We start from the raw sequence: 57,671 nt of genomic DNA, 5'->3' as shown, positions 1-57,671 counted from the left end.
ATCCAAAAGCTACTTGTGAATGTTCTTTTGACCCTGCCAAAACCAGCAAAGAAGAAATCATCAACACCATCAACGGTACAAAAAACTATCGTGTAAAAAGTGAACTTCCAGAAAATGGAAGCAGTGGCAAAAACCAATTTGATTTAATCATTATCGGTGGTGGTTCGGCTGCATTTTCGGCAACCATTAAAGCCGAAAGTTTAGGATTATCGACCTTAATGGTAAACGGTGGTTTAGACTTTGGCGGTACTTGTGTAAATGTGGGTTGTGTGCCATCTAAAAACCTAATTCGTGCAGGTGAAACGGTTTATCACGCTACGCATTCCAACTTTGAAGGCATCAAACCAAAAGGTGTTGACATTGATTTCGCACAAATCATTAAAGCCAAGAAAAAATTAGTAGCGACACTTCAGGAGAAAAAGTATATGGATGTGGTAAGCGATTTTGAAAACCTGACTATGCTAAAAGGTTGGGCAAAGTTCAAGAACAACAAAACCATTGAAGTAGACGGCAAAGAATACAAAGCCATCAAATTTTTAATAGCCACTGGAGCTACTACCAACATTCCGACTATTGAAGGATTGGACAAAATTGACTATTTGACCAATGTTTCCCTATTCGACTTGGAAGAAAAACCCGAAAGCCTGACCATTATGGGAGCAGGTTATATCGGATTGGAAATCGCAATGGCTTACAATCGTTTAGGCGTAAAAGTCCGCATCATTGAATTTACCGACCGAGTATTACGTACACAAACCCCAGACATCAGCGAAGCATTGGAAACCCAAATACGAAAGGAAGGCATAGAAATTTTACCCAATTTCAGAGCCGTAAAATTTAAAAAGCAAGGAAATGAAACTATCATCCATTGCAATTGTCCTGATGGTTCATTTACTCAAATAGTAGAAAAAGGAAGGGTGGTAATTGCCACAGGAACAAAAGCCAATACAAATCAATTAGGATTGGACAACATTGGTTTGGAACTCACCCAAAGCGGACACATTGCAGTAAATGAAAAGATGGAAACCAATCTATCCAACATTTACGCAGCAGGTGACGTAACCAACACCCCTGCATTTGTTTACACAGCCGCTTTTGAAGGTAAAATTGCCGTTGAAAATGCTTTCTCAGGAACAGAAAACAAAGCCGATTATTCCTCTTTACCTTGGGTGGTTTTTACTGACCCACAAATTGCAGGCGCAGGTTTAGATGAAGCACAGGCAGAAGCAAAAGGCATTCCGTTTGAAGTTTCAAAATTGGAACTCAAAGACGTGCCGAGAGCCATAGCAGCAAACGACACAAGGGGTTTTATCAAACTCATTCGTAACACCGAAACCGATAAACTCATTGGTGCAAGAGTAGTCGCACCCGAAGGCGGAGAACTTATCCAACAATTAAGTATGGCAATCAAATACGGAATAACGGTGAAAGACTTAGCAGACAGTTTCTACCCTTATTTGACTTTGGGAGAAGGAATAAAATTAGCAGCCATAACTTTCGGAAAAGACGTATCGAAATTAAGTTGTTGTGCAAGCTAAATCAAATTCCTTCAATTCTATGTTTTCGATTCCCATTCATGCATTGCCTTGCTATTCAAATAGTACTGGTTCATAGAATTGGCATTTAATAGCCATAAATAGTCAATAATCACTCAAACATAAAGCAAAGTTACAGGCGTGCGGATGCGAGAGCTGCAAGGGCTCGCTTCGCCTGTTAGGAAAAAAAATCTCCACCCTTCGGGTAGTATTTTTTTCCCACAGCCCTTGCTGCAATCGCACCGTTCTGTAGTGTGAGGGCATTATGTTTAAGTTATTATTCAGAGTCCGTTTCGGCAGCCGGTGGTTGTTGGCGGGCGTTCGCACCTCAGGCCTTCCGTTCCATGCAGGCATTCAGCGTTGTGGTATCACAGATTATACGCTTCGTGTTTTTTGGTTCGAGTTGTGCATTTCAGAGCTTCCTTTTTAGGGGGCTCTTTTTTTTACTCGTTAAGGGAAAATTTTAAAAAGAGAAAAGCAAAGATAGGCGGGCTCGCACATGCCCATCGCACTTTCGGACAGTCAAGGTCAAACCCTACGGGTTTTGAAAAAAATCTCCACCCTATGGGTAGTATTTTTTCCAAAAACCTTGACAGCCGAGCCGCACCCGCCTGAAAGACAGCTTTCTCTTTTCTTTTTTTCCCTTTTTTCTTTTCTCTTTTGAAAAAATATATGCGAAGCGCAGCGAGCTAAACTTTAATGGCTCACTGTATGAAATCGTTTCGTATCAAAACACACCGACTGGAAAGCAGCTACCAACAGCCGCACTTCTTTATCCTGAATAAAGGATTGAACAGCGGGAAACCGCTCAACCATGCTTGCTCAAATTGCTTTGTTTGCCTCACCGACAATCAAGAGGATAGGGAATTTCTCTTTTGGCTATGCTTTGGATTGTGGAGGTCAAAATCATTTCACTATCTCCTGAAAGGCTCCGTGATTCCATTTGTGACTATTGATGAAATCCGAAAGCTGATCCGGGAAAGCTCTACCAAAGCAAGCTGCAATGCCCAGGCATTTCAAAAGGCAATTCAAGCCTTTCAACTACTCGATACCAACGAGCAAAAAATCAAGATCACACTAAAGATGATTGATACTGCCAGACAAGCCATATTTTATGACTTAATGAAAGAAGCTGGTGCAGGATAGATTCCTGCCCTGCCAAAAAAACAGGGCAACAAAAGCAAAATAAAGCACACTACCGCAACAGCACCCAAGAGAGAACTACCGCCTAATTCTTGAAGTAATTTAGTTGGCGAAGGGCAAATCCATGGTAAGTCCGTGTCAAGTCCAAGCAAATGTTTAACCCCTAAAAAATCGTAAAGAGATGGGAAAAATTAATCAAGGTATTCTCGGTGGCGTATCAGGCCAGGTAGGGAATGTAATCGGTGGAACTTGGAAGGGCATCGATTACCTGCGCATCAAACCTTCCAGTGTAGCGAACCCAAGAACTGAAGGTCAGGTTGACCAGCGTTCGAAATTCTCAACTGTCCTAAGGTTCTTGCAACCAATGACAGACTTCCTGAGAGTCGGTTTCAAGTTGTATGCAAACCGAATGACCCAATTCAATGCGGCCATGTCTTACAACCTGAATAATGCAGTTACCGGAGCTTATCCAAACTTCATGATTGACTATGCAAGTGCATTGGTCACTCGTGGTAACTTGACAGGTGCGGCCAACGGTGCAGCCACTTCTCCAAGTGCTGGAAACGTAGAAGCAACCTGGACAGACAATTCAGGAAGCGGAAGTGCTCAAGCAACAGACAAGGCGCTGATTGCTCTTTTGAACACTACCCGAGGGGAAGCAGTGTTCACCACTGCGGGACCAGCAAGGTCTGCCGGATCAGCGACCATTCCAGTGCCTTCTGAGTACTCAGGAGAAGACGTTGAAGTCTTCTTAGGTTTTGTATCAGAAGACGGAACTAAAGTCGCCAACAGCGTTTATTTAGGCTCTGTAACAGTTGCGTAAAGCGATTGGTGTTTTCCTTGAAAACCGCTTCCTTTGTGGAGCGGTTTTTTTATGCCCGTACCCCTCGATTTTTCCTTTATTATCGCTTAGTTTGACATTCCTAAGCGTTTTTTGTTGCTAATACGTTTCTATCATTTTAGCAACACATTGAAATACAGTAAGTTAAAAGCGTTTCAAATATTTTGCATCGGGAAATAACCTTTGAGGTTTTTGAGACCTCAAAGGTTATTTATCTTATATAATGTGATTTTTAACCTCTCCCTTGAAATAGCCTCAATCGATAGAACGCAGATCCAACTGATTAATCAGTAGTTCTCCAGAGAATCGGTATATTAACAGATTATTTGAGAGTGAATGTATTCGAATAGCTTCTGAGATTTTCACTATTAAAAAAATTAAAGTGCTAAGATGCCTTGTCTGAGTAATAGCACTTTTTTATATGGTTTTTCAGAAATTGATTACCTGCTGATTGAAGCTAAATTCCTGTTTCTAAATCTCATGTATTGGGAGACCGTTTGAGGTTTAGCGTCATTGGTTTCAAAATACAAATGATAATGGTTACTATAGCCGGGATTGAATCCTGCTTGACATCTGGGACAGGTATTGTTGGCGTCCATATACTCTTTGATACTGAGTTCGTGGCCACAGACCCCGCAAAGAATCGCTTTTTCATCAAATTCTGCCTTCGCCCAAACCTGATGTTTATGGTCGGCCTCTTCTTCATGGCATGAAAAACAAGGATAATACTTGTCACAGCATTTGAATTTGATCGCGATCACATCGAGTTGGGAATGCCAATGCACACATCGGGTCTGATGATCTATAGATTTACCAAAGACATTGATGCCTTCGATTTGAATAATGTTGAAGATTTCAGGCTCTTTTTCCTGGGCCATGGTATTCATTGTAAAAAGGAGAATCAGCCCAAAAGTGATCAAGAGTAATTGTTTCATTTAATTTTCATTCGGGTTAACAGGCCAAATTCTTGAGAAGTCAAGAATAACGCATCTCAAATGTAAGTAATTATTTGCGGTTATTGTTTGGAAAACCTTTGCAATTGGTGAACATCGAAGAGGTAACATGATAAATTGTTGGCATCCCAATTTGGTATCCATTGACCAAGAATGGGTAGAAAAATTATAGCAAAGGAATCTACATCTTGAACTAAGACGCTCAAAAGTGTTGCATAATTCTAGAAACATATTCCTTTACAGATTCACTAGCCCTTGAAAGAGTATTAGAATTAGGAACGTTTTATAGGGCATCAAAAATACCCCTTATACGATATTATTAAATAATTCTAAACGATTTGCATATTGTACAAAGCTTCTTCTACCGTCTTCCCTTTCTTGGTTATAAGAGGGGTTTGGAGTATAAGTCTTGAGATAGTTGAGTAGTTTGGTCATTTTTGAAAATTTTTTTAGATATGAAAAATCCAATTAAGGTTGGTTATTCTTTTTTTTAAAATTTTAATCCACCCTCACCTGCCCATTCATCAACATCGGCAATAGCCAGTCTCGCAAAGAACTGAGTTGTTGGTTTTCATTTAAGTTAATAGAAATCATATTATTTCCCGGGACTGTTAATTCTCCAAATTTCTTGATCAAGCCCTTATCTGGGATTGCAATATGCAACCCGTCGATATCTTTTGGATATACATGAGGTTGAGCTGATCCTCTGGCTTGACTATATAGATATTCTTGCCTCACTTTTAGAAATCCTAAAATGAAGAGGGTTTCAGCTTCTGACCCTCCTCTAACAGTTATGCAATCACATGCAAAAATAGGCTCCCTCCAAAAATTAATAAATCCTGCACTTGCTCCAGAAGCACTAATTGTAATTGTATTTTTAGGAAAGTTTGGTGAAGAGTGATGATATGAAAAACCCAAACCAGCAGAGACTACCTTTATATTTCCAGATGTATCAGCGGTTTTTTCTGTTATCAAAGTGCCTTTTTTAATATTTGCATATTTACCCAATTCCTTTACCCCCCACCCCTCCGGCACCTCCCTTTTCAATTCCTTATTCCACACCATCTTTCCACCGGAAGACTTATAAGGCTTGACATCTTTTGGATTGGAAGTTTCGTCTGCGGGTTTACCTTGACCAAAATCGTAGGGAAAATCAAACTGCACAAACCAATAATCATAAATCAACTTCGCCATCCCCTCCAATTCTGCATTGATTTTGTTGTTGAGTTCGATTTTATCGTCTATGGCGGATAAGATGGAGGCGATTTTTTGTTGGTTTGATTCATCATGAGCCACACATTCAAGATCAAATAAATTGTCTTTTGTGATATTCGGAAAAACAGATCCTAAAGTACCTCCAAGAAGTTTTTTCAAATTAACTTCAATCAAAGCTTTAACATATGGGTTTAGCTTCGGATTTTTTTTATGTCTAATCGCAGCCAATCCTCTACCAATTGCATACTTCTGATCAGCGATATTCATTCTTCCGGTTGTACTTCCTCTAACGCAAAATAAGATATCCTTTTCTTCAGCAATTCTTTTTCCCAAGGATGTAAATTGAACTGGTACAGGATACCGATCAGTAAATTCGGCAGGACCATTTAAAAGAGGCAATCCAATCTTATCAGATGAAACAAATTCTGCTTCTGGAGATTGCCCCATTACTATTTCTGCAATATTTTGAAGTTTTAATATTTTCATTTTGAACTATCCAATTGTTCTCTAATTATCAGAAGATTAAAGTCTATACTATTAATAAATTACTTAGTTAGCACTTCCTTTTTTCCCCAACTCCTTCACCATCCGATCAAAATCACTTTCATACCTTTGATCTTGAATCACCCGAAATTGATCAAATTCGGTTTCGGCTTTTAATTTGGCTTCAATAGCGGAAACTCTCCCGGAGTCCTGCAAGACTTCATACTGATTAAACGACAGAAAAGCATCCAATCGATTTACCCAATCAGCCATCCTCATGCTTAACTGCCTTCTTGCCATATTCTCAGCAAAATCCAGATACATGGTTACCACTCGGTTGAGCTCTGACAACTCCTTTTCATTCAGATAATTCTTAGCAATACTCACATCACTCTTCATGATCTTACCTCCTCTTTTTTCATTTTTCCAAGAAGTCAAACCCATCGTAGGATGTTCTGCAGAAGCCCTCAGTTTGATCAGTTCAGCTGCAGTATGCCCATGAATAGCCCAGTGCAGTTTATTTTGAACAGTTGCATAAAAGTCTTGGGTAATACTAGACTTGGGATCATAATCTATTGAAGTGGCATAGATATCGGTTATTTTTTGATAAAATAAGCGTTCACTTGCCCGTATCTCCCGGATTCTCTCCAGAAGCTCTTGAAAATAATCTCTCCCAAATACCTGATTGCCCAGCTTTAAACGCTCATCATCTAAAGCAAAACCTTTGATTAAATATTCCCTTAAAATGCTTGTTGCCCACTTCCTAAACTGGGTAGCTTGAATGGAATTAACCCTATATCCTAAAGCAATGATAAAGTCCAAATTATAAAACTCAAGACTCCTGCTAACTTTTCGCTCTCCCTCTTCTTGAACTGTTCGGATTTTCCGAACAGTTGACTCTCGGTCTAGCTCTTTGGTCTCAAAAATATTTTTTGTGTGCTCACTGATCGTAGATTTTGAAACACCAAAAAGCTCTCCGAGTGTCTTTTGAGTTGCCCATACTGTTTCTGATTGCTCATCTACAATTACCTGAACATTTACCTTTCCATCTGTGGATTGATAAAAAATAAAATTGGTTGGATTTTCATTTCTTAGCTCCATATCAATTCATTTTCAACCGCTTCAAATTCCCCAAAATTTCCCCATCCAATTTCTCTCCCTCTGCAAACAAGCCTTTCAGACGCTCCTCAAAACCTACCAATTTTTCTTGAAACTCCTCTTCCGTGATGTCCACATATTCTATCTTGACTTCAAAATACTGCCCAGCAGAAAAAGAATAATTTTTCTCCTTCAACTGTTCTTTGCTAACCACCACAGAGAGGTCTTCCACAGCTGCTTTGGTATTGAAGGTCTCTATAATTCTAGCTTCTTCCTCAGGCGTGAGTACGGTACGTTGGTTTTTACCGTCTTTCACGGTCTGTCCCAGTTTGCTGGCATCCATCAGCACGATATGCTCGCTGTCTGCATCCTTGTCCAGAAAAAGTACTGACACATTGGTTCCCGTGCTGGCGAAGATATTGCTGGGCATGCTGACTACACCGCGGAGCCAACCCTTATCCACCAATCGCTCCCGGATCTTTTTCTCAATCCCGCTTTGGGCAGTGATAAATCCTGTGGGAACCACTATCGCCGCTCTCCCTTTTTCACTTAGGCTATACATGATATGCTGGATAAAGAGCAGGTAAATGGCCATGGATTCTTTTTTGGCCTTGGGCACATTGGGAATCCCTGCAAAGTAACGCTCCTTAAAGGCATCCTTTTCCAAATCATCCCTGAAATCGGAAAAGTCCAGTTTAAAGGGAGGATTGGATACAATAAAGTCAAATTTGGTGTCCAGATAATAGGGCTGGGCAATGGTATTGGTCTTGATGATATTGGGAATGCTGTGGGTCAGGTTATTCAGAATTAGGTTCAACCGAAGCATATTGCTGGACTTCTGGGAAATGTCCTCGGAATAAATGGAACAGTTGTCCTCTCCTATCTGATGGGCCAAGGACATCAGGAGTGTTCCCGAACCAGCACTGGGATCGTAGCAGCGGACTTTTTTGACAGGCTCCGGCACCATGATCTTGGCCATGATGCGGGCCACGGCATGAGGGGTATAGTATTCGGCATATTTTCCACCCGAATCAGAGTTGTAATCCTTGATAAGGTACTCGAAGATGGTGGCAAAGAAATCATACTTCTGTCCAAACATCTCCTCAAAGGAAAACTCAAAGAGTTTGTTGATCAAAGCTCTGCAGAAAGCATCCCGTTGGGATGAATCGGAGATAAACTGACTGAGTTCATCAAACAAGGAATCTTTGGCACCGGAAAAGGACTTGACTGAAAAGACTTCTGCATTTTCTACCGATATCTGTCTCAGCGTATCGTCAAAGGTTTTGGCAAAGTCTCCTTCATTCTGTCTGTTGTGCAGGGAGGAAATCAATTGATGGGGCTGCAATCGGGGAACATTGGGATGCAATCCAGCCAATAAGAACTGATAAGCTTCCTCATCCAATTGTTCCAATGCTTCGGTAAAGTTTTCAGCGGCTGCCAAAGCAGGGTCTTCCTTCCGGACTTCAAAGCGGAATTTATCATTCAAAAACTTATACAAGACCACCTGCGTGATGATTTTAAACTCATTGCCATCATTGCCTAGGCCATAATTGGCGCAGACACTTTTGAGATTGTCGATGAGTTGCTTAGTCTTGTTGATAAAACTGATATCCTGTGTCATGGGTACTCTTAACGTGCTTGGTACTGTTGTAAATATTCTCTTAAAATCAGGTGATTGATCTTTTGGGTAGTTTCAAAATCCAAGGGGATATTTTCCTTTTTCCTGAATTCTTGCACCACCTGTTGCATCAGGTATTTGGTGAAGAAAGCTTCGTTTTTGAGGATATCTTCCTGTCCTTCGAGCTTATCATCCACCGCTTGCTTCACCTGCATCAATGCCCGGTGAAGCTGCATTTCCTTGGCAGACAATTCGGATTTTTCACTCAGGCGCTTATGGATGCGGGTGTATTTTTCATCCTGTTCATATTTGGCTTTGAGCAGGGCATTCTTGCGGTTGAGTTCCTTGGCCTGATCATAAATCTTCCGAAGCAATCGCATATTTTCCTGCATATCCGATTGCTTGGTTTCAGAGAGGTTTTTCTTTCTAAAAATCCGCTCTAATTCCTCCCGCAAGTTAACAAACTCCGGGTCTCCCTGATCAAAATTTTGTTGTAAAGCTTCTCGGGTTTTTCGAAGGGCATCCTTGTATTCATCTGCTAGTTTGAGTTCCTCCTCTCCCACTTTGATAAACTGAAAAACGATATCCTCCAAGGCGGTGTTGAGCAGATTTTGGGTTGCTTCTTCCTGACCTATGTTTTCCACAAAGTTCAAGTTGTCATAGCGATTTTGGGCTTCGATCAGCAACCGGTTGAGCACCTCAAAATCTACCAATTCACCCAAACCTTCGTATCCATTGACAGCAATGATGTTTTTCAGTTCTTTGGCAGTTCTTAAGGCTTTGATCAGCTGCATCAATTCCTTCTTCTCGGTAACCTGTGCAATCTGCTGAGAAAAAAGCTCTTTGTTGCTCGTATCGTAATGAAAAAGGGTCGCTTGAATCTGGTTCAATTCCTCCCTTATTTCCTGTTCAGACTTGAAGAGGTGGGAATACATGTCCATTTCATCCCCCAACTGCTCCTGTAATTCCTGGAAATACAATTGATTGGTGCGGTCAAAGGCTTTGGAGATATCCGCAAAATCTACCACATAGCCGTATTGGTAGTGCTTGTATGGCCTATTGACCCTGGTTAAGGTCTGCAACAAGTTATGGTCCTGAATCACACGGGCCAGATAAAGTTTCTTCAATCGCTTCGCATCAAAGCCTGTCAATAGCATATTGTACACAAAAAGCAGATCGATTTTCCCCGCTTTGAAAGCTTTGATCAGTCCCTTGCGGGTGAGTTTATCATTTTCATCATGCAGAATCAGGGCCGCTGTGAGTTGGGTTTTTCTACGTTTTCCATAGGAAGCCCTTGGTAAATCGGCCGCAATGGACAATTTATCTGCTTCTGTTTCCTGAATCCCATAACGGTCCTGAAATAGTTCGAAGAGCATTTTTGCTTGTTTGGAGGAGTCGCACACCACCATTCCACCCAAACTTTCATCTTGCCAATGTTCACGGAAGGCAATCAGGTCCTGACAGATATAATCAAGCAGGCCATTTGCAAAACGGTGATCTGCGTACACGTCAGAGGCTTTAATTTCCCCTTTCAGCACTTTGATCTGCTCCATCACCTCCTGCATTTCCATTTTGAACTTGCCTTCAATTTCCTCACGAATGAGCCTTAGTGTGTAACCATCAGCAATGGAGCGGTTGTAGTAATACTTGTGAATATAATTCCCAAACAAGAGTTTGGAATCGTATTCTTTGGCTACTTCTTTTAACAATGGAGTTCCGGTCAATGCGATGATGACCGCATTTTTATCCGAATTGATTAGATTGGCCAGGTAATTTCCTTTGGGATTGTAGCTTCTGTGGGCTTCATCGAGGAAATACACCCGCTGCGTTTGAATGTCATAATTGGGAATCATCAAGGCAGTAGCGTCTTGAGAGAACTTTTGGATATTGACAACCGTGATTTCTGCTTCTCCAGAGTCATTATGAATGGATGCCACTACCTGCATATCTTTTATGAAGTCTTCCCGGGAATTGACCTGCTTGACGTTGAGTCCACGATTGGAAAATTCCGTAGAAGCCTGAATCAGCAAATCAAGTCGATCAACAATAAAATAGAACTTGGGAATGACCTTTCTTTTTTGGAAAAAATCGGTCAGGTACTTGACGTTATAATAAGCCAAGGCCGTTTTGCCTGAACCCTGTGTATGCCAGATAATCCCTTTCTGCTTGCCTTCTTCCAGTTTGGCAGCAATAGCCATCGTTGCAAAAATCTGGGGGTAGCGCATGATGTGCTTTTGTCGGCTGATGCTTCCATCATCCTTCAGTTCATCCACGTAGGCAAAAGCATATCTTAGGATAAAAGCCAGGCGATCACGACTGAACAAAGAAGTCAGGATCCGATGTGTTGGGGTATGGACAGCTTTGTTGGTCTGGAATTCAGGGCTGTGCTTGATGACCTGAAGATTATTGTCTTTAAGAATAGCACTTTCCTCCTGGTCTGAAATGGGCAAAAGTTTTTGGGTAACTGGATAATCCTCGTCTTCCCGGAAGTAGTTAAAGTGAAGGTTAGCATAGGCCGAGGTCGCATAAAAAGCACCGAAAATGGGTTCAACGATACCATCTTCATATTCCATATTGTTGGAAAAAACCATCAATTGAGTAATGTTGGCAAAGCGTCGAAAGTACTTGTTTTTGAAACGGGCATTGATACGGTTGCGCTCGTTAATGATGCCTTCTTTGTTATGGGGCTTTTTGACTTCGATAAAAGCCAAAGGCATGCCATTGATCAGGACAGTGATGTCAGGGCGGAATTCCTCTTCCCCATTTTTGCAGGAAAGTTCGGTGGTTACATGAAAATTATTGTTACCAAAATCATTGAAATCAATCAATTTGATGCCTGAGGTGGAAGTCAGCCTTTGATGGAATTTTTTCCCTAAATCCTCGTAATCCAGTTCTAAGGTAATCTCATCCAATAAGCGTAAAATCTCTTCTTGAGTTGCCGTGGGATTAATTTTTTGGAGACTTGCGATAAAAATATCCTCGAAGATATTGGACTCTTCCCTACGAAACTGTTGGGAAAGAGGGATATAGACATAACCCAAGCGCATCAAGTGCAAAATTGCCGGGATCTTCACTCTTGAGTTTTCATTAAAAGCCATCTTATCTAAAAAAGGTACATCAAAATTTAGGTGATCAAGATAGTATTGGATGTGGGTATTTGCAAGGTAGAGGGCTTGGAAAGGTGTGAATAGAACGCAGATAACATGGATTTAACAAAAAATCTCAGATATTAAAGGTGGTTATACTTAAAATAATCTGCGATCATCAGCCTTATCCGCGTCATCTGCGTTCTATTTGGCTGATGATTTTCCCTCTAAAATAGCTTTCGATTGGGAAAGACCGCCCATCACCCCGTCATTGATGATGCTCCAGCGTCTAAAACCTTTGTTTTCCCCAAAATCAAATACCAAGGGTTCTTTCATTTCTGTATGATTCACACCGACCAAGATAAGCCAAAATAACAGATACTGCCACATACTTTGAAAAGTACATTTACAGGGGATTTGTTTGAAATATCTTTAAAACCCAAATTTGGTCTTATTGGAATCCTTTCACCCACAAAGGAGCACCTTCTTCCCATTTGTTATGGGTGAGTTTGACTTTTTTACCATCTCTAATCCGAAGTGCTACAATCTCCCCATACATCTGCGGAGAAAATATAAAACTTTGGCTAAGGGGCTGTTCATCATTGATGCCATACTCTTCTGTTGTGTAAATCACCCATTCTCCATCTGGAGAAAAGTGGGGATGCCCAGTTTGGCTTTGTGTAAAAGTGATTTGCTTAGGAGCTGTCCAAGTCTGTCCTTCCCGCGTTATCAGGTACAAGTCCATTGTTTTAATACCCATTCCTACATCTTTGCCATTTTGATCTCCCACATAAACAATCTTATTACCATCTGGAGAAATGGCAGGGAAATTTTCCCGACCTTGGCTATTCGTTAGATTGGTGAGCAATCCATTTTCCTCCACAAAAATGTCAAAGTTCCCATCCCGGTCACTGCGGAAAACCATGCGATCTTTTGTTAAAGAAAAGTCTCCAAACCCACTGTTGTTATTCATTTGGGTGAGTTTTTTTTGATTTTTGCCTGCAAAATCATACTCCCAAACGGTGGCTTTGCTACCCTTGTCCCCTCGAAATGGCCCTGTTGTAAAAACCAGGCCAGAACCATCGGGCAGATATTTCAAGTCTATGACAGTTCCAAAAGCAGGATGCACTCCTGGCTGTGGTCGGATCGTATGAATGCTTTCTTTTTCGAGTGTTTGATAATTGATCCGATAAAGCTCAGACCTAACCTCAAAGAAATATCCAGCAAAGAATCCCAGGTAAATACAGAGTATGGATAAGAGTAAAAAAGTACGAAATAGATACCTTGTTAATATTCGATTGGACGGACCGTAATTTTCGGGGTTTTTCCAACTGAAATAAAAAAACAAAGCCAACCCACCTAAAATTAAACACAAACCAAGAGCGGCAAGAGGGAGGTAGTCAAATGCCATGAAATCAATCAAGAAGAAGTACATGAAAACGACCAATACAGCCATCAAACCTACCAAGCCTCCCAAGGCTGCAAGCAAATATTTCCAGAACGAAATCTTTTTTCGATTTTGAATACCCAGATAAATTCCACGAAGAAGCATCCAAATACAGCCCAAAATCAATATTAGCACTGGCAAAACCCAAAAAGTGGCCCCATCGATGAAAGTTTTGGAAGGATCTGCCTGATCAAAGTAATCAAAAACCAAATAAGGCCCTTTGGGATCAGGAGGAGCAGCAAATGCCCTGCGTATGGCGGTGAGTTCAAGGCTTAATGAGTCTTGATTTTTGATCATGGGAAAACCAGCCCCAATCAAACTTCCTGGAAACCCACCTTGATTACTTTCGATTTCTTTAGCCGTTTTGGCACCATGAGCTACCCAAAGTCCAGATTGGCTTCTGTGTGGATTAAATAAATCTATTTCTCCCCTGTAAAGGGTATCAACCATCTGTGAGCTCAGATCAAAGGTAAGCTGATAGATCCTGTCTGCTTCTTGGTTTACTGTCATATAGGCAAACTTGGAATCAGAAATCAAAACAGGCGAGAGCCCTACATGGCTGGAATCACTGAGTTGTTTTACCTCAGTCCCATCGGAATTCATTTGAAATACAGCAGGTTGATTGTTATTTCTGCCACTATAAAAGTAAATACTTTTGCCATCTTTGGACCAAACAGGACTTCCGTCCCAGGCCTCCTCTTCAGTTAAACGAACAAGATTTCCTGTTTCCAAATGTAACTTATAGATATCCCCTATCCTATCCATAGCAAAAGGGAAGCTGCGATGTGGCCGGATGTCATGTCCCCGATCACTGGAAAAAGCCAAATACTGTCCATCTGGAGAAAAATTGGGACGAAAATCCCCGTCGGGATGATTGGTGAGGTTCTTTGCCTGGGAAATATCCTGTAGTGAATCCGGCAAAAAATCAATCAGGTAAATTTCCGCATTCCCTTCATGGGAACCCACGAACGCAATTTGGCTCCTATCAGCTGAGAAAGTAGCCTGATCCTGAAAAGAATCAGATTGAATCAATCGTTTTGGAGCAGCACTTCCATCAATGGGCATCACGTATAGCTGAGGATTGCCAGATCTCTCCGAAGTAAATACAACCCACTTTTCATCAGGCGAGATCACCGCATCATAATCCAAAGCAGGGTGGTCCGTAATTGGCAGGAAATTTTTCCCATCATCTTTTGATAAAAAGATTTCCCATGTTTCTGGGGAAAAAGAACTAAAAAAAACACGGTCCTGTCCAAAAGCCAAAGTTTGAATCAGGAAGCAACAGCATATCAATTTTTTCATACCGCTCAATTTCAGGTAAAAATCTGACCAATTCAATCCCTGAATTCAGGGATTGAACTGGTCAGAAAATATTGATTTGGCACATGTTAAGTTACGGAATATGATTTTTTTGTACTAAATTGAACAGAATGAAGAAAAAAATATGGCTGATTTAATCCCCAACTTGTATGTCATTTTTATCTCTATCTGAAGCATTGTCCATACAATCCGAACCGTTAAAAAATAAAATTGAAATATTACAAGCTGAATTAGAAACAGTTCAGGATACATTTTATGCACTTTTTTGGCTTTACACCCATGATTTTCTGTACATAAGTCCAAGTATTGAACACGTTACAGGGCATCCATTTCAACATTTTGAACAACATGGCATGGTATTTTTTTCCAGCATTATACCGCCCGATTTGATCGGGAATATTTACCAAACCATGTATGTACAGGCAGACAGCATTAAAAATGATCCTGATGGACTTTTTGCAGAGGAATTTCTTCATGTAGAAGCTGCGGTATTCGATTCTGACAAAAGTCTGATACCAGTGCAATACAATGCGGTCTTATTGGATGAAAAGGCATTTGATCCTATTTCTTACTTGGTCTTTTGTTCATGGATTGATAAGAGAAATAAAACCGAATCAGAAGTTCAGGTACTGGAAAGCTTTATTAAAAAGAAGCTTTTGGAAGTCAAAAAAAGTTATTTCCAGTCTAACCCTGACCGATTCCAGTTTTTACAATCCAAAAATAAAATCTCAGACCGCGAAAAAGAAATAGCGCTTCTCCTGGCACAGGGACATTCTACCAAAGCCATCAGCGAGCAACTCCATATCAGTTTCAATACCGTGGAATCCCACCGCAAAAATTTATTGCAGAAGCTGGAAGCTAAAAATACTGCAGAGCTGATTTATAAATTTAATTGGGTTTGATTTAATATTCCCAGCTCAGGAGCAAATCGGCCATTGCTGATCCCAACTGTCTTTCCATCGCACTTTGAAGTTGCAAATCATCCATAGACTGATTTTCTGATAAATCTGTGTCTACCGAGAAATCTCTCAGTCTCACCAGTCCTTCATGGCCAAAGCTATCGGTTAACTCCATCGCTTTTTTGAAAAATTGAAATTGAAACCATTCGTAATTTTGTGGCCCTAATCCGGGCAAGTACAATTCCTCGAATTTCTCCAAGGAGCTATATTTAATATATGGAAAATGAGCCTCAGAACCTACTTCAGCATAGGCTGCAGTAGCGGCTGCCATGTCGGGGCGATGATTTACCAAATAAGCCCTTGCTGCGTAGTTAGCATAAACCTCCATTATCCATCTTCTCTGAGGTTTGGTTGCTTCATAATGATGATAACAATGCCCTAACTCATGCACCGAAACATTATTCCGATAAAACAAATCCATGTCTAAAGGGTCACCAAAGTATTTTTTCAATTTTTTGAGTTGTGCATCGGGTAAATTTTTCAGTTGCTGCTCAGCTTCCAAAGCTACTACAGATTTATCACTTCCCAGAAAAATATTACCGGCCCAGGCCTGTGGCATACCCGGTGGTGGAAAGTAGGCATAGTCATTCCACTCGGCATTGGAAACAAAGAGGATAGCAATCGGAAAGTCCATCTCAAAAACCTGATCAAAATAGCTTTTGGCATCTATCAATAAGTTAAGCGTATGTTCATCCACTTGAGCCATTTGAGAGGTGAAAATAGAAATATTATCAGCTTCCGCAACTAAATTTAAACCTTGGTGCTTACTGCTGTCCGGCCAGGGACTCTGGGCAAAAATGCACCTACTAATAAAGAATAAGACAAATAAACTCTTTCGCATGATACGATAGCAAAATTGAAGTATTAAAAGTAGTTCTCAAAAAAGAGACTGTCAATCCCTGAATTCAGGGATTGATTTTGTTCATAATTAAGGGAAACTTGACAGTTCAAACTTTTAAGCCATGATTGTACCATCCAAAATAGAAGTTGAACAAATCAATGAGGCTCCCAAACCCGCAATTTTAACTGACAGAATTGAGATTATCGATATCATCAGAGGTGTGGCACTTTTGGGGATTTTAATTCTCAATATCCCTTATTTTTCAATGCCCGAGTACTATTCAGAACCTTGGGTGCAGGATACCGGCAACATTAACTTTTGGACCCATTCGGTCAATATCATCCTTTTTGAAGGGAAGATGCGGGCACTTTTTTCTTTGGTTTTTGGTGCGGGAATCGTACTGTTTACCAGCAAGAAAGAGAAAACAGGGAAATCCGTAACCTGGCTATTTTACAAACGGATGATTTGGCTGACGCTTTTTGGACTGGCCCATGCTCATTTGATTCTGTGGCTGGGTGATATTTTATATTTCTATGGTTTAATCGGGATGCTGGCTTTTCTTTTCCGAAAGATGAAGCCTAAATATTTGGCCATGGGAGTTCCTATCGTGGCGATCATCGGATTTGTGGCCAATACGCTTTTTATGCAGGATATCCGGGGAAAATACCTGGAGTATAAGGAAGCAAATTCTTTACATGAGCAAGGTGCCGCACTTAGTGAGACGCAAACTGCTGCGATCGAAACTTGGAAGGAACTGCAACGGGAATACATCCCCAATCCTGAAGAAGTAGCCGAAAATACGGCATTGATGAAAGGAAGCTATTCGGAGGTAGCCAGTTTTATACGGCCCAAAGCCTGGGATGGACAATTCAAATTTTTGATTTTTTCGATCTGGGATATGCTGGCCTTGATGATGCTGGGGATTGCCCTATTTAAATGGGGATTCCTGACGATGAAATGGTCCCAAGCGCAATACAAAAAAACCATTTGGATCGGGTATGGAATCGGCCTGCCTTTGGTCATATTCTCATTTATCTACAATACCATTCATTTTCCCAATGTGGAAGCAGGGCTGAAATACATTGAAGAACACTCCATCAACTGGATTCCGTTGATTTACGATTTTCAGCGCATTTTGATCATGATGGCACATGTTTCCGTAATGATTTTACTGTACCAAAAGGGCTATTTCAAAAAGTTGATGAATGGACTTCGGGCAGTGGGACAGCTCGCTTTTACTAACTATGTAATGCACTCGGTGATTTGTACGCTGGTGTTTTTTGGCTATGGGCTAAATCAATTTGCGGAATGGGAATATTATCAGTTGTATTATTTGGTTTTGGGAATTTGGGTTTTTCAGTTAGTCATCAGTCCGATTTGGTTGAGAAGATATCTCTTTGGGCCATTGGAATGGCTGTGGAGAAGTTTGACTTATGGGCGTATTCAACCGTTTAAAAGGAAACAAGTTGGACAATAAAACCCTAATAAACTTTACCTTAAGTCATGACAAGATCAATTTCAGCTATCATCTATTTACTTATATTTCATTTTGAAGTTTTAGGACAGCAACCGTTTAATGAACAACACCTTACAATAAAATCAAACCAATAAAATGTACGTCCGGTCTGCCTACTCAGAAGACCCCATTGATGAATTAAATGAAGATGGAAAGCAAAGCAATGCTAAGAAAAATAAAGCTGAGGAAATACTGGAAGCACGGTCAACCTATCGCCCCAAGCATTTTACTAAAGATATTTCCATTGATGTTCCCGCTTTATTTTTCACTAACAAAGATGGTCGATTAGGTTATGAAAAAGATGTAGCTGCCTTGTTGGTGGTAGGTTCTCCGCTGATGGATGAGGTGCGGCAAAGCTTTCCGCCTTCGCCTTTGCGTGATGATTTGGATCGCAGGGTTACCGACCCGCAATATCGAAAAGCCCAATTTGACCGTATGCAGAACTCAGACGCCCGGGCCTTTTTTTACCAATTGGCAGCCGATACTGCCATGCAGCGGGAGGTATTGGATTTTCAAGTCAAGACCGTGTACCCTGCTTTGATGGCCGCTCAGGATCGGATGAAAAAAGCTTATGGAACAAATGCCAAATTGATAAAGTTGGAAACACCTATTGTGATCGATTATGCTTATCGGGATGCTCCTGAGATGATTTTGGAGGATATTATAAAGTTTTTGAAAAAATTGATTTGAAAGCAGTACTCTTTAATTATGAAAAATGGCTTAGAATTTGAAATTAACAATCTATTGTGTCGAATTTAATGAGTTTTTATTTTTTATATTTATTCACTTCATCACCAACTCCTTAAAATCCAAAATATGCTTCGCCTGCCAAAGCATGTAATCAGCAATAGCTTGATCGCTTTCCAGTTTCTGAGGAAACTCCCCCTCCAATCTCGTAATTAAGTTCTTACCAAAAGCCCGCTTCATTCCTTCTTCAATTTCCTCCGAAAGATTACAAGCCTTTAACTTTTCATAAAGTCGTTCATAGCGCACCGAGTCACTGAGCAAATCCTTCAAGTATTGCTGTTCCTCATCTCGAGTACCCTCCCACTTTTCTTCGCTCATGTTTTTAAGCTCGCCTGATTCCATCCAATGGAGGTTGAAATTTGTCTTTTCAAACTCCGGATTGATAAAACGAAGGGCAGGAAGCTCAATTCGCAAATCCTCGTTTGTTAGAAAATCAGGACGGTACATAGACCGCGAACCCATGATTCGCTTCAGTTTTTCCTTTTCAAAATCCGGGGTAAACACCGAGATATTTTCGAAGTACTCGATGACTTCCGGATCCGAACAGTGGACCAAGACAATTGGATTATTAAAATAAATCAATCCATGCACCCGCTCAGGATGATGCTCCGCGATCCAGGTGAGCTCCTGACTTCCGGGGAATCTACCATAGAAAAAAGCCTTTTCCACTCCTAGCGCATCCATAAAAAGCAATAGATCTTTTCCCAGTGTGGCCACGTCCATGCCCCATTTGGTTTCCGTACTTTTTCCATAGCCTCTGCGCATGGGGGCCACCACATGAAAGCCTTCAGTTAGCTTTTCCAAAAAAGGAAACATGGGTGATTGAGGGTTGTGATAGGGGCCTTCATAGTAATTGTGAAAATCCTGTACCTCGATGAAAAGGGGTCCTTCACCACCATGATCGTAATATTCCATTTGGATATCGCCCACAGTAATCATCTTTGATTGGTAAGAAGGCTTGGTTTCCTGAGCTTGGAGTGAAAAGCTCAGAAGGGTAAGGATTAAAAGTAGCGCTGTTATATTTTTCAGTTTTGGCATGATGGTATTTTTTTCATTCAAGTGTTTTATTCAAAAAGGCTTTGATTTCCTTTACAAAAAACGGAGCATATACTTCTTTCCAGAAGGCATCAACATCTGCATCTTCGGGGATTTCAGGTTCCCAGATGGTTTTTAAATTTTTGCCGAAAGCCCGCTCCAAATTTGTCCTAAAGGAAGGTCCCGGATCATGCTCAATCAGATAATTTCGGATAAATTCCTGTCTGCTTGTATTTTTTCCCAGTTCTCTGAAATAGTCAGCAGCCTTTGCTACCCGTGCATTCCAAGGCTTGAAATTAGGAGCTGACACCTGCTGAATGATTCGGTCAAGGTAGGCGATACCCCTTCCTCCGGCTTGACTTTCTACATCCATTGAGCTTAGAAATCGAAGTGTAGGAATAACAATTCGAGCAGTGGAATCATCCAGAAAATGCGGACGCCAACTGTTTCTCGGACCGCGCATGGCAACTGCCCGCTCACCCAAGTCCCAAGACATCGCGAGAAGTTCTGTTTCATAAGTTCGGATTTCAGGTTCAGATGAATTCAGCCCTCGCATTTAGTCTTGTGATGAGTTTTCTAATTCTTCCAGTTTTTTCCTTGTTCCGGCATTGTCATAACGCTTCAGAGCTTCCTTGAAAAATCGGATGGCATCTTCCTTTTGATCGCTTGCCATATAAAAATCCCCCATGGAATCATAGGCATTCGCACTTTCCGGATAGTTTTTAATATTCATCTCAAAGAGCATTTTAGCCCTCTCCAAATCACCTGTTTGAAGCGCCCAATAGCCCAGCGAATTGATCATATCTTCCTGCGGCTTTACCGGGTAACCAAAATGCGCTGACATGCGCTGATAAATGGATTCTAAGCTCTTAATCAATTCTTCAGTGGTTTTGCTACTTCCTAAGATGGGATCGGCTGCATCAAAAATCTCCAGTTGCAAATCGGCATACCAGGAAAACAGGAATTTCATCCAATCATAGATCCCGGGAATCACCATATCCTGATGGGTTCCAATTGGATAATTTTTATAGAGAAAAGACAGGTCTGTACGCTTTGAAAGTAGGTCACGCACCTGCTCATTGGGAATCCGGAAAGTCGTAAGCAGCGGATCTACCTTTGGATTCCCTGTAGGATCAGCATCTGCTACCGCAAAAACAAATCCTTTTCCTGCCAATTTTCCCTGTTCTGCAGCTGCTTTCAGTTTTTTAACCAGTAAAGCATCATCCCAAGTAGTGGTGGGGTCTAGAGAGATTACATTATTGAATAAATTCGGACGGGTAGCAAAAGTGTATCCAGCTAGTAGGCCTCCTAAGGAATGCCCAATAAATGTCCGATACGGGGTAGTCTTGTATTTTTGATCGATATAAGGGATTAATTCTTTCTCGATAAAGTCCAAAAAAGATTCCCCTCCGCCGGATCTGGAAACATCAAAGCCAGTGGGATCGGAATCTATAGCTGTGGGTGTCAAATCTCTGGTTCGGTCGGTATTGACGATCGCAACTACGATGGAAGGAGGTATGGCGTCATAGCCTAGCTGTTTGAGAATCTGGGAAGTGAGAGAAAATTGACTGTTTCCATCCAACATATATACGACCGGGCTAGGAGTCTCAGCCATGGTGAGCCCCCGGGTACTTTGTGGCAGGTAAATCAGTAATGGTCGGTTCTCACCTAGGATTTCAGAGTACAGACTGTCCTCTTGTCCTTGGTAAAATAAAGTTTTATGATTTTGTCCTTGAATTGGACTAACAAAACCAATTAAAATAATAAGAAAACCAAAATATCGCATCAACTTGATTGAAGAATGTACAAAATACAAATTGCAATTTTGACAACCCTAAATCAATCCCTGAATTCAGGGATTTTAAGAAAAAACTTTTCAAGATTAATTTTGTACCGACCATTAACGAAATAAATAATATATGTATCCGGAAATACACTTCCAACCAATTTCAAAGTGAATTATGAGCAAACCGATATTTATTGATACCTGCCCGATGAAGGCGGGTTAGTCATTCATGGATATTGGTTCGAAATCATAGGTTAATGTTATAAAATATGTTTTACCGGCAAAATTCCGGATAATTATGATAAAATATCAATTTTATCATAGCATCACCTTAAATCCAAATCCTCCTAGTCCTAAAGAAATATTCTCTAATATTTTGGGCAGTTCTTTCCCATGGGAATTGTGTATCAAAAATTTCACCGTATCAAAAGTCATCAGAAACGCCCCCTGCATGATAACTGATTTTCCAAAACCACTCAGACGAATGTTATCTAATCTTCTTCCCCGCTCCAACATATAAAGTCCTCCTGCCATATAGGCCACATCCAAACCGGCATTTACCAAAAGAATTTTTTCTATATTTTGCTGACTTTGAAGGGTTTCCCAAAAATCCCCACTGGGTACTTCTTTCATGGCGGAATAATAACCCAAGCCTGCAATCAATAAATTAACACTGTTCCAATAGGCATTCATTTGGTTAAAGCCCCGCAGTTCCCCACTAGTCCTCCCTGCCATTATACCTCCCCAGATTATATTCCCAATGGCCCAAGAGCCCAAAATCAACATCCCGTTCTTATTATATTGTATACGTGCTTTGTTATACTGCTTCAAACCTATTCTTTGATCCTGAGCAAACACTTGTTGACTAGTGGTCAATAAAAAGATGAAAATGAATCCAAACCATAAATTTTTCATAGAGAAGAGTTTAACCGAAGAACCATCAATTAAGCATTAGTGTTTTTCAAAATGATACCAAGCATTCCCAATTTGAATAAAATTCAAACAAGATCCATTCGAATGAACCCCTAATTTTGCTTTTTGAGCAAAGAATTTTTGAAAATATCAGGCTTAAAAATCCACTTTCTTTTTTTGTTAAAGCCGTTTGGGTGACTTTAGGCACAAATACTTAAAAATTGTAGCTGTTATTTAGGCTTTAATTTTCTTAAATTAACTTCATGGAACTAGACATTCAGGTAATTATTGTATTGGGCATTTTGGTGGCTACGGTCATCATGATGGTATTTGAAATCTTCAGAATCGATGTAGTGGCCATCATCACTATGCTGGCATTAGGTTGGTCCGGCATATTGACAACTGATGAAATGCTCAAAGGCTTTTCCAGTAACGCCGTGATATCGATGATTGCTGTTATGATTTTGGGGTATGGTATCACCACAACTGGAGTGATGGAAAAGTTTTCGGAACTGATCCTCAGGAAGGTTGGACATGATAAAAACAAAATCATTGGATTCATTTCTTCTGCTGTGGGAACCCTTTCTGCTTTTATGCAAAATATTGGAGCTGCAGCCTTGTTTCTTCCAGGAACCATAGAGATTTCCCGAAAAACCAAAATCCCTGTTTCCCAATTGATCATGCCATTAGGGTTTGCTGCTATTTTAGGCGGATCTCTGACCATGGTCGGTTCAGGACACCTTATCTTGATCAATGACTTATTGAAAACAGCTGATCTTGAGCCTTATGGTTTATTCGCTGTGACTCCCATAGGTGCCGTTCTGCTCATTGCAGGCATTCTGTATTTCTTTATTTTAGGCAATAAAGTCCTTCCATCAGTCAGTGGTGGAGGCCTTAAAAAATCCTCACAGGAAAAACTGATGGAAACGCTCAGACTTTCCAAAAACATCTGGTATTTATCTATACCGGAATTGAGTAAATTGGTAGGTCAGACCACAGAAACTGCCGGCATCTGGCAGAATTTTAAAGTGAATATTATTGCCCTTTCCAGTGGAGAAGACATCGTATATGCCCCTTGGCGTGAAACGGCGCTACAGTCTGGTCAAATTCTTGCCATCCTTGGAAAAGAACAGGATGTCAAATCCATGGCTGATGCTTTTGGTTTAAAAGAAGAAATTGCACCTAAAATATTCAACCGTCTGGATAAACCTGAAGATTCAGGGTTTGCAGAAGTAATCATCCCGGCGAGTTCAGAGATTATCGGCAAAACACTGAGGGATTATGCATTCAGAAGAAGATATGCCCTTGAGCCTTTGATGGTTTTTAGCAATGGAGAAGAGATCAAAGGGGATTTTTCAGACCGCAAATTCCATCAGGGAGATACCTTGATCGTTTATGGACTTTGGGATAATATACGTCAATTGAAGGAAGATTCAGATCTTATTGTCGCTACTCCTATTGAGACTGAACCAAAAAACCAATCCAAAACCATTCCGGCAATAGCCAGTTTTGCTTTGGGTATTTTATTGACATTTGTAGGCGTTCCGATTGCCATTGCCTTTTTGACAGGTGCTTTGGCCATGATCTTATCCAGGGTCATCAGCATACAGCAGGCTTATGATGCCATTGATTGGAAAGTGGTTTTCCTACTTGCAGGTTTGATTCCTTTGGGTATAGCCATGCAGAAAACAGGTGCCGCCTATTTCCTAGCTGAAAATGTGATGGGTCTTATTGAGGGGCAGTCTCCTTTGATGCTGGTCATTGCCATCAGTGTATTGGCGACTATTTTCTCTCTATTTATGTCCAATGTAGGTGCCGTGGTTGTACTGGCTCCTTTGGTTATAGGCATGGCTGAAATAGCAGGATTGGATCCAAGACCATTGGTCTTATTGGCTGCAGTCTCTGTATCCAATTCATTTGTCCTTCCTACTCATCAGGTCAATGCCCTGATGATGTCATCAGGTGGCTATACCAATAAAGATTATATCAAAGCCGGAAGTGGGATGACCGTGTTGTTCTTGGTTTTGACAGTGACTGTATTCTACTTATTCTATCTTTAATTGAATATAATTTACTCCATTTAATTTCCAATAACCTGAAACCCGTTCTGAGTCCAACAGAACGGGTTTTATTTTTTTAAGTATTATAGGAAATGAATCTTGAAAACAACTTCCAATCTTATAAAAATACTCAGAAAAAACCCTAATCAATAAGTTGAATCATACTCTGTAGGGGCAGTTCTTTGAAAATTTAGACCATTCAGCAAATAAACCGGACATAGACGAACAAATGACCGTTAATTTGCTTTTCAATTCAATAAGTCCTGCAGTTTGGACTAATAATTTATATTCATAAAAAGCTAAACCAAAATTACCAAATGAAGTACCTTTTCATTTTTGTTTTTTTATTAGGAATTCAATTTCAAGGAATTACACAAACTTTTTCTGTTAAGGGAACTGTAATGGAAGAAGGTAAAAGAGAAGCTCTCCCTTTTGTCAACATTCTCTTATTGTCAGCTAATGATTCTTCCCAAGTAGGTGGATCTGTTTCCGATATCGACGGTAGATTTGAGATCTCCGGAGTCCGAAGAGGCGAATATCTGCTTAAAGTCCAATCTATGGGTTACAGAGACTTCTTGAAGTCCTTAATGGTAAGTTCTAACATGGATTTAGGCAACCTTTTTATCAGTGAAGAGGCTACCGATCTCAGTGAGGTAATTGTGGAAGCGAGAAGATCCACAGGAATGCAAAAAGGAGATACCACACAGTTCAATGCTGATGCCTTCAAAACTATGAAAGATGCCAGTGCACAGGCATTGATTGAAAAGCTTCCTGGAATAAGTTCCGAAGAAGGAGGCCTTCAGGCCCAGGGAGAAGCTATTGCACAGATATTGGTAGACGGAAAACCATTCTTCGGTACGGATGTGACTGCAGCACTACAGAACATTCCGGCCGAAATGATCCAAAGCATAGAGATTTTTGACCAAAAGTCAGAAAAGGCCCAATTGAGTGGTTTTGATGATGGTGAAAGATTGAAAACCATCAATATTATCACCAAACCTAACAGGAGAAAGGGACAGTTTGGTAAAACAACCGTGGGATATGGTTCCGACGAACGCTACCTAGCTGGGGCCAGTATCAATGTATTCAATGAAGACACCCGTTTGACATTTACTGGATTGAGCAATAATGTCAACATCCTCAATTATTCCAGTGACCCTAACGCTCAAAGCAATACTAGCCCACAGCAAGGTGTGATTACCACCAATATCTTAGGTGCCAATTATTCTGACCTTTGGGGAGAAAAAATCAAAGTAACAGGAAGTTATGTCTATACCAAAACTGAAAATGTGGGTTTGGAAAGCAGGTTTAGAGACTTTGTAACTTCAGATGCTTCCAATCAGTTCTACTCAGAAAACAGCCGTGATGTCAGAGTCAACAGAAGGCATCAGGCTAACCTCAGGTTTGAGTATAACATTGACGAAAGAAATAGGATTTTGTACATTCCTAGGTTCTCTGCTAGGTTTGAAAATGAGAATTCAGGATTCTATGGAGAGACATCAGATGGCATTAACCTGATCAACTCCGTTGAAAACAGCCGTATTGGACGGTATGAGGACTTTGATCTGTTCAACAGATTCTTTTACAGTCATAAATTCAACAAACCTGGCAGAACCTTTACAGCACGTGTGAACTTCTCCACTGGCTGGAATATTGACAATTCAACAAGAAATGCCATCAACACCTTTTTTGAAGATAGTGGCGAAAATGAGGAAATCCTCAATCAGATTACGGAAAGGGACAGAAGAGGCAATTCTTGGAATACCAGATTTTCATACACCGAACCAATAGGTCAAAAAGGCCAAATGGAATGGGAATACTCCATAGGAAACAGGAAAAATGATTCTGATCAATTGTTGTATAATGTGATTTCTGATATTGGGGAGCCTAATATTCTTGCATTGGATACCGCTCTTAGTAACTCATTTGTCAGCAACTACCTCACCAATCAGTTTGAATGGGGTTATCAATTCCAGACAGAAAAGTTTAAAGTTCAAGCAGAAGTAGAATACCAAGATGCAAGATTGAACAATGATCAGCTTTTCCCAAATTCGGAAGTGCTGAACCGAAACTTCCAGAATGTGTTGCCAACCATGCGTTTAGAATATAAATTCTCTCCAAAAACCAATATTCAATTGGATTTTGATACCTATACCAATGAGCCGCAGGTAGGTCAATTGCAGCAGGCAATCAACAATAACAATCCACTCCAATTGCGTACAGGTAACCCCGATTTGGACCAGGCATACAGCAATCAGGTACGCATGAGGTTTAGAGGCAATAATCCTGATAAGGATAGGAACTGGTTTATTTTCGCTCAGGGGAGAGTGACCAATAATTTTATTGCAAATAGCACGTTCATTGCCGAATCTCCTATTGAAGTGGCTCCAGGAGTTGTCCTGCAGCAAGGTGCACAATTGAACAGGCCTGTGAACTTGGACGGTTTTAAAGAGCTTAGGTCCTGGATGAGTTATGGAATCCCACTTGGCTTTATCAAATCCAATTTCAACATCAATGCAGGATTGGGTATTACCCAGCGTCCAGGTCAGGTCAATGATCAAATAGGTTTTAATAATTCCAACAGGTATAGTGGCGGATTTTCATTGAGCAGTAGCATCAGCGAAAATGTTGACTTTAATATCTGGTCAAGGTCCTCCTTTAATGAAGTCCAAAACACCCTTAATTCAAATCTGAATTCTGAGTTTTTCCAACAAAGATTTAGACTGAACTTCAACTGGATTATCTGGAAAGGCATCATATACAGATTGGATCTGAACCATCAGATCAACAGGGGTTTGGCTGAAGGATTTGACAACAATTTCACTTTGGCCAACATGAGCTTGGGTAAAAAAATATTCAATAACCAAAGAGGAGAAATCAGCATCATGGCTTATGACATCTTAGGACAAAATGCCAATGTTAGAAGGAATATTACCGAAACATTCATTGAAGACACCCAATCCAATGTACTTCAACAGTACGTTATGGTCTCTTTTACCTACAATTTAAGACGCTTTAGTAGAGGTGTTGATGAGAAGGATTTTGGGGATTCATTTATGGAAAACCAGCAACAATAAAAACTTAAATTGTAATATTTCATCGAAAAATGTTCTATTCATTCAAAAAAAGGACAAAAAAAGAGGACCCAATAGGTCCTCTTTTTAATTCAAAAATCCACCATTTAAACTTTATTATTCAGCAATATTTTTTTTATCATTTAGCTAAAACCATTGTCCAATAAGTACCCATTCTTCCTACCCCTACTTGGGTATAATCTGAGTTCATCATCTGAAGGCAATGCCCCTTACTGAGCCTCCAAGCTTCCACCGCACCTTCTTCATCAAAATTACCCCTTGCGATATTCTCCCCTAATAATCTCCAGCTAAACCCTGTATTATTTACTCTGATATCTACAGTTGAGTTATCCGATCCCTTATGGTTGAAAAATTGATTCTTAAACATGTCTTCTGAATGCTTTTGGGATGCATTGGCCAAATGGGCACTCCAAGATAATGGGGACACAGGAGGCATTGCTTCTCCCCCACAGTCGCAACCGCTGGTTCTTAAGACATTTACAGCTTCAAGTATTTTGTTTCTGTCCAGATATAATGAAGTATCTACCACTTCGACAACTTCTTGCGAAATCATCTCATATTCAGTACAGGAATTCATTCCAATTAAAGCTAAGAATACTATAGCTGCCGAAACAGATTTTCTCAACAACTCCATAAAGGTGTAAAACAAAGGCTCTAATGCCAATAGACATTAGAACCTGTAAGTGATAGGTGATTGATTGTTGAGCCAAATTAGATAAATTGTTTTAATTGTCAAATATTATTTTATTTTTTTTATATTTAAAAAATATTAATCTTTTATTGTGACAAAAACAAAATATACTATAAATACAGGATTTTGATTATGCTATACAGAAATTTTCTTTTGACCACAGATTTTTCTATTTGCCTATCCTAAAAAAATTTTATCCAATATTTTCTTCCACATTATAAATTTTGACTCAAACCTGATGAACAGCCAATTTTAGACACTTCTCATATTTCTAGGGTATTTGAACATGACTGATGGTTACGTACTTTAAAGCCTTGATTTGAAGATAATCTTCAATTTTTTGTGATTAGGCTTTTGGTATGATTTTTACAAAAATGTAAAAAAATAATAATTGACTAAATAAACATTTTGAATGAATTTCTATAGATATCCATTCAAAATATATATAAATCAACTGCATCAAAGATAAATATCCAAACAAACTTAAATCTATATTGAATGAAGAATATCACTTAATTTAAGTGTTCTGATTTGCTATAGAAAGGCTATTTTTTAAATTGCTATATAATCAACCAATAAAGCCTTGAAAATACTTGCCATAGACGTCGGTGGAACCAATATAAAAGCCAAAATAGAAGGTCCAGAAGAAAGGAGAAAATTCCCTTCGGGACCGGGAATGACACCATCTAAGATGGTCGAAGGTGTTTTGGAAATGACCAAAGACTGGGAATATGATGTCATTTCAATAGGATTCCCTGGTATTATCAAAGCAGGTGAAGTGATCACCGAGCCGGTCAATTTGGGGCCAGGATGGAAGGGTTTTGATTTCGAAACCGCATTCGGAAAACCTGTAAGAGTAATGAATGATGCTGCTATGCAGGCTTTGGGATCATATCAGGGCAAAGGCGTGTTGCTGTTTTTAGGATTTGGTACCGGATTAGGCTCAGCCATAATAGTGGAAGGCCAGGTACTTCCGATGGAATTGGCTCACCTCTCCTATCGCAAAGGCACATTTGAAGATTATCTGGGTTTAAGAGGCCTGGAAAAACTCGGACAAGCAAAATGGCAAAATCATGTTCATACAGTAGTCGAAAGATTTAAAGCCGCCTTCTTGCCGGATGACATTGTGTTGGGTGGTGGCAAATCAAAATATATCACAGATGTACCAGAAGGCTGTCGCTTAGGAAACAACAAACTTGCTTATGAAGGGGGATTCAAAATGTGGGGCGATAAAATTTAGGCAGCGTTCATCTTTGATTATGCTGCCAGACTTTGTTCACTAAAGTCTATTTCAAAAGTCGCTCCAGGGTTTGAGGAGATTTTAAGATTACCGTTGATCTGCCTTGTTAAGGTACGGACCAACTTCAATCCCAAAGATTTGGTGTTTTCTATATCCAGATTATCATCAAGGCCTTTTCCGGAATCCCTCACCAAAAGTTTATAGATACCAGGTTCAGGCTCGGTGAAAGTGATATAGATCTCCCCTCCTTCTTTGTCCTGAAAAGCATATTTCAGGGAATTCGAAAGCAGTTCGTTGGTAATCAATCCAAGCGGTATGGCCATATCCATATCCAAATTGATGTCTTCAGCGTCAATATTAACATGAATCTGCTTTTCTGACCGGTATGTTTGAGTTAAAAAATCACTCAGTTGCTGCATATATTCCTTCATGTTGATTTTGGCCAGGTTTTCGTACTGATACAATTTTTCATGAATAAGTGCCATCGTTTTCACCCTGCTCTGACTCTCTTTCATGGCATCTTTTGCTTTGTCATCTTTAAGACTTCGTGTCTGCATACTCAGAAGGCTGGAAATAATCTGAAGGTTATTTTTTACCCTGTGGTGGATTTCTTTTAGCAACAACTCCCTTTCCGCGTTTTGCTTGGCAATTTCTTTATTTTTAGCCTCAAGAAGGATATTATTTCTCTTCCTGATACTTGACTGTCTAAAAAATAATCCGGTCAAACCAACCAAAAGAACGAGGCCGCCAAGACTGAGATAAATTTGGATCTGTTGAGTTTGTGCACGAAGGGATTGGATTTCATTTTGCTGTTCTAAAACAGCAATAGCCTGATCTTTTTTCTCAGTTTCATACCTTGTTTCTATTTCTGCCAGCAATTGGCCACGTGCCTCATTGGAAATCGAATCCTTGAATGCATGGAAGAGAGTTAGGTAGTCAAAAGCTTTACGAAAGTCGCCTCTACTTTCATAGACTTCTGCCAGGCCCTGATAGGAGTCCCTTAGACCCGAATGATGATTGATTTGCTTTCTGATCTCCAGAGATTTCTCCATAAATCCCAGTGCTTGGGAAAAATCTCCTACCTTGAGGTAGGTATATCCAATATTAAAAAGAAATCCGGCATAAGATTGTGTTTGTTCAGTCCTCAGACTTTCCAATGCTTTCTGATAATACTGGAGAGCTTTTGGATAATTCTCTTTTTTGAATTCAATATTACCCATTAAACTCAATGAGGTCCCCACATCTTCTGTTAAGCCATTGGAAAGGAACATTTCATAACTTTTTTGAGCATAATACATGGCAGAATCATAATGATCTTCCTGAAGGTGATACCTTCCCAAAGCTTGATCCATATTGGCAATGTCAAATTTGTTTTGACTTTCCTTCAAATAAGATTTGCTGATCATTAAGGCATTATATTGCTTTTCCTTTTCTCCATTTGATTCATGAAGCTCAGCCAAACGGCTATAAATTTTTCGAATACCGGCATTGTCTTGATTTACCTCAGCTATTTTAAGGCCTTTAAGTAAAATGTCCAATGCTTCTTCTTGCCTGTTTAATCTTAAAAAAGCCAAATGTTTATTGATATACAAACCTACCCATCTAGGATCATTCTCCTCCAAAACAGTTTGCAGCAAAGAATCAGTCTTGTTTAGATAATTTAGCATCAAAAGGTTTTCCGATTTTCGGTAATGAGCCAATCCAATGTTTTCATATACACTGGCAAGTGAATTGATATCATTTACAGATTCAAATATCGGTAGGGCTTCCTTATAATTGATAACTGCCGAATCATAGTACCCCATTTTTTCCTGCATTACACCAATATTCATCGCCATTCCTGCGGCATGTTTTAAATTATTGGACTTGATATAATTGTCCTTGGCATTTCTAAATGCAGCTTTTGAGGCAATAATCTCTCCCCTGTAAAACTCCAACATTCCAATAGCCCTGTACATGAATCCTATAATTTCAGGAAACTGTTTCAGATAAGGTTTTCCAACGCTGGAATATAAGTATTCAAAAATTTTCGGATCAAGACTTTCCAATCCTCTTTCCTCAATGCGTAGGACTATTTGCTTTGCTTCATCCTGCTCTCCTTTTTTAAGCCTTGACTCGAGCTCATTTTGGTAATATGCCAGGGAATCGCTTGCCCACTGTTGGGATTGCGAAAAAACGGAATTGGAGACCATCAAAATAATCAGCAAAAACATATAATTCTTTCCTTTTCTCATAAAAGATGAACAAAATACAAAAGAGACATCGTCAAATAAGCCCAAACAATTCATAATTTTCAGAAAAACAAACTTTTAAATCTTCACAGAAATATAATCATGTTTGACGAATAATAAAATCCCTTTATCATGCATTCTTTCGTCCGAGGTATAACCTAAAAGTAAAAACTGCCTTTTGAAGCAAAAGACAGTTAGTTATTAATTAGACCTTATGCATTATCGTTAATTTCTAAATTCAAATTTGATGGGAAGTTGATAGGCTACTTCCCTTGGCTCCCCGTTTTGGCTTGCTGGTATCCATTCAGGCATGTTATTGACCAATCTTAGAGCTTCCTCATCTAAAGAAGGATGGACACTTTTTGAAACATATGGATTAAGAATTTTTCCTTCTTTAGTGATCCTGAAATTGACAAGCACTGTTCCCTCTACTCCCTGTTTGAAGGCAAGTGCAGGATATTTGATTTGTTCTTGAATAAAAGTTGCCATGGCCTCCTGCCCTCCTGTAAATGCCGGTAATTCCATCTCTCTCATTTTCATAGCCATTGACATGTTGCTGTTATTTTCAGCCACCATAAGATCAATTTGAGAAAATCCAGAGATGGCAGTGAAAAAAGACAATACGAATAATGTTAATGTGGTTTTCATGATTCATTCATTTTTGGTTTCGTAAAAATTTTATGAATAAATCTACCCATAATCAGTTCTTGCCTGTCTCAACTAGGGAAGAACGCGCATGAAATGTGAAAGAAGTGTTAAAAAATGTCAATTAGGACTTTATAACATCTTGATTTGTTGAAGTAACCATGAGTACTGATTTCTGGAAATCGGAATTTCTTTACCAGCTATATGTACCGAATCAGATTGTATACTATCGATTTCTTCTAAATTGATCAAGTATGATTTATGGATCCTGACAAAACGGTGGGGATCCAATTTGCCTTCAAGTTCCTTTAGAATTGACCGGATGACATATTTTTTGTCAAAAGTGAATATGTTAGTATAATTGGCATCAGATTCAAAATAAATGATATCCTTGAACCTGATTTTGACCAACATTCCATTGGTCCGGATAAACAAACTGTCCTTCAAAACAAAATCCTCAGATTTGTCTTCATGCTGTTTTTTCTCCTGCTCTTTTGCAAAATTAGCCAGCGCCATTTCAATGGCTGCGAGGATGTCTTTTTCGTGGAAAGGTTTCACCAGATAACCATATGGATGTACTTCCTTGGCGCGGTTCAAAGTCTGCAGATCAGCATGGGAAGTAAGCATGATGAACGGCATATGATATTGTTCATTGATATCAGCAGCAAGCTGGATGCCGTCCCTGCCACCTTTGATCTGAATATCCAATAATGCAAGGTCAGGTGATTTTTCTTCTATCAGCACCATTGCTTCACGGGCGCTTACCGCTATCCCGCAAACCTCATATCCCAACTCTTCTAAAATATCCTTGAGGTCCTCCGCAATCAGCAACTCATCTTCTACAATAAGTATTCTTACTTTGTTCAAAATCATAAAGTTTAAAAACGGTATTCAAGATAGTCATTTTTTTGTACTGTAAAATAAAGTAAAACTAACTGTATCATTTCGTCCTATTGACATACATAAACCATTAGCCCTCTAGCTTAGAATCCCTTTAAATTAATCCAATCTATTCAGCTCATTTACATATGTAAAGGCTAGATCCAAATATTTCCTGCCCTTGGCCAATTCAGTCTGCCTTTTGTCATGATCAACTTCATTTCTACTGTTCAATAAATTGACTTTTGCCTTGACATTGGCCCTCAATACTTTAAAATACAACAATATTCTCTGATCCTCTCCTTGGGTCATACAGGGAAATTGGTGTAAATAAGTCATTAACAAACGATCAGAAAGGTCTTTACTTCCAAAAAACTCCAAATCCATACACAAAAATGCCACTTCATACAAGACATCAATATGCCTAAAACTGTCATTGAATTCAATACAGTCAAATATGATCGGGGTCCTGTACATAAAGATATTCCCACAATGAAGGTCACCATGACAGTCTCTAATCATTCCGGTATCAATCCTGCGCTGAAAATTTTTGGAGTATCGGCTTAGAAAATAATCGCTAAAATTTATCAAATCATCGACTAACCAACTTCTATCATATCCAGGATCAAGGGAAATAATCTCTTGAACAGTATTCAAATCATTGAAAATCTTCTTTGCCTGATGTATGTCAAATGAAGTTTGGATGATTTCAGCTTTTTGGTGAAAAGTAGCAAGTTGCTGTGCGAGTAAGTCAATACCGCGATAGTTAACCTTACCTTGCTCCAACATTGCATCCATTCTTTTGCTACTTTGAAGCCTTAGCATACAGACAGTATACTCTATTATTTGCCCTTCTTCCCCACTGATTGAAAACTGACCATCTTTGATTCTAATAGGAAGAACTGACAGATAAATATGGGAAAAGCGTCGGTTGAGCTCTAATTCCTTTTCACAGAAATGCTTCCTTAAAGCCAAAGTAGAATAATCCAAAAAGGAAAGCTTGATGTTTTTCTTAATCTTAAAGGCAAATTCAGTTGTCAGTATTACCCAAGAAATATTAGTCTCCTCCAACTTTCCCTGGATTGGCTTACCCATGAACCTACCAAAGTCCATTAAATATTCAATTTCATGCCTTTCCATCCTGAATTGAGATATAGTTCAAAGCTTTATCCAACATTTCAACAATATTCTCATTGGTAGATTCCAATTTTAAATGCTCCCTGTGTATAGGTTCATATTGATTTTTGATTTTCAAATACACCTGAAAATCGGCTTCACTGTCCTCTCTATCTGATAAAAGCCGATCTTTTATCAGTTTTTCATCAGCATGGACATAAATCATAATCAATTTACAGGATAATTTTTTTGCCAAATCATAAACTTTCTCCCTGACACTTTGCAGATAAAAAGTGGCATCCATTATCACTGACTGTTGATCTTGAATACTTAAACAGGCTCTTTTGCATAACTCTTCATAAACCGTGAGTTTATCACCAACCAGGTATCTTCCCCTAAGCCCTATTTGCTTCCGAAGTTCATCAGAGCTCAGGTATAAAGCTTCTATCTCAGATGCTAATCTTTTGGCAAAAAAACTCTTGCCAGAACCTGGGAGACCGGCAACCATAACGATTAGATTCCTGCTTTTTACCATTAGATCATATACTTATAATTGACTTCTTAATTCGCTTCTTTGCTGCGATAAAATGTGAAAATTTTAAGTTAGAAAAATCTCAAGACAAAAAACAGAAATACTACTTTGGCTTTTGACTTTGGGTATAATTTATACTGACGAAATTGATAAATGTCATAAAATATCCCCAAATAATTGCTGAAATTAAAGTCATGAAAGAAGGATTTTCAATCAGCGGACTATACACAGACTTTTATGAATTGAGTATGGCCCAGGTGTATTTTCTACAAGGAGCTCACCTAAAAGAAGCAGTTTTTGACTATTTCTTCCGTAAAATACCATTTCGAGGGGGATTTGTAGTATTTGCCGGACTTAGCAGTGTACTGGAATTCTTGGAAAAACTACAGTTCAGTTCTGACGAAATCGAGTTTTTAAGATCAAAAGGTTTACATCCTGATTTCCTTGATTTCCTTGCAAAATTCCGATTCAAAGGAAAAGTCTATGCTCCTAAAGAAGGCGAACTGGTTTTTCCGACCGAACCCATACTCAGAGTACAAGGGTCTATGCTCGAAACCCAGATTGTAGAAACCTTAATCCTCAATTTTCTCAATTTCCAATCCCTTGTCGCCACCAAGGCTGCAAGAATGCGAATGGTGGCAAAAGACAAAATATTGATAGATTTTGGATTGCGGAGGGCTCAGGGACTTGGTGGTTACCATGCGGCAAAAGCCTGTATGGTGGGTGGATTCAATGGCACAAGTAATGTTAAGGCAGCTTATGATTTTGGATTGGAACCTGTTGGCACCATGGCACATTCCTTTGTGCAGAGTTATGATGATGAATTGACGGCATTCAGCGAATTTGCCAAGAACAGACCCCAAAACTGTACCCTATTGGTAGATACCTACGACACCCTTAATTCAGGTGTCCCAAATGCCATCTATGTTGGAAAAGAAATGGAAAAAAGAGGTCAGCGCTTAACTGGTGTCAGGCTTGACAGTGGAGACCTCGCTTATCTTTCAAAAGTAACAAGGAAGATGCTGGACGAAGCAGGCTTGGATTATGTCAAAATCACCGCTTCCAATCAACTGGATGAATGGGTAATCAAAAGCTTATTGGAACAAGGAGCTGCAATAGATGTATTTGGTGTAGGGACCAGCTTGGTTACCGCACCTCCTGATGCCGCTTTAGATGGAGTTTATAAATTGGCCTTTGCTGACGGAAAGCCTAGGATTAAAATTTCAGAAAATCTCAAGAAAGTATCTTTACCGGGGAAAAAACAAGTTTTTAGGGCCCACCATTCCGATGGTACATTGGTAGGAGCTGATATCGTTGCCTTTGATGAGGAGATCAATTTCCCCAAAATGATCCATCCATTTGACCCATTACAGCAGCTACAATTGCATCCATATCAATTTAAACCTATCCTGCACATGGTCATGGAAAATGGAAAAGTTTTGACAGGAATCCATGATTTACTTACTTCTGCAAAATATTGTCAGGAACAATTGGCAAAATTGCCGGATGAGTACAAAAGATTTGAAAACCCCCACATTTATAAAGTGGGAATCAGTGAAGCTTTACACCAAAAAAGAATTGAGATCAAATCAAGTTTTAAAAACTAAGAGATTCCTTTTCCTACTAATTGATGATTAAATGAAAGGGCAATTAGAAATAAAGATTAAAGTAAATTAACATTAAACAAGAATAACACATTGTTAATCATAGACTTATTCAATAAATTTCCATCAAATAAAATGTATTTGGCATCAATCACCAGTCAGCCTTCCTTTGTTGTTTTTTGAGAGCGTGCTCTCTTTTATCCTTTAGCCTTTTATCAATTGATGCTTTACTAGGCTTGGTCACTTTTCGGATTTTCTTTTTTTCAAAAGCTTTTTTGAGCAAATCATAAAACTTTTGAATAGCCAACTCTTTGTTCTGTATTTGTGAACGTCTTTCTTGGCAATGAATGATCAGTGTTCCTGAGTTATCTATTTTAGATTCCAATTTTTTAATCAATATAGCCTTCTCATCTTCAGTAAGATAGGATGAATCAGGTATATTGAATTTTAACGTAACTTTAGTATTGACTTTGTTGACATTTTGCCCCCCTGGTCCAGAACTTCTACTGAAGAGAAAATCAAACTCTTCATTGAATACCTGATCCGATATTTTTTGATTGATATGCATATTGACCATTAATTAACCTAATGGACGGTTAATTGGAGTCTAAATTCTCCTCTTGTTTACGTTGCTCTCTTTCCAATCTTCGAAAGTACCTTCTGAAAAGGAAGTTGCTTTTCAGGGCTTCCATATTTTGGTTAAAATTATCAGTGCTATGTTCCAAATTGATCATGCTTTTCATGAGCGTTTCTCTGAACAAACTATCATTCAATAACATCCCTACTGTCCCTTCCCCTGATTCCAGCTTATCTACTATAGCTTGTACATCTTCAATAATCAAAGCCGCATGTTGACTGGATTCACGCACTTTTTCCAACGATACAGTAAATTCATTTACCATTGCTGAATCGGTAAACAACCTGTTGACCAAGCCTTCACCTTCATCTAGGGAAACCATCAAATCTTTGCCTGCCTGGGCCATGGCAGAAGCTCTGATGCCTGCAGTTCTAAGTTCATGAATGGCGCCTTTAATATCATCTACAATCAATGTGTCTGAAAGCAAGGCCCACAAAGTCTCACTTTTATTCAATTTAGAGGTTATCTCAAATAAATTTTGGGTGGTTTTTTCAAAATAATCACTGCTGGAGCTCAGTTTATTAAGCATGAATTCAGTATCTATAGGTTTTTGGCTGAAAATAATATCACCTTCTTCCACAATTTCTGCAAATCCAGGCTGAGGCATGATCTGCACAATTTTATTGCCCATCAATCCGTCAGTACTTATAGAAGTCAGTGCATTCTTTTTAATGAAGCCCCTCATTTTATTTTTGATGTACATGGTTACATTAATCGTAGAATCACTGGCCATTTCTACAGATTTAACAGTTCCAACATCCATTCCTTTATATCGCACGTTATTACCCGGTACTAATCCGTTGACATTTTCAACCACGGTAGTGATGGTAAAAGAAGCTCCAAATATATTTTGGTTTTTCCCGATCATATACAAGGTAAAAACAAGGAATAGAACTCCCAGTACAACTAAAGCACCCAATTGTGCGTTTTCTATTTTCTTTTTCTCTTTCATATTAATCGAAGAATTCTCGGATTTTCGGGTCTGTAGATAAACATAAGTTATCATATGTATCATTGGCATACCCATAGCCGTCAATGAGCATAATCACTCGGTTCGAGGTCATTCGGATACAATTCATATCATGCGAAATGATGATAGAAGTTGCATTATATTTCTTTTGCACATCCAACATCAATTGACTGATTTCCCGGGCAGTGATGGGGTCAAGACCAGTTGTAGGTTCATCATATAAAATCACTTTAGGCCTTAAAATCAATGTTCTCGCAAGGGCTATCCTTTTTCTCATCCCGCCTGATAATTCAGCAGGCATCATGTCAATCGTATGGGAAAGCCCAACATCTTGTAAGGCTTCCAAAACAGCCTCCTTTGCACCTTTTTGACGTCTTTCTTTGGTCCAATGCCTTCTTAATGGAAACTCTAGGTTCTCCCTTACCGTCATGGAATCATATAGCGCATTGCTCTGAAACAGGAAACCCACATCTGCCCTTAATACATCCATTTCATCCTGATCCAGTTCACTGGTATCCTGCCCCAAAACGATAATTTTTCCTGAATCAGGCTCAATCAAATTAATGATGCATTTAATCAAAACAGACTTTCCGGAACCGGATTTCCCCAAAATCACGAGATTTTCCCCTTGTTGAACGGTCATGGAGAAATTCCTCAGCACGTGGTTTGTTCCAAAGGACTTGTTCAAAGCTTCTACCACAATTACAGACTCTTTTTTCTCCATAATTTATGTCAAACCTAATAAATCCGTGATTTGAACGGCAATCAAATCAATAATAAATACCATAAGCGAAGCTACAATCACAGCTGTTGTCGCAGACCTACCCACACCTTCAGTTCCTTTTTGCGAAGTAAATCCTTTATAACAACCGACAATCCCAATAGCAAAACCAAAGAAGAAGGTTTTAGCCAAAGAAGGAACTACATCACCAAAACTCAAGGCATCAAAAACCTGAAACCAGTACAAATGCCAGCTTACTTGGCCTCGTAAATTAACACCTAAATAGCCTCCAAACAAAGAAATTGCATTGGCCACACTTGACAGTACAGGTACCATAATCGTAGCTGCCATAACTCTGGTAACAACCAGATATTTAAATGGATTGGTCCCTGAAACCTCCATCGCATCTATTTGCTCCGTCACTTTCATAGAACCTAGTTCAGCTCCCATCCCCGAACCGATTTTTCCGGCACAAATCAAAGCAGTAATCACAGGTGTTAGTTCCCTGATCAGCGATACAGAAACCATCGCAGGGAGCATTGATTCCGCACCAAACTCTACCAGAGTCGGACGGCTTTGAATTGTCAATACCAAGCCCATGATAAAACCGGTAATACCCACTAAGGTCAGGGTTTTGTAACCTACCCAGAAACATTGGTTGATAAATTCCTCATACTCCTGTTTTGGTTTGGTAATCTCCCTGAAAAACCTGGTGGTAAACCTGGTCATATCCCCTATTTCCTTGAAAAAAGGACTGTCTATATTAAATATTTTATGTACACTCATGGATGTTTGTTCAATTCAAAATTGACAATCATAATCTAATCAAATACCAATTCATATCAACAAAAATCATGAATTAAATCATGATTTTTTACCTTAAATCGGCAACACATCTGAAGCCTACTGTTTCATTTCTTTCAAATCCAGGGGTAACCCTCAGCAACATTTGTCTGTAGTGCGTTTCTCTTGGACCGCCCTGTACATACCACCAACTTGAGGAGGGCTTGAAATAGCTTCCTCCTTTCAAGATAAGCATTTGATTGCTTCCATTATCATAAAGATCAGAAGTCAATTGCCAAACTGAACCGATAAGGTCTTCCAAACCCCAGGGATTCATACCTTTAGGATAATTCACAACGGGATCCATTACCTCATTGCCAAGATTACAAAAATCAGATTCAAGCCCTTCAAGATGTTCTACCGTAAGTGTATTGGTGACATATTCCAATCTTTTCTTCACCTTTAAATCCGGATCCCAAGGCCAGTCCCTTCCGTCCCCGGCAGACGCAGCATACTGCCATTCGGCCTCAGTGGGCAATCTTTTTCCAACCCAGGCAGCATAAGCTTTAGCATCTTCCAAACTCACATTGACTACCGGATAATTTTCCTTTCCCGAAGGAATTCTCCCATTTTCCCAATGGGCAAGGAAACGATGGTCATCGGTTGGCCAGTACCCTGTTGCATCGATGAATTCCTTGAACTGCACATTGGTAACTGGATGCTTATCCATCAAAAATGAGGAGAGCTGTATTTTCTTTGGATAACCTTGTACCGGATAGGGAATAAATTGGTCGCCATTGGTGACCTTCAAAGTGAAAGTTCCAGAAGGAATCTTTACCATGCCTTCTGGTATTTGGTCATATGATTTGGTTTTCTCAGGCTCCGAAATCAATCTGGGAATTCCATACCCTGTATTAACCACACGCTCATCCAGTATTTCATCCTCTTCAAAAAGTTGAATGACCAGTTTTCCTTCATAGCCATCAAACTCCTTTCTGAAATCCAGTTCTTGGTCTCCATTAGGCAAGGCTTTATAATGCTTCCCATACCCCGGCAAGCCTGCCCAAACCCTAACTTCAGATCCTGATTTTGACTTAATGCTTAACTTATTTTGATTCAATTCAACAAACAGTAATTCAGGAACATAAAATATAGAACTTACAGCCCCTTCATTGTTGGTACCCAACCATTTTTGATGAAATCCCTCCAAATCTATTTTCAAATAATATTTGCCATTTTCTTCCTCAGGAATAAGTTCCTCATGGGTCCAAATGTCTACATAATGCCATCCTTTTTTTGGCTTTTCAACTTCAAAAAGCCTGTCATTAAAGCCCTCTGGTTTAAGGCTGAAAATGGTATATAAAACCTTATTTGGTTTTACCCATTGATTGACATAAATACCATCTGCTATGGTCGGATATAAGGGGGTGAAATCATAAGAAATGAAATTGCTGTGGTTTTCCCTCAATACCTTTAATGTACGCCCAAAAAATCTATAATCCTCCTCTTTCCATTCGGGACGTCCTGGACGGAAAATATTGAGTTCGGTGCCGTAACCGTTGAATAATGACAATGCATATTCCCTTCTGATTCGATCAAAGGCAAGTTCTGCCACCCTGAAAATGGCAAAATCCGGCTTGATAAACTTATTCAGGTTCAAAAGCGGAGGATAATAAAGGGCATTATGTACTCTTCCTGATACTATCCCGGGCATATCTTTTGGTACAGCCATTCCCTCACTGTACATGACTATTCCAGGGCCCGCTCCATCAGCAGCTTCCTGCAATTCCCTGCTTGAACTTCCTTTGGTATCCAGCACCACCCCATTAGCCATTGTCGCCTGAAGTAAGTCACCCAATCCTTCCAAATGTCCCTCTAATCTCGTACTCTCATCCCATGGATTATAGGCTATGAAAAACTTGGTTCCCGACCTATTCAGACTGTCTGAAATTATTGCCAATTGAGGAAGACCACCAGGCAAATCCCGGTACAAATCCCACTGATTTCTCTGGTCCAATCCCAACATCGGCCAGGTTGGCCAAATACCAATGACATCATTCCCCCCAAATAAACCCTTATTTCTTTGCTCAAACTGAAATATATTAAATTGCTGTATTTCAGAACTATAAAAATTATTATCCCAAGCCATTAGCAAATGTATGGCATAAGATTTTCTTATCCACTGTAAATCTGTTCTTAGATAAAGGCTATTGTCAAAGTGATCCAGGTCATACAAGTATTTCTCTTGAAAAACCTTCCTCAATCCATCTTGCCATTCCGTGCCGGAATAAGCATCTATGTAAAACCTGTAAGTAACTGTACTTTTTGGAGGTAGTAGTGTTTCAAATCTTTTTCTTGTAGCCCCATCCCAATACTTCCTTCTCGCCAAAGCTGCAAAGCCACCATTACCCTGCTGTGTTGTTCCAAAACCCAATTCCCAGGCATTATCCGGTAAGATGACATTTACAGGCTCTAAACCGGGCCTGAAAAGATGGGATCTGGATAGCGGATGCTTTCCTTTTCCTGTGATATACAGGTTATCGGGCCCTTCTCCAAAAGGAACTAAGTTTTCTAAGGTCAAAGTATCTTTTGAATGGTTTTCAAATCTTAAAATTGCCGATAAATGCCCATCCTTTTGGACTACGCTGTCCATAACAAGCTCAAAAAAACAATTGTAAAAGTATCTTTTATTATTGGATTCAAACTCATTGGAAAACAGTATTTTCCCATCTAAAACAACAGAAAACAAAGGTTTTGACTCTTTCAATTGAACATTGTTCAATTTATAAACGATTAAATCTGAACCAATTACCCATGCCTTATCCTGAGCGGATAATGGAGACCAGGTGAACAAGAAGCAAGAAGCCCAAATGAAAATTGGGTAACAGCTTTTATGTAACTTCATATCTGGGTTTATTCAAAATTATGTTGGCCATTGTTGATGCCGTATTTCATCTTTTATCTTTATCCATGAGCATTCTATTGATAATCCCTGCCCAGATATAGGTCTTATGGTATCCCGCCCAATCTTCATCCGGACTGTAAAATTCCCAGAGGTTATGGTTTTGTTTCAATTGTGAAATCATCACTGCTGCAATCTTATCCGTAAGTTCGGCAGCCTCTTGGTGATAGCCATAATCCTTCAATCCCTGGAAGATAAGGTAATTCCACTCCACCCATACCGGTCCGTTCCAATAGCCTTTGTCATTGTAATAAGGATCCACAGCGGATAAAGATGGAACGCCAAATTTTCTCCAGAACTGCTTAGAGTCGGTTAACTTTTGTATCAGGCGCTTAGCCTTTTCTTCATCTACAACTCCAGCCCAAAGTGGTAAAAAGCCTATAATTTCATCCCTTTTGAGGTCATTTTCGGTTTTAAAAGTGAAACTGTTATCCGTTTTATTGACATTGTAATAAAAGCCATTCTCTTCATCCCAAAACACCTGATTGATCAAGGTTGTCCTTTGCTCATGGTCTTTCCGCCACTGAGCAGCTTCTTCTAATAAGCCAAGTGCCAAAGCCATCTTTTCCAATGCTTTGGCCTCCATTACCATCATGCAGTTCAGGTCTATGGATTCAAAGTTGGACGGCCATCCGACTTCATCCCAAACAGCCACTAATGCATCCCGGACCGATTCCAGAATGGCATGTCCTCCCCACTCCAATAACCCATCTCCATCAGCATCCCTTTCACTGATATAGAATTTGTAAAACTTCTTGCTGGAGGCATACATTTCCTCCAAAAAGTCCTTGTCCTGGGTAATATTATAAATCTCCCAGTTCAACCAAGAATACCAAGGAGCAGAAGAAGTCAACTGACCATTGTATTCAATAATTTCATCCAGGTAGGAACCTGTTCGGTAATTGATGTAGCCATTGTCATTCTGCCTGTGGGAAAATACCCTTTGGGAGTTCATAGCAGATTCTGGATCCAGATAAGCATAAGCCAACATGGTGATACTCTCATGGAAAACCTGACCTCCGTGACCCCATCCCCAGGTTGGCTCTCTGGAAAATACATAGTAATTAAATGGACTTCTTTCTTCAGGTGGGTACATGACCTGACGCATCATGTTCCAGGCACTTTTATACAGCAAAAGCTCCTCTTCATTGCTTGTCGATAAAGCGGGAACATTTGCAAACAATTCTTTATTATCAATCCAAAATGGCTCAAAATCAAGCGATGATAATATTTGAATATCGTTCAAAATATGTTTTAGATCTTCTTCTATTCCCCTGATTTTTCTACCGATTCTGACCGTTTTAGAGGATTTTGAACTTAATTCAATTGGTAAAACTGCGGCAATTACCCGGGAATGTTCCCCTGATTTGTCTGCATCTTTGGAATTGAGCCAAGCATTGAAGTCTGCTGAAGGTAAAGTGTAAATTTCTTCAGAATGTACCCCTACAAAATCCCCTTCAGGTATAATGACATAGCCATTATACCCTTCAAATGGCTTGAATTTATCTTCAAAACTTTCATTTTGAACTTCGGTCAATAACTCATAAAATCCATTCCCTGGGTAAGTTCTTTTATAAATTTTATAGGATTTGGCCCCAGGCAATGCCTGCCAAGAAATTTGAATGCCACCAGAAGTGGGTACACTTTTGATACCCCTTACGAATTGAAAACCTTTTCCCTTTTTCGCATCAAAATCAATTCGTTGGTTGGGTAAAGAAGACTGGATCTCTACTTGATCTCCTATCTGTCGCTTTAGGTTATAATATGTTAATTTCAGGCTATTAAGGGATATTCCTTTTGGAAAATTTCCTAATTCTAATCTGAACAAACCTGCATGGTCAATGCTGGGTACTGGACTGTCCCAAATGGGTGAATTTTCCGTCAATATAAATCTTGGGTCATTGGAAGAAATCACCATAATCCTGGCTTGGGAACCATTCTCCAGCAATCTTTCCCCTTTTTCATATGCCCGCCCAAAAATCTGGTGTAAGCTTTTCCGTTGTGTATCAAATTCAAAGGAAGGTTGTGGGCTTTCACCAGCAAAGGATGAGAAGCTTCCCCATTTTCCAATTTGCTCCGAGAAAAACCAGGTATTTTGCAGGCTGTCCTCATAAGGAATGCTTTGGTTTAAAGACCATGAATCAGGATACTTTTCATGCTGAAATTCAATGGCCATATTTCCTTGCTGACTGATTTCCCTGAATGAACGGTATTTATTGGAAACAAAAGGAATCATTTCCATTGCAATGGCTTTCTGGGTATGGTTGATAATTTCAAATTCCTGAATGGCAATTCTTGAGGAGTACACCAGGAAGATTCCTTTTACTTCTACCCCTTCCTTTGGAAAACAGGAAAAGGAAACCATGTCCGGAAAACTTTCATGTATTTGGGGAGCAAGGAAGTATTCTTTTACATTTTGGACCAATTCGCCGTCAATTCTAAAAACCAATCCTAAAGCACCCCCTTTTTGGGAATGAAATGTGAGGGGCTTTTCCGGATCATCATAGAGGAATTCATATCCTTGGTCTATCAAAAATTCAGATCTTTCCATGGCGGCGGCATAGGTGGTATAGATGGGCGCCTCACTGCACCAGGATTTTTTTTGAAAAAGGTCTTTTTTACCACAGCTTATCAGACAAATGTAAAAGACCAAGAAGTAGCTTAACTTCATGTGCTGTTTTGGGTTTTCGCTTCATAAAAATTAAACAAAAAGAACTTTAAAACCAATTGTGAAAAAAGACATTCAAAGATTTCTGGAATTGATTAGTTTTCGGAAAGTAAAATTGCATACAATATGATCAACATCATCCAAGCCAATCTTTCTGATCTAAAAAAAGTAAGGGAAATAGCCCTTAGAACCTGGCCTCAAACTTTTGCCAATATCTTGACACCTGAGCAGATCGATTACATGTTGAACTGGATGTACCAGCTCGAAGCCCTGGAACGACAGGTTCAGGAAAAGGGACATGTATTTTTGCTAGCCAATGAAGGTGAAAAAAGCCTTGGTTTTTGTTCTTATGAACTTCATGCAAAAGATCCTTCAAAAACAAAAATCCATAAGATCTACATACTTCCTGGGGCACAGGGCAAGGGAGTAGGCAAAAAACTAATTCAGGAAGTTGCCCAAATCGCCTTGGAAAACAGCGATACCCACCTGTTTCTGAACGTGAACAAATACAATCAATCAGCTATTGACTTCTATTCAAAAATAGGTTTTTATGAAGATTTCCGAGAGGTCATAGATATAGGCAATGGATTTGTGATGGATGATGTGGTCATGGAAATGAATATTGCTTAATCTTGTTAGAAACGAAAACAGGCTTTACCAACCTTATTTTTATAAAATCAAAAAACTATGAAGCAATTTGACCCTAACCACATTCCCGGAATTTACAATTGGTGTGACAAATGGTGTGAGCGCTGCAACATGACTTCCAGGTGCTACCTCTATGCGCAGGAGCAGGAAGACAGGGCCATCATGGAGAGTGACCTGGATGAAGATGAAAAGATGGAGAAAATGAGGGAAAAAATGATGGAAACCATGGAAATGCTCAGTGAGGCAGCAGAGGAATTTGACATGGACTTAGATGAATTGGAGGACGAAGAAGAAGAAGAACAAGAGGAAGCGATGCATGAGCATCAGATTACACAAATCAAAATAGAAATCCATCCCTTATCAGACCTAAGTGAAGCATACATGGATGCATGTATGGCCTGGATCAAAAGCAAAAGACAGGATCCAACCATTGGGCCAATGCTCCTTGGAAATTTACCTGAAGATGTCAGCGATAAGATAGAAGTTGAAAAGTTAGAAAAAGTCATCAAACACATGGAATCCATCCAATGGTACCAAACCATGATTCCTGTCAAATGCAAAAGTGCCTTGAATTATCTGGCCGACAGATCTTTTTGGGATGATTATCCTGTGGAGGAACGAGGCTACAACGGAACAGCAAAAGTTGCGCTTATCTGTATTCAAAACAGTATCAATGCCTGGCAGGGAATTCTCTTTTGGTCTAATGAGGAAGAAGAATTTATCCTTCCCATGTTGGATAAATTGGTACAAATTAAGCAAGTGCTGGAAGAAGAATTTCCTGATGCCTATAAATTTATCAGACCGGGATTTGATAAAAATCAGTAAAAAATTTGAAACTCTCAAAATAATTTTTAAATTTGACAAATTATTTTATCAAATGAGAAATTATTCCGAAATAATTGAGACACTGACCAAAGATAAATTCCAAAATATAATGGAAGAGCCTATGGATATTTATTTGGTAGCCAATCAGGGACTTGCTGCCTCCTATTTATCTAAATTCAAGGATGCCTTTTCATTGGGTTTAACCCAGATAGCATCCATCCTATCCAGTTCAGAGCCCACCCTTTATAGAAGAATCAAAGAAAACAAATCCCTACCTAAGCAAGAAGCCATCAAATTATTGGAAGCTACGGATATGTTTTTTTATGGGGAGGAGGTCATAGGAAGCCAGGAAGATTTCTTCAAATGGATGGAATTGCCCAATACTGCCCTAGGAGGACTCACTCCAATGGAAGTGATAAGCTACCCTGAAGGCATCTCCAAAGTGAGGGATTTATTGCATAGAATTGAATACGGCGTATACAGCTGATGCATGTTTTTAGACTGACAAAATCCACTTATGCCAATGATCTAAGTGGTACAGGGGCTGCATTGGCGGGGGGTAGATGGAATAAAAAAGGCAGGGCGGTGGTATATACCTCAGAAAACACAGCCCTAGCTTTGCTTGAAATCGTGGTTAACATACCACCTATGTTCCAACCAGACCTACAGCTTATTACATTAGAAATCCCTGAAGACAAAATCCAAATCATCAATAAGGAGCAATTACCGGATAATTGGTACCACTACCCAAGTCCAAGAAGCCTAAAAGAGCTGGCAGAGCCATTTTATCAAAACTTAGAAATACTTGGGATTAAGGTGCCCAGTTCCGTTGTACACAACCAATCCAACCTGATTCTAAATCCGCAAAGTCCCTACTTCAAGGAGGTCAAGATAATTGCAAAAACTCCCTTTATTTTTGATCCCCGTCTTTATCGACCAGTTTAAACCGAAATTTCAGGTATTTGATTTTCTCCCCTTTTTCACTGAAGAGCTTTTCATATTTTGTTTTAATGCCATGATGCTCATCCTTCCATTCGGAAGCATAGAAATCATGTGTAGAAATCAATACCTCGACGTCTTCTCTAGTCCTGACCAAATCCAAAGTATAATCAAACAAGCCTGTATTATCTGTTTTGAAGTGGACAATACCGCCTTTTTTGATTAAGGGTTTATACATATCCAAGAATTTAGGGGAGGTCAACCTGCGCTTTTCGTCACCATCTCTCGGAAATGGGTCAGGAAAAGTGATCCATAATTCAGAAATTTCACCTTCGTCAAAAAACTTTTCCAACAACTGAATCTGTGTTCGCAAAAAAGCAACATTTTGAAGTCCTTCGGCGATGGCAATCGTACTGCCTTTCCATATCCTGGCTCCCTTGATGTCTACTCCGATAAAATTATTCTGAGGGTACTCCCGCGCCAGACCAACAGTAAATTCACCTCTTCCACATGCTAATTCCACCACTATCGGATGATCATTTTCAAATTGATGAGCGTTCCAGTTTCCTTTAATCTGTTCAAAAATCTCTTTCCCCGGTTGGATGACATTTCTGTTTTCTTCGTTCTCTTTGAACCTCTGCAGTTTTTTTCTGCTCATTTTATAATTCCTTAATTTCAGCGACCACAAAGGTACTGCCTCCAATGAATATTAAGTCCTCTTTTGTTGCCTTTTTCTTGGCCAATGCAATGGCATCATTCACATCTTTTTCCACCTGCCCCTTCAAGCCTGCCTTCAAGGCTTTCTGATATAGTTCCTCTACTGGCATGGCCCTGGGAATATTTGCCTGGCAAAAAATATATTCTGCCTCTTTGGGCAAAAGGGAAAGTACTTTAGAAACGTCTTTATCATTGACCATCCCAATAACCATAAACAACTGTTGATAAGAATATTGACTGATTTGATCAGTAATATACCTTATACCATCTTCATTATGCCCGGTATCACAAATAATCCAAGGGTCTTTCCCTAACATCTGCCATCTTCCTTTCAATCCGGTATTCTTGACGATTTGGGCAAGACCGTAAATAATATGGCTTTGGGTAATTCTATATCCAAGTTGTTGGAGCACTGCTATGCTTTGAAGTATGCCGGCAAGGTTTTTTTGCTGATAATTTCCTTTGAGATCCAATTCTAGTTTAAAAGAAGCATCTTGCGTCTTCACCTCATAAACCGCAAGCTCCTCATCCTTCAACTTGGATATGCTGAAATAATCTTCGGCAAAATATATGGGGGCATTTTTCTCACCTGAAATTTTTTCAAAAACAGATTTGGTTTCCACCTGACGCTGACTGATTACTACAGGGGTATGCTCCTTGATAATCCCTGCCTTTTCACCAGCTATTTTTTCCAACGTATCTCCCAAGAACTGCATGTGGTCATAGCCAATATTGGTAATTAGACATACTTCGGGCTTGATGATATTGGTGCTGTCCAAACGTCCTCCCATGCCCACTTCAATGACAGCTATATCCACCTCTTCTTTGGCAAAATACCAAAAGGCCATTCCCACTGTCATTTCAAAGAAACTGGGACGGAGTTGTTCCAAAAAGTCTTTGTTTTCATCCACAAATAGCACCACTTCCTCTTCGGGTATTTCTTCTCCGTTGATTTTGATGCGCTCTGTAAATGATTTCAGGTGTGGAGAGGTATAGAGCCCTACCCTAAAACCTGCCTCCATCAAAATGGAACAGATTGCATGCGAAGAACTGCCTTTCCCATTAGTACCTGCCACATGTACGGATTTAAACTTCGTCTCCGGATTACCAAGATGGTGGCAAAGCGCATGGGTATTACTCAAATCTTTCTTGAAAGCAGATGCACCCACGCGCTGAAACATAGGCAATGCATTGAACAGGAAGTCCAATGTTTCTTGATAGGTCATGAATTAATCAACTTTGATAATGAAGGTGATTTTCCCAGTAGAATATTCTGCTGTTGCAGCTCCTGCTTGCCTTTTAAAATTTATCTGATTGACTACAGTTCTGTAATATGCCAATACCTCATTCGAAACATTATACTCTAAAGGAACAGCCTGAACTATTTTACCACTATCGTCAACCGTTATCCTGAAAACAATTCTTCCACTTCGGGTAGACACATTATCACGGATATTAGGCCTTGAGCCAAAGTCCCATCCAGCCAATTCCAGGTTATAACCTGAGGAAGGACCGGGTACTCCTGAACCTGATCCAGACCCCATAATTGCCCTGCCATCAACTGTACCGGTAGGCTTGCCCTCATCTCCTTTTTGGGTAGAAGAACCTTGAGCAGAACCCTGCGCGGGTTGTGAACCTGTTCCTGAAGTTCCTCCGGCTCCAAAAATGGCTCTTTGGTCAATTTTCGGCTTTTCTTCTGCTTTGGTTGTAGTTTTTTCCGCTTCTGCAGTTGCAGGCTGGGTAACGGCCGTAGTCTCTTTCTTTGCAGGGCTAGGATCCTTGGTCGTAGGTGTAGGTTTTTCGCTTGCCTTTACTGGACTTGGGGTTTTTGAAAGTGCTTCGTTGGTAGGCTGAGAAGTAGAAGTCCTGGGTTTAGCCGCTTCAGTTCTTGGCTGCGACACGGGCACAGATGCTTCTGTAGGACGGGGGGCCTGATCACCGGGTGCAGGTGATTCGGTGTTGTTCGTCTGCACTTCAGATGGAGGGGCAGTTGTCTGATTGTTACCACTTCCTACGTCCGTGAACCCTAGATTCAGCTCCATCCCATATTTTGGCAAAGGTGGGATCTGCTCTTTCCAGACCACGATAAAATATATAGCCAGCAACACCAAAATATTTACTATAATGGTGATGATGAGAGCTTTTCGTTTGTTTTCAGCTTCCTGACTATCTGCTTCCCAAAGGTGCATCTTATTTATATGGCTTAGTGGCAATGGATACATTGGCCTCCAATCCGGCCGCAATACCCCCGATTTCTACTAAATATTCGACAGGCACTTCCTTGTCAATATGCAAGACAACCTGTCCTTTTTTATCCTGAAGAAGGGCTGTCAGCTCTGATTTTACCTGTTCCCTAGATACTACTCTATCATTAACGGAAAACTTCAGGTCTTTGGTTACTGTTACCGTAATTTCCTGCATCACAATATCTGATGCTTCACTGGAAGGTAAGTTTACCGGTAATCCTGAAGGTGTAATAAAAGAAGATGTCAACATGAAAAATATCAATAAAAGGAAAATGATATCCGTCATGGAAGACATGCTGAAAGCAGCATCAACTTTATGTTTTGACTGTAAAGCCATAATTATTTATCCTGCAATAAATCAATAAATTCCACGGAAGTATATTCCATGCTATGTACCAATTTGGATACTTGCGACACCAAATAGTTATAACCTAAATAAGCCACGATTCCAACAACCAAACCTGCGGCTGTTGTTATCATTGCTTCATAGATACCTGTTGAAAGCAACTTGGGTGATACCATACCTTCTTCCTGGGCTACACCAATAAATGCCCTGATCATACCGGCTACAGTTCCCAAGAAGCCTATCATCGGGGCAGCACCGGCTACGGTTGCCAGTATCCCCAAATTCTTCTCCAATTTGTAAATCTCAATTTTTCCGACATTTTCAATCGAAACTTCAATATTCTTCAATGGACTCCCAATTCTTTCCAATCCTTTGGAAATCATATTGGCTACAGGAGTATTATCTCCATGACAAAGCATCTTTGCCTGATCAATCTTTCCACCTTGGACCAAAATTTTGATCTGATCCATTAGATGTTTGGGGGATTTTGAGGCCTTTCTAAGCGTGATTAGTTTTTCAACAAAAATGAAAATGGCAAGGACAAATAGAAGGTACAGTGGGATCATCATGTACCCCCCTTTTATCAACAAGTCCAATAATCCAATGCTTTGTTGGCCGGAATCCATTACCCCAAGCGTATCAGCCATTAATTGGCCGTCTGTACTGATTTGTGTTAGAATCATATTAGTATTTCAAAATCCAGATTGAATCGTCAAAATTAGCTTTGGCATTTTCCAAAGCCGCCGTGGCATCCCCATAGGCAGCAAATCTACCTATTGATACCCTGTAATTCCTTGTTTCACCGTAAGGATAAATTATCCATGCACTTAATCCTTTTGCCACTAGTTTTTGCGCTTCTTCTTCAGCAACATTTTCTGATGGTGAGCTTGAAACAATAATGTAATAAAAGGGACTTGACTCTCTTGAGGTCACTTTGGTAATAACTGCATCGCCTGAAGATACAACAGGCGCTGGTACCACAGGTGTTTCAACAGTTTCTACAAGCTCCTGTTCAATTTCAAGTCCATCTTCCTCTTCTTTTATATCCTCTTCTACAGGTTCCTCCTCTATCATAATAGGTGAATTCTCTACCTCTGCTACAGTAGCTAAAGTTTCTTTTTTCTTTTGCTCTTCATTTGGCAAATAGTACAAGAAATATGCCATTGCACCAAGAATGATCACCACTAAGAAAACTAAAGACAACAATAGTGGGAGTTGACTTTTCTTCCTTTCCTTTTGGGTGGTTGACTTGATCAATCCTTTATCTACATGATGAGGTGAAACTGAAGAGGAAACGGGTATTGGTGCAGAAGTTTCTACGTACTCGGCCTCTTCATGGTTTTCTTCAACTTTTTTTGAAGATTTGATTTTCAATGGCGTAACATCTACAAAAGGAAACCCATAGTCTTTTTCCTCTTTATCAGATATTTTCATTTTATTTTCTTCCGCCATAAAATTTTATTTTCTCATTCAATACACGAAACTATAAGAAATGAATGAATTGACAAACCGCCCGTCAAGGTTCAATTAAATTCTTTTTTTGCTAGGTAAGTCAAAATTTAAATGTTAAGCCTGCGATACCTTGAATTCCCCTTACCGGATAATTCAGAAATCGTTGATTTTTTCTGTTCAACAGGTTATTCCCAACAGCGAATACTGAAAACCTATCTGTGATTTGATAATCCGCTTTTAACTGAAGATCTAAGATAACAGGCAGATCAGTAGCCATATCTTCCTCAATAAGAGCATCACGGACAAAGCCTTTGATGCCACCCATCGCATTGGCATTAAACTGTATCAACCATTTATCTGTCGGGGTAAAATTATTATTGATGGACACTACCCACTCAGGTCTTTGGAATGCCGCGGCAAGGGTTTTTGTGGTGTAATAATAATAATCTACGGAAGCTATCAATCTATATGTTTTCTCATAATTCCAACCCACTTTAGCATTGTAATTCAATACTTTGGTATCATCATCATAAAGCAGGTTAAAGCGGAGGCTATCAGCTTGACTGTTGCCGAAAAAATGCATATTCCTGAATTTTCCATAGCTAGCGCCTGCTTCATAGGTCAATTCATCATTGATCGTCCCTTTTATACCAGCTTTTGCCAGATAATTTTGAATTGTATTCAAAAGCTGATCACTTGGACCAAGGAAAGGGTTTTCTGTTACGAAATCCAGATACGTCTTCCTCAAAACATCACCTTCAAAACCAGCATATATCCCAAACTCATCCTGTATCATGTAATGGGCATATAGTTGTGGATAGATATGAAAATCAGATTTTTTGTTCAAAGTCACATCATTTTCAACGACCATGTTGGCTCCGGCCTGAACCTTTAAACCGCTTCTTTGGTAGGCAACATAGGGGTTAACTTTGAAGTAGTTACGGTTGATATCTGTATACCACAAGTCTTTTGGCTTGGTTAAGGAAAGTTCAGCATTAATTCCTGTTGTGATGTAATCATCAAACCAAAAATCACCGAATCCTTTAATGGAAAATTCTGTTTCAGAGGCTTCATAATTATCATTAAAAGCTCTTAGATTCAGATTGACATCGTAATTGAAATTATCCATTTTCTCAATATCCTGAATCCCTCCTTTTAACCTGAAGGTATTCAGAATATTTTGGCTTGGGATATATTCCTGTAAAGCAGGATTTTCCGCATCATAACCATAAAAGTTAAACTGGTGCCTGTTATAATCTACCCCTCCGTATAACTGAAAGAAGTCTTTGAAAAGATTACCGTTCAATTTGACATTTGTAAAGTTCTCTCCTGAGTTACTGCCATCAATCGGTCCTCTATAATAACCTTCATGCTTGACGGAGGCTCCAAAGTTATAATCTGCTTCTTCCCAGTTGTTATACCTGACTTCAATCAAGGGTGATGCATAATTTCCAAAACCCAGCCTTGCAAAACCTGGAAACAGTTCCTCATTGGTTCTTGGCCACTGTTTTTGGGCTACGGATGGTTGAATAATCTCAGGCGCCAAAGAAAGGAAATAAGGCCTAACCTCATAATTGAATGAGGAGTTTACTTTTGCGGTTGGCAGAACAGGAATTCTTTCAAATTTTCTGGGCTGTTTGGGCAAAGTCAATACCCGGTCTTTTCGGATTACAAATTCCTGATCTTTTACTTCCCCTGCCTGTTGAGCAAGTATAGCCCCTGAAAATCCAGAGAAAACGGCTGCAAAAACCAAAAGATATTTATATCTGAACGTATTTTTCATCTTTCTGAACATTAATTGATAGTGGCTAATTTTTCTCTGGCCATCTTCTTGACTTCATCATTGGTTGACTTCTCAACGATAGATTCTAATGTGGCCTTGGCCTGGAATTCTTCGCCAAGTTTGATATAATTTTCAGCTAACAGGATAAATATCCTTCCATACCAATAATCATACCCACTGTAAGGGCCAGAAAAATCAAATATTATATCATTCGATTGCTCATAGTTACCTTTTTTGTGTACAGATTCAGCAAGCAAAAACAGACCTTCTGCACCCTGGATAGTTTTATATTCATTGATCAGATCCCTTAAAACATCTTCCGATTCATTGTTCTTATTGGATTTTTGAAGTGCTTTAGCTTTGAGTAGCATGGCCAAAGGAATAGCATCACCGGTCACACTTCCTAAAGTAATCACCCTATTGGCATAGAAAACAGCAGAATCAAATCGATCAAGTCGGTATTGTGCTTCCATCAAACCATTATAAGCTTCATACTCTTCAATTTGGTTTCTTGCATTCCTTGCTGATTCCCTCAGGTAAGGCATTGCTTTTTGATAATTTCGGTTTTCCAATTCTATGGAAGCAATCCGCTGAACAGCCCTTAATCTTTGAGAGGATTCTTTTTCTTTATCAATCTGGTAAAAATAGGTCAGCGCCTGATCTTTTCTACCTGCCCTATAATGGGCGTCACCAATAAAATAACTTGCCTCTGCCCTATTTCCTGCCTGAGGATAATTCCTGAGATAATCTTCAAAAGCTTTGATAGACTGGTCCCAGGCACTGTTGAAGTACAGTGATTTGGCAGATTCAAATTCAAGATTTTGAAGACTTTTATTGTCCGGATTGGCTGACCTATATCGGGAGGCATATTGGGAGAATTCACCTGACCTACCCTGAATAGCCAAAGCCTCCTGAAGTCCAACCAAAGCTGCTTCGGCATTGGAAGAGTTTGGATGGTTTTCGAGGATTCTTTTATAGTCATCTATAGTCTCATTGTATTTCTGCTGAGAGAAATTAGCCACTGCCCTACCTTCCAGTGCAAAGGGGATGAATGGGCTATTGGGGCTTCTAGATATCAATCTGGTAAAACCATCACTTGCCTCAGCATACCTCATTTCCTCCATATTGATCTGGGATTTCTGAAACAGCGCATCTTCAATGTATAAACTGGAAGGGAAATTATTGATGAGCATATTCAGCTGACTGATGGCGTCATTATTCCTGTTTTGAAAATTATAGACAACCCCACTTCTGAAATAAGCATAATCACTGTAAGAACTGTTTTCCCTAATGGCTCTCTGAAAAGCATTTTGGGCCTCTGTGAATTTCTTCTGAACATAATAAGTATCACCCAATCTGATCAAGGCCTCATCATAATTTTCCTTATCCTGATCTCCTTGCTTACGGTCAACATAATTCTTGAATTGTTGTTCCGCTCTTCCATATTGCTCAAGATTAAAAAGAGCATAACCCATGCCATAATAAGATTTGATCAAGTAAGGATCATTGGCTCTTGGCCTTTGGTTCTGTACGGCTTCATAAGACTTGATAGCCTGTGGCAAATCACCTTTAGCTGCAAAATTTTCCCCTTTCCAAAAATAAGATTGCACGACCAAGTCCCTATTGACCGGGGTAGCGATAGATTTATCAAAATAGGTAGTCGCTAAATCATAACGTTTATCCCTATAATACACAATTCCTTGGTAAAACGTGATTTTCTGGTATGCCTCACGGATACGGTCAGATTTCCTGCTCATTTTTTCAATATGCTCAATTGCCCTCAGGTAATTGCTTGTATTGATTAAGGCATCTGTCAATAGACCTTCCGCCTCCTTGGCATACCTACCGCTTGGATAATTATCCAAATAGGTGTCCAAAGCATTGACTGCATCCTGAAAATTATTCCTTTCCAAGTTTACCTTTGCATAATTGATCAAAGCATCTTCCTTGATATTTCTATTGGCATCACTTTTATAGGCGGCATTGAAACTGTTCGCTGCAAATTGTGGATTATTCAATTTCATATAGGAATGGCCCAAATAGTAACTGGAAACCTGACCTATTTCGTCATTATCCACTGCGGATATTTTGAAATAATCCGTAGCTCTTTGATAATTTTGAATTTCAAACTGGGAAATTCCCGCCTTGTAAATTTGGGCTTTGCTTAGATTACCCTTTCTAGCATTGACAAATGCATCATAATTGTTCGCCGCTTTTGGAAACTCTCTTTTTTCAAAATATGCTTCTGCCAGATACAAATGAATTTCCTCCTTCCTGTCCAAACTCCTTCTGTTGGCCAATACGGGCTCTGCATAGGCAATCAACTCATCATAAGATCCTTGTCTGTAATATACACCAGCCAACATATAAGGCACTTTATTGGCATAGAACTGAACTTTATCTGCTTCTTTAAAATCACTGATGGCCTGTGGGTAATTGGCTTGTTCCATTGCAATAAACCCGGCATAATAGTGTGCATCAGCTTTATACTGGTTTGGTTCCTTTTTGACACCATTGAAATACCTTAAGGCATTGGTGTTGTCTTTCAATTGAAAATAAGAATACCCGGTTTTAAAAAGTACTTCTGATCCTTGTTCAAAATCCACTTTGGCCAAATTGACTTTTTGATAGGCTGGAATTGCCTCCCTATAATTTCTTTTGTCAAAGAAAAAATCACCCAGGATATGAGCAGCCTCATTCGTCTTGGGATGTTCTGGGTATTGTCGGATAAAATAATAAACCAGATCGGAAGCTGCAGGATTTTCAATTTTCAATGCAGAAACAGCGTGGAAGAAATCTGCATCCACCCTAGACTCAGGATCAAGTTCACTTTCTTTTAATGCTTCAAATTCATATTTAGAGGCACTGAAGAGGCTTTTTTGATAGAGTTCAAAACTCTCATCTTTTGTCCTTGTTTTACTTGTCTGGTATAATCCCGATTGGGTATACGCAATATTACTGATGCTTAAAAGCAAAAGCAGAAAAAGGCTTTTTTTCATAATAAAAGCTACATTATTTAATGCATGATTTTAAATATCAATTCACGGAGTATTTCCGCGTCATCCATCCCTCCTGAATCAACCCCTTTAGAACGCAAGTCAGCCTCATGAATATAGGCAAAACAATCAATAACCTTGCCTAATTGGTAGTTTTTTGCTGCTACTCGGTATTCTTTTAAAAAGTAAGGGTTCACTGCAGTAATTTTTGCCAAATCCTGATCTCCCATTCTGGCGTTATAATGCACCAAAGCTACCTTAGAAAAGTAGTTGTGTATCAAAGCAATCATGGGTATAAGAGGATGGTTCTTAGGATTTTGACGGAAATAATGAATAATTTTATTGGCTTT

47 protein-coding genes (2 of these 47 only partly in view) are annotated in these 57,671 nt (G+C 39.6%); 14 read left to right on the top strand and 33 right to left on the bottom strand.

Translation table 11 applies throughout. From position 1 onward, the window contains the following. The 3 genes from merA to ACFFIP_RS05540 form a co-directional block, all read left to right on the top strand. Nucleotides 1–1,538, top strand: partial view of a mercury(II) reductase gene (merA, locus tag ACFFIP_RS05550; RefSeq protein ID WP_382386581.1) — the 3' portion only. It extends 115 nt beyond the left edge of the window; the window shows 1,538 of its 1,653 coding nt (coding positions 116–1,653); the start codon falls outside the window, past its left edge; the stop codon is at nt 1,536–1,538. A 708-nt stretch (nt 1,539–2,246) separates the two neighbouring features. Further along, nucleotides 2,247–2,681 carry a DUF6943 family protein gene (locus ACFFIP_RS05545; RefSeq protein WP_382386580.1) on the top strand — a complete coding sequence of 145 codons (435 nt, stop codon included), beginning with the start codon at nt 2,247–2,249 and terminating at the stop codon, nt 2,679–2,681. A gap of 178 nt (nt 2,682–2,859) precedes the next feature. Beyond that, nucleotides 2,860–3,501, top strand: coding sequence for a DUF6266 family protein (locus tag ACFFIP_RS05540; protein WP_382386579.1), 642 nt, complete (start codon nt 2,860–2,862; stop codon nt 3,499–3,501). 458 nt (nt 3,502–3,959) lie between these two features. Here the strand turns inward: ACFFIP_RS05540 and ACFFIP_RS05535 are convergent, their stop codons facing one another. From ACFFIP_RS05535 to ACFFIP_RS05505, 7 genes are all read right to left on the bottom strand, one after another. After that, nucleotides 3,960–4,454, bottom strand: coding sequence for a CHY zinc finger protein (locus ACFFIP_RS05535; protein ID WP_382386578.1), 495 nt, complete (start codon nt 4,452–4,454; stop codon nt 3,960–3,962). Nucleotides 4,455–4,970: 516 nt separating this feature from the next. Beyond that, nucleotides 4,971–6,173, bottom strand: coding sequence for a restriction endonuclease subunit S (locus tag ACFFIP_RS05530; RefSeq protein WP_382386577.1), 1,203 nt, complete (start codon nt 6,171–6,173; stop codon nt 4,971–4,973). Nucleotides 6,174–6,236: 63 nt separating this feature from the next. Beyond that, nucleotides 6,237–7,271 (bottom strand): virulence RhuM family protein, encoded by a 1,035-nt coding sequence (locus ACFFIP_RS05525; RefSeq protein WP_382386576.1) that lies wholly within the window; start codon nt 7,269–7,271, stop codon nt 6,237–6,239. A 1-nt stretch (nt 7,272) separates the two neighbouring features. Continuing rightward, on the bottom strand, nt 7,273–8,889 hold the full coding sequence (locus ACFFIP_RS05520) for an HsdM family class I SAM-dependent methyltransferase (protein ID WP_382386575.1): 1,617 nt from the start codon (nt 8,887–8,889) through the stop codon (nt 7,273–7,275). 8 nt (nt 8,890–8,897) lie between these two features. After that, nucleotides 8,898–11,960 (bottom strand): type I restriction endonuclease subunit R, encoded by a 3,063-nt coding sequence (locus ACFFIP_RS05515; protein ID WP_382386574.1) that lies wholly within the window; start codon nt 11,958–11,960, stop codon nt 8,898–8,900. A 216-nt stretch (nt 11,961–12,176) separates the two neighbouring features. Further along, nucleotides 12,177–12,308 (bottom strand): CIA30 family protein, encoded by a 132-nt coding sequence (locus tag ACFFIP_RS05510; protein ID WP_382386573.1) that lies wholly within the window; start codon nt 12,306–12,308, stop codon nt 12,177–12,179. Nucleotides 12,309–12,423: 115 nt separating this feature from the next. After that, nucleotides 12,424–14,721 carry a TolB family protein gene (locus ACFFIP_RS05505; RefSeq protein ID WP_382386572.1) on the bottom strand — a complete coding sequence of 766 codons (2,298 nt, stop codon included), beginning with the start codon at nt 14,719–14,721 and terminating at the stop codon, nt 12,424–12,426. 167 nt (nt 14,722–14,888) lie between these two features. On the opposite strand from ACFFIP_RS05505, the gene ACFFIP_RS05500 reads away from it, so the two are divergent. Further along, the gene (locus tag ACFFIP_RS05500; RefSeq protein WP_382386571.1) at nt 14,889–15,641 is read left to right on the top strand and encodes a response regulator transcription factor; all 753 of its coding nucleotides are present in this window, start codon (nt 14,889–14,891) and stop codon (nt 15,639–15,641) included. A 1-nt stretch (nt 15,642) separates the two neighbouring features. On the opposite strand, the gene ACFFIP_RS05495 is transcribed toward ACFFIP_RS05500, so the two are convergent. After that, nucleotides 15,643–16,539, bottom strand: a complete 897-nt coding sequence (locus tag ACFFIP_RS05495; RefSeq protein WP_382386570.1) for a hypothetical protein — start codon at nt 16,537–16,539, stop codon at nt 15,643–15,645. A gap of 121 nt (nt 16,540–16,660) precedes the next feature. Here ACFFIP_RS05495 and ACFFIP_RS05490 point away from each other — a divergent pair, with 121 nt between their 5' ends. Beyond that, nucleotides 16,661–18,016: a DUF418 domain-containing protein gene (locus ACFFIP_RS05490; protein WP_382386569.1), complete on the top strand. Its 1,356-nt coding sequence runs from the start codon at nt 16,661–16,663 to the stop codon at nt 18,014–18,016. A 135-nt stretch (nt 18,017–18,151) separates the two neighbouring features. Further along, complete coding sequence (locus ACFFIP_RS05485; RefSeq protein WP_382386568.1) at nt 18,152–18,745, top strand: hypothetical protein; 594 nt, start codon at nt 18,152–18,154, stop codon at nt 18,743–18,745. Between the two features lie 93 nt (nt 18,746–18,838). On the opposite strand, the gene ACFFIP_RS05480 is transcribed toward ACFFIP_RS05485, so the two are convergent. From ACFFIP_RS05480 to ACFFIP_RS05465, 4 genes are all read right to left on the bottom strand, one after another. Continuing rightward, complete coding sequence (locus tag ACFFIP_RS05480) at nt 18,839–19,840, bottom strand: alpha/beta fold hydrolase (RefSeq protein WP_382386567.1); 1,002 nt, start codon at nt 19,838–19,840, stop codon at nt 18,839–18,841. Nucleotides 19,841–19,853: 13 nt separating this feature from the next. Next, nucleotides 19,854–20,393 (bottom strand): hypothetical protein, encoded by a 540-nt coding sequence (locus ACFFIP_RS05475; RefSeq protein WP_382386566.1) that lies wholly within the window; start codon nt 20,391–20,393, stop codon nt 19,854–19,856. Beyond that, nucleotides 20,394–21,623, bottom strand: coding sequence for an alpha/beta hydrolase-fold protein (locus ACFFIP_RS05470; protein ID WP_382386565.1), 1,230 nt, complete (start codon nt 21,621–21,623; stop codon nt 20,394–20,396). Nucleotides 21,624–21,941: 318 nt separating this feature from the next. Beyond that, nucleotides 21,942–22,538: a DUF6992 family protein gene (locus tag ACFFIP_RS05465; RefSeq protein WP_382386564.1), complete on the bottom strand. Its 597-nt coding sequence runs from the start codon at nt 22,536–22,538 to the stop codon at nt 21,942–21,944. 260 nt (nt 22,539–22,798) lie between these two features. Between ACFFIP_RS05465 and ACFFIP_RS05460 the strand changes: the two genes are divergently transcribed. Together ACFFIP_RS05460 and ACFFIP_RS05455 are read left to right on the top strand one after the other, a co-directional pair. Next, nucleotides 22,799–24,595: an SLC13 family permease gene (locus tag ACFFIP_RS05460; protein ID WP_382386563.1), complete on the top strand. Its 1,797-nt coding sequence runs from the start codon at nt 22,799–22,801 to the stop codon at nt 24,593–24,595. A gap of 317 nt (nt 24,596–24,912) precedes the next feature. Next, a complete protein-coding gene (locus ACFFIP_RS05455) occupies nt 24,913–27,672 on the top strand; it encodes an outer membrane beta-barrel protein (RefSeq protein ID WP_382386562.1) in 2,760 nt (919 codons plus the stop codon). Nucleotides 27,673–27,808: 136 nt separating this feature from the next. On the opposite strand, the gene ACFFIP_RS05450 is transcribed toward ACFFIP_RS05455, so the two are convergent. Continuing rightward, on the bottom strand, nt 27,809–28,267 hold the full coding sequence (locus ACFFIP_RS05450; protein ID WP_382386561.1) for a CAP domain-containing protein: 459 nt from the start codon (nt 28,265–28,267) through the stop codon (nt 27,809–27,811). Between the two features lie 697 nt (nt 28,268–28,964). Between ACFFIP_RS05450 and ACFFIP_RS05445 the strand changes: the two genes are divergently transcribed. Continuing rightward, nucleotides 28,965–29,621: an ROK family protein gene (locus ACFFIP_RS05445; RefSeq protein WP_382386560.1), complete on the top strand. Its 657-nt coding sequence runs from the start codon at nt 28,965–28,967 to the stop codon at nt 29,619–29,621. Between the two features lie 17 nt (nt 29,622–29,638). On the opposite strand, the gene ACFFIP_RS05440 is transcribed toward ACFFIP_RS05445, so the two are convergent. From ACFFIP_RS05440 to ACFFIP_RS05420, 5 genes are all read right to left on the bottom strand, one after another. Beyond that, nucleotides 29,639–31,855: a tetratricopeptide repeat-containing sensor histidine kinase gene (locus ACFFIP_RS05440; protein WP_382386559.1), complete on the bottom strand. Its 2,217-nt coding sequence runs from the start codon at nt 31,853–31,855 to the stop codon at nt 29,639–29,641. Between the two features lie 222 nt (nt 31,856–32,077). Then, complete coding sequence (locus tag ACFFIP_RS05435; protein WP_382386558.1) at nt 32,078–32,500, bottom strand: energy transducer TonB; 423 nt, start codon at nt 32,498–32,500, stop codon at nt 32,078–32,080. A 129-nt stretch (nt 32,501–32,629) separates the two neighbouring features. Continuing rightward, on the bottom strand, nt 32,630–33,370 hold the full coding sequence (locus ACFFIP_RS05430; protein WP_382386557.1) for a LytR/AlgR family response regulator transcription factor: 741 nt from the start codon (nt 33,368–33,370) through the stop codon (nt 32,630–32,632). Between the two features lie 126 nt (nt 33,371–33,496). Continuing rightward, the gene (locus tag ACFFIP_RS05425) at nt 33,497–34,516 is read right to left on the bottom strand and encodes a hypothetical protein (RefSeq protein ID WP_382386556.1); all 1,020 of its coding nucleotides are present in this window, start codon (nt 34,514–34,516) and stop codon (nt 33,497–33,499) included. Further along, a complete protein-coding gene (locus ACFFIP_RS05420) occupies nt 34,503–35,027 on the bottom strand; it encodes a P-loop nucleotide/nucleoside kinase family protein (protein WP_382386555.1) in 525 nt (174 codons plus the stop codon). Before ACFFIP_RS05420 ends, ACFFIP_RS05425 begins: the two co-directional genes overlap by 14 nt. 191 nt (nt 35,028–35,218) lie before the next feature. Between ACFFIP_RS05420 and ACFFIP_RS05415 the strand changes: the two genes are divergently transcribed. Continuing rightward, the gene (locus tag ACFFIP_RS05415; RefSeq protein ID WP_382386554.1) at nt 35,219–36,631 is read left to right on the top strand and encodes a nicotinate phosphoribosyltransferase; all 1,413 of its coding nucleotides are present in this window, start codon (nt 35,219–35,221) and stop codon (nt 36,629–36,631) included. 148 nt (nt 36,632–36,779) lie between these two features. On the opposite strand, the gene arfB is transcribed toward ACFFIP_RS05415, so the two are convergent. The 6 genes from arfB to ACFFIP_RS05385 all read right to left on the bottom strand — a co-directional run bounded on the left by arfB (nt 36,780) and on the right by ACFFIP_RS05385 (nt 45,372). After that, nucleotides 36,780–37,196 carry an alternative ribosome rescue aminoacyl-tRNA hydrolase ArfB gene (gene arfB, locus ACFFIP_RS05410; RefSeq protein WP_382386553.1) on the bottom strand — a complete coding sequence of 139 codons (417 nt, stop codon included), beginning with the start codon at nt 37,194–37,196 and terminating at the stop codon, nt 36,780–36,782. 28 nt (nt 37,197–37,224) lie between these two features. Further along, complete coding sequence (locus ACFFIP_RS05405; RefSeq protein ID WP_382386552.1) at nt 37,225–38,217, bottom strand: MlaD family protein; 993 nt, start codon at nt 38,215–38,217, stop codon at nt 37,225–37,227. A gap of 1 nt (nt 38,218) precedes the next feature. Further along, the gene (locus tag ACFFIP_RS05400) at nt 38,219–38,959 is read right to left on the bottom strand and encodes an ABC transporter ATP-binding protein (protein ID WP_382386551.1); all 741 of its coding nucleotides are present in this window, start codon (nt 38,957–38,959) and stop codon (nt 38,219–38,221) included. A 3-nt stretch (nt 38,960–38,962) separates the two neighbouring features. Further along, nucleotides 38,963–39,742 carry an MlaE family ABC transporter permease gene (locus tag ACFFIP_RS05395; RefSeq protein ID WP_382386550.1) on the bottom strand — a complete coding sequence of 260 codons (780 nt, stop codon included), beginning with the start codon at nt 39,740–39,742 and terminating at the stop codon, nt 38,963–38,965. Nucleotides 39,743–39,830: 88 nt separating this feature from the next. Then, nucleotides 39,831–42,644, bottom strand: a complete 2,814-nt coding sequence (locus tag ACFFIP_RS05390) for a formylglycine-generating enzyme family protein (protein ID WP_382386549.1) — start codon at nt 42,642–42,644, stop codon at nt 39,831–39,833. 46 nt (nt 42,645–42,690) lie between these two features. Continuing rightward, nucleotides 42,691–45,372: an amylo-alpha-1,6-glucosidase gene (locus ACFFIP_RS05385; protein WP_382386548.1), complete on the bottom strand. Its 2,682-nt coding sequence runs from the start codon at nt 45,370–45,372 to the stop codon at nt 42,691–42,693. A gap of 123 nt (nt 45,373–45,495) precedes the next feature. On the opposite strand from ACFFIP_RS05385, the gene ACFFIP_RS05380 reads away from it, so the two are divergent. The 4 genes from ACFFIP_RS05380 to ACFFIP_RS05365 are packed head-to-tail and all read left to right on the top strand — an operon-like array spanning nt 45,496 to nt 47,787. After that, nucleotides 45,496–45,999: a GNAT family N-acetyltransferase gene (locus tag ACFFIP_RS05380; protein ID WP_382386547.1), complete on the top strand. Its 504-nt coding sequence runs from the start codon at nt 45,496–45,498 to the stop codon at nt 45,997–45,999. Between the two features lie 57 nt (nt 46,000–46,056). Then, nucleotides 46,057–46,842, top strand: coding sequence for a hypothetical protein (locus tag ACFFIP_RS05375; protein ID WP_382386546.1), 786 nt, complete (start codon nt 46,057–46,059; stop codon nt 46,840–46,842). 52 nt (nt 46,843–46,894) lie between these two features. Further along, nucleotides 46,895–47,329, top strand: a complete 435-nt coding sequence (locus ACFFIP_RS05370) for an Xre family toxin-antitoxin system antitoxin (RefSeq protein ID WP_382386545.1) — start codon at nt 46,895–46,897, stop codon at nt 47,327–47,329. Beyond that, nucleotides 47,329–47,787, top strand: coding sequence for an RES family NAD+ phosphorylase (locus ACFFIP_RS05365; RefSeq protein ID WP_382386544.1), 459 nt, complete (start codon nt 47,329–47,331; stop codon nt 47,785–47,787). Before ACFFIP_RS05370 ends, ACFFIP_RS05365 begins: the two co-directional genes overlap by 1 nt. On the opposite strand, the gene trmB is transcribed toward ACFFIP_RS05365, so the two are convergent. From trmB to holA, 9 genes are all read right to left on the bottom strand, one after another. Beyond that, nucleotides 47,753–48,439: a tRNA (guanosine(46)-N7)-methyltransferase TrmB gene (trmB, locus tag ACFFIP_RS05360; RefSeq protein WP_382386543.1), complete on the bottom strand. Its 687-nt coding sequence runs from the start codon at nt 48,437–48,439 to the stop codon at nt 47,753–47,755. The two genes, ACFFIP_RS05365 and trmB, sit on opposite strands and share 35 nt — an antisense overlap. A gap of 1 nt (nt 48,440) precedes the next feature. After that, a complete protein-coding gene (locus tag ACFFIP_RS05355) occupies nt 48,441–49,724 on the bottom strand; it encodes a bifunctional folylpolyglutamate synthase/dihydrofolate synthase (RefSeq protein WP_382386542.1) in 1,284 nt (427 codons plus the stop codon). Between the two features lie 3 nt (nt 49,725–49,727). Further along, nucleotides 49,728–50,687: an energy transducer TonB gene (locus tag ACFFIP_RS05350; RefSeq protein WP_382386541.1), complete on the bottom strand. Its 960-nt coding sequence runs from the start codon at nt 50,685–50,687 to the stop codon at nt 49,728–49,730. A gap of 1 nt (nt 50,688) precedes the next feature. Next, complete coding sequence (locus ACFFIP_RS05345; RefSeq protein ID WP_382386540.1) at nt 50,689–51,081, bottom strand: ExbD/TolR family protein; 393 nt, start codon at nt 51,079–51,081, stop codon at nt 50,689–50,691. Between the two features lie 2 nt (nt 51,082–51,083). After that, nucleotides 51,084–51,773: a MotA/TolQ/ExbB proton channel family protein gene (locus tag ACFFIP_RS05340; protein WP_382386539.1), complete on the bottom strand. Its 690-nt coding sequence runs from the start codon at nt 51,771–51,773 to the stop codon at nt 51,084–51,086. Between the two features lies 1 nt (nt 51,774). Further along, on the bottom strand, nt 51,775–52,542 hold the full coding sequence (locus ACFFIP_RS05335; RefSeq protein WP_382386538.1) for an SPOR domain-containing protein: 768 nt from the start codon (nt 52,540–52,542) through the stop codon (nt 51,775–51,777). Between the two features lie 100 nt (nt 52,543–52,642). Then, nucleotides 52,643–54,325 carry a TonB-dependent receptor gene (locus tag ACFFIP_RS05330; protein WP_382386537.1) on the bottom strand — a complete coding sequence of 561 codons (1,683 nt, stop codon included), beginning with the start codon at nt 54,323–54,325 and terminating at the stop codon, nt 52,643–52,645. Nucleotides 54,326–54,336: 11 nt separating this feature from the next. Continuing rightward, nucleotides 54,337–57,324: a tetratricopeptide repeat protein gene (locus ACFFIP_RS05325; RefSeq protein ID WP_382386536.1), complete on the bottom strand. Its 2,988-nt coding sequence runs from the start codon at nt 57,322–57,324 to the stop codon at nt 54,337–54,339. Between the two features lie 17 nt (nt 57,325–57,341). Beyond that, nucleotides 57,342–57,671 carry the 3' end of a DNA polymerase III subunit delta gene (holA, locus tag ACFFIP_RS05320; RefSeq protein ID WP_382386535.1) on the bottom strand. Its footprint extends 693 nt past the window's final position, so the window shows 330 of its 1,023 coding nt (coding positions 694–1,023); its start codon lies off the right edge, out of view; it ends in the stop codon at nt 57,342–57,344.

It is taken from the genome of Fontibacter flavus (genome assembly GCF_042432905.1).
GTDB classification, from domain to species: domain Bacteria; phylum Bacteroidota; class Bacteroidia; order Cytophagales; family Cyclobacteriaceae; genus Fontibacter; species Fontibacter flavus.
Note: the sequence above shows the minus strand (reverse complement) of the source record. Positions and strands in the feature narration are given on the sequence as shown.

What these genes read in the sequence shown, in the direction of transcription:
- ACFFIP_RS05500 (WP_382386571.1), top strand. Translation starts at nt 14,889, where the DNA reads ATGTCATTTTTATCTCTATCTGAAGCATTGTCCATACAATCCGAACCG.
- ACFFIP_RS05350 (WP_382386541.1), bottom strand. Translation starts at nt 50,687, where the DNA reads ATGCACCTTTGGGAAGCAGATAGTCAGGAAGCTGAAAACAAACGAAAA.
- ACFFIP_RS05485 (WP_382386568.1), top strand. Translation starts at nt 18,152, where the DNA reads ATGTACGTCCGGTCTGCCTACTCAGAAGACCCCATTGATGAATTAAAT.
- ACFFIP_RS05325 (WP_382386536.1), bottom strand. Translation starts at nt 57,324, where the DNA reads ATGAAAAAAAGCCTTTTTCTGCTTTTGCTTTTAAGCATCAGTAATATT.
- ACFFIP_RS05460 (WP_382386563.1), top strand. Translation starts at nt 22,799, where the DNA reads ATGGAACTAGACATTCAGGTAATTATTGTATTGGGCATTTTGGTGGCT.
- ACFFIP_RS05440 (WP_382386559.1), bottom strand. Translation starts at nt 31,855, where the DNA reads ATGAGAAAAGGAAAGAATTATATGTTTTTGCTGATTATTTTGATGGTC.
- ACFFIP_RS05370 (WP_382386545.1), top strand. Translation starts at nt 46,895, where the DNA reads ATGAGAAATTATTCCGAAATAATTGAGACACTGACCAAAGATAAATTC.
- ACFFIP_RS05345 (WP_382386540.1), bottom strand. Translation starts at nt 51,081, where the DNA reads ATGGCTTTACAGTCAAAACATAAAGTTGATGCTGCTTTCAGCATGTCT.
- ACFFIP_RS05535 (WP_382386578.1), bottom strand. Translation starts at nt 4,454, where the DNA reads ATGAAACAATTACTCTTGATCACTTTTGGGCTGATTCTCCTTTTTACA.
- ACFFIP_RS05405 (WP_382386552.1), bottom strand. Translation starts at nt 38,217, where the DNA reads ATGAAAGAGAAAAAGAAAATAGAAAACGCACAATTGGGTGCTTTAGTT.
- ACFFIP_RS05365 (WP_382386544.1), top strand. Translation starts at nt 47,329, where the DNA reads ATGCATGTTTTTAGACTGACAAAATCCACTTATGCCAATGATCTAAGT.
- ACFFIP_RS05525 (WP_382386576.1), bottom strand. Translation starts at nt 7,271, where the DNA reads ATGGAGCTAAGAAATGAAAATCCAACCAATTTTATTTTTTATCAATCC.
- ACFFIP_RS05380 (WP_382386547.1), top strand. Translation starts at nt 45,496, where the DNA reads ATGATCAACATCATCCAAGCCAATCTTTCTGATCTAAAAAAAGTAAGG.
- ACFFIP_RS05475 (WP_382386566.1), bottom strand. Translation starts at nt 20,393, where the DNA reads ATGCGAGGGCTGAATTCATCTGAACCTGAAATCCGAACTTATGAAACA.
- ACFFIP_RS05435 (WP_382386558.1), bottom strand. Translation starts at nt 32,500, where the DNA reads ATGAAAACCACATTAACATTATTCGTATTGTCTTTTTTCACTGCCATC.
- ACFFIP_RS05375 (WP_382386546.1), top strand. Translation starts at nt 46,057, where the DNA reads ATGAAGCAATTTGACCCTAACCACATTCCCGGAATTTACAATTGGTGT.
- arfB (WP_382386553.1), bottom strand. Translation starts at nt 37,196, where the DNA reads ATGCATATCAATCAAAAAATATCGGATCAGGTATTCAATGAAGAGTTT.
- ACFFIP_RS05430 (WP_382386557.1), bottom strand. Translation starts at nt 33,370, where the DNA reads ATGATTTTGAACAAAGTAAGAATACTTATTGTAGAAGATGAGTTGCTG.
- ACFFIP_RS05510 (WP_382386573.1), bottom strand. Translation starts at nt 12,308, where the DNA reads ATGAAAGAACCCTTGGTATTTGATTTTGGGGAAAACAAAGGTTTTAGA.
- ACFFIP_RS05540 (WP_382386579.1), top strand. Translation starts at nt 2,860, where the DNA reads ATGGGAAAAATTAATCAAGGTATTCTCGGTGGCGTATCAGGCCAGGTA.
- ACFFIP_RS05480 (WP_382386567.1), bottom strand. Translation starts at nt 19,840, where the DNA reads ATGCCAAAACTGAAAAATATAACAGCGCTACTTTTAATCCTTACCCTT.
- ACFFIP_RS05330 (WP_382386537.1), bottom strand. Translation starts at nt 54,325, where the DNA reads ATGAAAAATACGTTCAGATATAAATATCTTTTGGTTTTTGCAGCCGTT.
- ACFFIP_RS05355 (WP_382386542.1), bottom strand. Translation starts at nt 49,724, where the DNA reads ATGACCTATCAAGAAACATTGGACTTCCTGTTCAATGCATTGCCTATG.
- ACFFIP_RS05490 (WP_382386569.1), top strand. Translation starts at nt 16,661, where the DNA reads ATGATTGTACCATCCAAAATAGAAGTTGAACAAATCAATGAGGCTCCC.
- ACFFIP_RS05420 (WP_382386555.1), bottom strand. Translation starts at nt 35,027, where the DNA reads ATGGTAAAAAGCAGGAATCTAATCGTTATGGTTGCCGGTCTCCCAGGT.
- ACFFIP_RS05340 (WP_382386539.1), bottom strand. Translation starts at nt 51,773, where the DNA reads ATGATTCTAACACAAATCAGTACAGACGGCCAATTAATGGCTGATACG.
- ACFFIP_RS05520 (WP_382386575.1), bottom strand. Translation starts at nt 8,889, where the DNA reads ATGACACAGGATATCAGTTTTATCAACAAGACTAAGCAACTCATCGAC.
- ACFFIP_RS05415 (WP_382386554.1), top strand. Translation starts at nt 35,219, where the DNA reads ATGAAAGAAGGATTTTCAATCAGCGGACTATACACAGACTTTTATGAA.
- ACFFIP_RS05530 (WP_382386577.1), bottom strand. Translation starts at nt 6,173, where the DNA reads ATGAAAATATTAAAACTTCAAAATATTGCAGAAATAGTAATGGGGCAA.
- ACFFIP_RS05425 (WP_382386556.1), bottom strand. Translation starts at nt 34,516, where the DNA reads ATGGAAAGGCATGAAATTGAATATTTAATGGACTTTGGTAGGTTCATG.
- trmB (WP_382386543.1), bottom strand. Translation starts at nt 48,439, where the DNA reads ATGAGCAGAAAAAAACTGCAGAGGTTCAAAGAGAACGAAGAAAACAGA.
- ACFFIP_RS05470 (WP_382386565.1), bottom strand. Translation starts at nt 21,623, where the DNA reads ATGCGATATTTTGGTTTTCTTATTATTTTAATTGGTTTTGTTAGTCCA.
- ACFFIP_RS05390 (WP_382386549.1), bottom strand. Translation starts at nt 42,644, where the DNA reads ATGAAGTTACATAAAAGCTGTTACCCAATTTTCATTTGGGCTTCTTGC.
- ACFFIP_RS05495 (WP_382386570.1), bottom strand. Translation starts at nt 16,539, where the DNA reads ATGCGAAAGAGTTTATTTGTCTTATTCTTTATTAGTAGGTGCATTTTT.
- ACFFIP_RS05450 (WP_382386561.1), bottom strand. Translation starts at nt 28,267, where the DNA reads ATGAATTCCTGTACTGAATATGAGATGATTTCGCAAGAAGTTGTCGAA.
- ACFFIP_RS05400 (WP_382386551.1), bottom strand. Translation starts at nt 38,959, where the DNA reads ATGGAGAAAAAAGAGTCTGTAATTGTGGTAGAAGCTTTGAACAAGTCC.
- ACFFIP_RS05505 (WP_382386572.1), bottom strand. Translation starts at nt 14,721, where the DNA reads ATGAAAAAATTGATATGCTGTTGCTTCCTGATTCAAACTTTGGCTTTT.
- ACFFIP_RS05335 (WP_382386538.1), bottom strand. Translation starts at nt 52,542, where the DNA reads ATGGCGGAAGAAAATAAAATGAAAATATCTGATAAAGAGGAAAAAGAC.
- ACFFIP_RS05385 (WP_382386548.1), bottom strand. Translation starts at nt 45,372, where the DNA reads ATGAAGTTAAGCTACTTCTTGGTCTTTTACATTTGTCTGATAAGCTGT.
- ACFFIP_RS05455 (WP_382386562.1), top strand. Translation starts at nt 24,913, where the DNA reads ATGAAGTACCTTTTCATTTTTGTTTTTTTATTAGGAATTCAATTTCAA.
- ACFFIP_RS05395 (WP_382386550.1), bottom strand. Translation starts at nt 39,742, where the DNA reads ATGAGTGTACATAAAATATTTAATATAGACAGTCCTTTTTTCAAGGAA.
- ACFFIP_RS05465 (WP_382386564.1), bottom strand. Translation starts at nt 22,538, where the DNA reads ATGAAAAATTTATGGTTTGGATTCATTTTCATCTTTTTATTGACCACT.
- ACFFIP_RS05545 (WP_382386580.1), top strand. Translation starts at nt 2,247, where the DNA reads ATGAAATCGTTTCGTATCAAAACACACCGACTGGAAAGCAGCTACCAA.